Source organism: Caballeronia udeis, assembly GCF_001544555.2.
GTDB classification, from domain to species: Bacteria; Pseudomonadota; Gammaproteobacteria; order Burkholderiales; family Burkholderiaceae; genus Caballeronia; species Caballeronia udeis.
The window spans coordinates 1-57,671 of sequence record NZ_FCOK02000028.1 but is presented as its reverse complement, the minus strand read 5'-3'; the positions used below and the strand labels follow the sequence as shown (position 1 = coordinate 57,671).

Annotated in this window: 41 protein-coding genes and 1 pseudogene (1 of these 42 running past the window's edge); 27 read left to right on the top strand and 15 right to left on the bottom strand. The window is 60.9% G+C overall.

What is annotated here, in order from left to right; translation table 11 throughout:
• Nucleotides 1-180, bottom strand: the start of a protein-coding gene (locus AWB69_RS20405; RefSeq protein WP_075643957.1) for an energy transducer TonB. The gene continues 531 nt to the left of window position 1, outside the view; 180 of the gene's 711 nt are visible here — the first part of the coding sequence; it begins with the start codon at nucleotides 178-180; its stop codon lies off the left edge, out of view.
• A 1,435-nt stretch (nucleotides 181-1,615) separates the two neighbouring features.
• On the opposite strand from AWB69_RS20405, the gene AWB69_RS20400 reads away from it, so the two are divergent.
• Entirely contained in the window at nucleotides 1,616-1,882 is a 267-nt protein-coding gene (locus AWB69_RS20400; RefSeq protein ID WP_062088025.1) for a hypothetical protein, read from the top strand.
• A 264-nt stretch (nucleotides 1,883-2,146) separates the two neighbouring features.
• Nucleotides 2,147-3,991 carry a hypothetical protein gene (locus AWB69_RS20395; RefSeq protein WP_062088023.1) on the top strand — a complete coding sequence of 615 codons (1,845 nt, stop codon included), beginning with the start codon at nucleotides 2,147-2,149 and terminating at the stop codon, nucleotides 3,989-3,991.
• Between the two features lie 480 nt (nucleotides 3,992-4,471).
• Here AWB69_RS20395 and AWB69_RS20385 read toward each other — a convergent pair whose 3' ends face one another.
• Nucleotides 4,472-5,155, bottom strand: a complete 684-nt coding sequence (locus AWB69_RS20385) for a DJ-1/PfpI family protein (RefSeq protein WP_062088019.1) — start codon at nucleotides 5,153-5,155, stop codon at nucleotides 4,472-4,474.
• Between the two features lie 103 nt (nucleotides 5,156-5,258).
• Between AWB69_RS20385 and AWB69_RS20380 the strand changes: the two genes are divergently transcribed.
• The 4 genes from AWB69_RS20380 to AWB69_RS20365 all read left to right on the top strand — a co-directional run bounded on the left by AWB69_RS20380 (nucleotide 5,259) and on the right by AWB69_RS20365 (nucleotide 11,847).
• Nucleotides 5,259-6,284, top strand: a complete 1,026-nt coding sequence (locus AWB69_RS20380) for a GlxA family transcriptional regulator (RefSeq protein WP_062890657.1) — start codon at nucleotides 5,259-5,261, stop codon at nucleotides 6,282-6,284.
• A gap of 122 nt (nucleotides 6,285-6,406) precedes the next feature.
• Complete coding sequence (locus AWB69_RS20375) at nucleotides 6,407-7,669, top strand: MFS transporter (protein ID WP_062088104.1); 1,263 nt, start codon at nucleotides 6,407-6,409, stop codon at nucleotides 7,667-7,669.
• A gap of 225 nt (nucleotides 7,670-7,894) precedes the next feature.
• Nucleotides 7,895-10,816, top strand: coding sequence for a bifunctional diguanylate cyclase/phosphodiesterase (locus tag AWB69_RS20370; protein WP_062088015.1), 2,922 nt, complete (start codon nucleotides 7,895-7,897; stop codon nucleotides 10,814-10,816).
• An 86-nt stretch (nucleotides 10,817-10,902) separates the two neighbouring features.
• Nucleotides 10,903-11,847 carry an aldo/keto reductase gene (locus AWB69_RS20365; RefSeq protein WP_062088013.1) on the top strand — a complete coding sequence of 315 codons (945 nt, stop codon included), beginning with the start codon at nucleotides 10,903-10,905 and terminating at the stop codon, nucleotides 11,845-11,847.
• 38 nt (nucleotides 11,848-11,885) lie between these two features.
• Here AWB69_RS20365 and AWB69_RS20360 read toward each other — a convergent pair whose 3' ends face one another.
• Entirely contained in the window at nucleotides 11,886-13,715 is a 1,830-nt protein-coding gene (locus AWB69_RS20360; protein ID WP_062088011.1) for an FUSC family protein, read from the bottom strand.
• A 218-nt stretch (nucleotides 13,716-13,933) separates the two neighbouring features.
• A complete protein-coding gene (locus AWB69_RS20355) occupies nucleotides 13,934-14,371 on the bottom strand; it encodes a hypothetical protein (protein ID WP_062088009.1) in 438 nt (145 codons plus the stop codon).
• Between the two features lie 874 nt (nucleotides 14,372-15,245).
• On the opposite strand from AWB69_RS20355, the gene AWB69_RS20350 reads away from it, so the two are divergent.
• Entirely contained in the window at nucleotides 15,246-17,351 is a 2,106-nt protein-coding gene (locus AWB69_RS20350) for a phosphocholine-specific phospholipase C (protein ID WP_062088007.1), read from the top strand.
• A 78-nt stretch (nucleotides 17,352-17,429) separates the two neighbouring features.
• Here the strand turns inward: AWB69_RS20350 and AWB69_RS20345 are convergent, their stop codons facing one another.
• Entirely contained in the window at nucleotides 17,430-19,016 is a 1,587-nt protein-coding gene (locus AWB69_RS20345) for a hypothetical protein (protein ID WP_331712682.1), read from the bottom strand.
• Between AWB69_RS20345 and AWB69_RS49510 the strand changes: the two genes are divergently transcribed.
• Both AWB69_RS49510 and AWB69_RS20330 read left to right on the top strand, forming a co-directional pair.
• Entirely contained in the window at nucleotides 18,997-19,482 is a 486-nt protein-coding gene (locus tag AWB69_RS49510; protein ID WP_231937176.1) for a hypothetical protein, read from the top strand. The two genes, AWB69_RS20345 and AWB69_RS49510, sit on opposite strands and share 20 nt — an antisense overlap.
• A 939-nt stretch (nucleotides 19,483-20,421) precedes the next feature.
• Nucleotides 20,422-21,273 carry a PA4780 family RIO1-like protein kinase gene (locus AWB69_RS20330; protein WP_062088001.1) on the top strand — a complete coding sequence of 284 codons (852 nt, stop codon included), beginning with the start codon at nucleotides 20,422-20,424 and terminating at the stop codon, nucleotides 21,271-21,273.
• On the opposite strand, the gene AWB69_RS20325 is transcribed toward AWB69_RS20330, so the two are convergent.
• Nucleotides 21,270-22,139 carry an NAD-dependent protein deacetylase gene (locus AWB69_RS20325; RefSeq protein WP_062088102.1) on the bottom strand — a complete coding sequence of 290 codons (870 nt, stop codon included), beginning with the start codon at nucleotides 22,137-22,139 and terminating at the stop codon, nucleotides 21,270-21,272. The two genes, AWB69_RS20330 and AWB69_RS20325, sit on opposite strands and share 4 nt — an antisense overlap.
• Nucleotides 22,140-22,409: 270 nt before the next feature.
• Here AWB69_RS20325 and AWB69_RS20320 point away from each other — a divergent pair, with 270 nt between their 5' ends.
• Entirely contained in the window at nucleotides 22,410-22,712 is a 303-nt protein-coding gene (locus tag AWB69_RS20320) for an ArsR/SmtB family transcription factor (RefSeq protein ID WP_062088100.1), read from the top strand.
• Nucleotides 22,713-22,752: 40 nt separating this feature from the next.
• Here AWB69_RS20320 and AWB69_RS20315 read toward each other — a convergent pair whose 3' ends face one another.
• Complete coding sequence (locus AWB69_RS20315; protein WP_062088000.1) at nucleotides 22,753-24,021, bottom strand: MFS transporter; 1,269 nt, start codon at nucleotides 24,019-24,021, stop codon at nucleotides 22,753-22,755.
• 108 nt (nucleotides 24,022-24,129) lie between these two features.
• Here AWB69_RS20315 and AWB69_RS20310 point away from each other — a divergent pair, with 108 nt between their 5' ends.
• The 5 genes from AWB69_RS20310 to AWB69_RS20290 all read left to right on the top strand — a co-directional run bounded on the left by AWB69_RS20310 (nucleotide 24,130) and on the right by AWB69_RS20290 (nucleotide 29,795).
• Nucleotides 24,130-25,050, top strand: coding sequence for a LysR substrate-binding domain-containing protein (locus AWB69_RS20310; RefSeq protein WP_062087999.1), 921 nt, complete (start codon nucleotides 24,130-24,132; stop codon nucleotides 25,048-25,050).
• A 121-nt stretch (nucleotides 25,051-25,171) separates the two neighbouring features.
• Nucleotides 25,172-25,555, top strand: a complete 384-nt coding sequence (locus tag AWB69_RS20305) for a DUF3175 domain-containing protein (protein ID WP_062088098.1) — start codon at nucleotides 25,172-25,174, stop codon at nucleotides 25,553-25,555.
• A gap of 66 nt (nucleotides 25,556-25,621) precedes the next feature.
• Nucleotides 25,622-26,092: a hypothetical protein gene (locus tag AWB69_RS20300; protein WP_062087998.1), complete on the top strand. Its 471-nt coding sequence runs from the start codon at nucleotides 25,622-25,624 to the stop codon at nucleotides 26,090-26,092.
• Between the two features lie 179 nt (nucleotides 26,093-26,271).
• The gene (locus AWB69_RS20295) at nucleotides 26,272-28,659 is read left to right on the top strand and encodes a phosphoketolase family protein (protein WP_062087997.1); all 2,388 of its coding nucleotides are present in this window, start codon (nucleotides 26,272-26,274) and stop codon (nucleotides 28,657-28,659) included.
• A 5-nt stretch (nucleotides 28,660-28,664) separates the two neighbouring features.
• Complete coding sequence (locus AWB69_RS20290; protein ID WP_062087996.1) at nucleotides 28,665-29,795, top strand: acetate/propionate family kinase; 1,131 nt, start codon at nucleotides 28,665-28,667, stop codon at nucleotides 29,793-29,795.
• A 61-nt stretch (nucleotides 29,796-29,856) separates the two neighbouring features.
• Here the strand turns inward: AWB69_RS20290 and AWB69_RS20285 are convergent, their stop codons facing one another.
• Nucleotides 29,857-34,020 (bottom strand): CheR family methyltransferase, encoded by a 4,164-nt coding sequence (locus AWB69_RS20285; RefSeq protein WP_062087994.1) that lies wholly within the window; start codon nucleotides 34,018-34,020, stop codon nucleotides 29,857-29,859.
• A gap of 754 nt (nucleotides 34,021-34,774) precedes the next feature.
• Between AWB69_RS20285 and AWB69_RS20280 the strand changes: the two genes are divergently transcribed.
• Together AWB69_RS20280 and AWB69_RS20275 are read left to right on the top strand one after the other, a co-directional pair.
• Nucleotides 34,775-35,389 carry a recombinase family protein gene (locus AWB69_RS20280; RefSeq protein ID WP_197500284.1) on the top strand — a complete coding sequence of 205 codons (615 nt, stop codon included), beginning with the start codon at nucleotides 34,775-34,777 and terminating at the stop codon, nucleotides 35,387-35,389.
• Nucleotides 35,390-35,663: 274 nt separating this feature from the next.
• Complete coding sequence (locus AWB69_RS20275) at nucleotides 35,664-36,386, top strand: 2OG-Fe(II) oxygenase (RefSeq protein ID WP_062087990.1); 723 nt, start codon at nucleotides 35,664-35,666, stop codon at nucleotides 36,384-36,386.
• A 31-nt stretch (nucleotides 36,387-36,417) separates the two neighbouring features.
• Here the strand turns inward: AWB69_RS20275 and ribA are convergent, their stop codons facing one another.
• Complete coding sequence (ribA, locus tag AWB69_RS20270) at nucleotides 36,418-37,068, bottom strand: GTP cyclohydrolase II (RefSeq protein WP_062087988.1); 651 nt, start codon at nucleotides 37,066-37,068, stop codon at nucleotides 36,418-36,420.
• A 374-nt stretch (nucleotides 37,069-37,442) separates the two neighbouring features.
• Between ribA and AWB69_RS20265 the strand changes: the two genes are divergently transcribed.
• Nucleotides 37,443-39,089 carry an ABC transporter substrate-binding protein gene (locus AWB69_RS20265; protein ID WP_062087986.1) on the top strand — a complete coding sequence of 549 codons (1,647 nt, stop codon included), beginning with the start codon at nucleotides 37,443-37,445 and terminating at the stop codon, nucleotides 39,087-39,089.
• Nucleotides 39,090-39,173: 84 nt separating this feature from the next.
• On the opposite strand, the gene AWB69_RS20260 is transcribed toward AWB69_RS20265, so the two are convergent.
• Nucleotides 39,174-39,869, bottom strand: a complete 696-nt coding sequence (locus AWB69_RS20260; RefSeq protein ID WP_062087984.1) for an NADPH-dependent F420 reductase — start codon at nucleotides 39,867-39,869, stop codon at nucleotides 39,174-39,176.
• A gap of 267 nt (nucleotides 39,870-40,136) precedes the next feature.
• Here AWB69_RS20260 and ahpC point away from each other — a divergent pair, with 267 nt between their 5' ends.
• Together ahpC and ahpF are read left to right on the top strand one after the other, a co-directional pair.
• Nucleotides 40,137-40,700: an alkyl hydroperoxide reductase subunit C gene (gene ahpC / locus AWB69_RS20255; RefSeq protein WP_062087982.1), complete on the top strand. Its 564-nt coding sequence runs from the start codon at nucleotides 40,137-40,139 to the stop codon at nucleotides 40,698-40,700.
• Nucleotides 40,701-40,815: 115 nt separating this feature from the next.
• Nucleotides 40,816-42,405 carry an alkyl hydroperoxide reductase subunit F gene (gene ahpF, locus AWB69_RS20250; RefSeq protein WP_062087980.1) on the top strand — a complete coding sequence of 530 codons (1,590 nt, stop codon included), beginning with the start codon at nucleotides 40,816-40,818 and terminating at the stop codon, nucleotides 42,403-42,405.
• A 33-nt stretch (nucleotides 42,406-42,438) separates the two neighbouring features.
• On the opposite strand, the pseudogene AWB69_RS20245 reads toward ahpF, so the two are convergent.
• Nucleotides 42,439-43,074 (bottom strand): annotated as a pseudogene (locus tag AWB69_RS20245) (IS5/IS1182 family transposase); the annotation flags it as partial.
• Nucleotides 43,075-43,128: 54 nt separating this feature from the next.
• On the bottom strand, nucleotides 43,129-43,890 hold the full coding sequence (locus tag AWB69_RS20240) for a bestrophin-like domain (protein WP_062087978.1): 762 nt from the start codon (nucleotides 43,888-43,890) through the stop codon (nucleotides 43,129-43,131).
• 1,278 nt (nucleotides 43,891-45,168) lie between these two features.
• On the opposite strand from AWB69_RS20240, the gene pal reads away from it, so the two are divergent.
• The 3 genes from pal to AWB69_RS49505 all read left to right on the top strand — a co-directional run bounded on the left by pal (nucleotide 45,169) and on the right by AWB69_RS49505 (nucleotide 48,068).
• Nucleotides 45,169-45,672: a peptidoglycan-associated lipoprotein Pal gene (gene pal, locus AWB69_RS20235; protein ID WP_156528910.1), complete on the top strand. Its 504-nt coding sequence runs from the start codon at nucleotides 45,169-45,171 to the stop codon at nucleotides 45,670-45,672.
• Between the two features lie 663 nt (nucleotides 45,673-46,335).
• Nucleotides 46,336-47,760, top strand: coding sequence for a sigma-54 dependent transcriptional regulator (locus AWB69_RS20230; protein WP_156528909.1), 1,425 nt, complete (start codon nucleotides 46,336-46,338; stop codon nucleotides 47,758-47,760).
• Nucleotides 47,760-48,068: a divalent metal cation transporter gene (locus AWB69_RS49505; protein ID WP_062087976.1), complete on the top strand. Its 309-nt coding sequence runs from the start codon at nucleotides 47,760-47,762 to the stop codon at nucleotides 48,066-48,068. The genes AWB69_RS20230 and AWB69_RS49505 overlap by 1 nt, the downstream gene beginning before the upstream one ends.
• A 225-nt stretch (nucleotides 48,069-48,293) precedes the next feature.
• Here AWB69_RS49505 and AWB69_RS20220 read toward each other — a convergent pair whose 3' ends face one another.
• Both AWB69_RS20220 and AWB69_RS20215 read right to left on the bottom strand, forming a co-directional pair.
• A complete protein-coding gene (locus tag AWB69_RS20220) occupies nucleotides 48,294-49,694 on the bottom strand; it encodes a C45 family autoproteolytic acyltransferase/hydolase (RefSeq protein WP_062087974.1) in 1,401 nt (466 codons plus the stop codon).
• Between the two features lie 1,295 nt (nucleotides 49,695-50,989).
• Nucleotides 50,990-51,685 carry a TetR/AcrR family transcriptional regulator gene (locus AWB69_RS20215; RefSeq protein ID WP_197500283.1) on the bottom strand — a complete coding sequence of 232 codons (696 nt, stop codon included), beginning with the start codon at nucleotides 51,683-51,685 and terminating at the stop codon, nucleotides 50,990-50,992.
• 298 nt (nucleotides 51,686-51,983) lie between these two features.
• Here AWB69_RS20215 and AWB69_RS20210 point away from each other — a divergent pair, with 298 nt between their 5' ends.
• The 3 genes from AWB69_RS20210 (at nucleotide 51,984) to AWB69_RS20200 (ending at nucleotide 55,410) form a co-directional block, all read left to right on the top strand.
• Nucleotides 51,984-53,615, top strand: coding sequence for an AMP-binding protein (locus AWB69_RS20210; RefSeq protein ID WP_062087970.1), 1,632 nt, complete (start codon nucleotides 51,984-51,986; stop codon nucleotides 53,613-53,615).
• Nucleotides 53,616-53,720: 105 nt separating this feature from the next.
• On the top strand, nucleotides 53,721-54,350 hold the full coding sequence (locus AWB69_RS20205) for a 2-hydroxychromene-2-carboxylate isomerase (RefSeq protein ID WP_062087968.1): 630 nt from the start codon (nucleotides 53,721-53,723) through the stop codon (nucleotides 54,348-54,350).
• Between the two features lie 34 nt (nucleotides 54,351-54,384).
• Entirely contained in the window at nucleotides 54,385-55,410 is a 1,026-nt protein-coding gene (locus AWB69_RS20200) for an NAD(P)H-dependent flavin oxidoreductase (protein WP_062087966.1), read from the top strand.
• A 734-nt stretch (nucleotides 55,411-56,144) separates the two neighbouring features.
• On the opposite strand, the gene AWB69_RS20190 is transcribed toward AWB69_RS20200, so the two are convergent.
• Nucleotides 56,145-56,672: an enoyl-CoA hydratase/isomerase family protein gene (locus tag AWB69_RS20190; protein WP_062087961.1), complete on the bottom strand. Its 528-nt coding sequence runs from the start codon at nucleotides 56,670-56,672 to the stop codon at nucleotides 56,145-56,147.
• Nucleotides 56,673-56,847: 175 nt separating this feature from the next.
• On the opposite strand from AWB69_RS20190, the gene istA reads away from it, so the two are divergent.
• Nucleotides 56,848-57,671, top strand: an 824-nt coding sequence (gene istA, locus AWB69_RS20185; RefSeq protein WP_231937174.1) for an IS21 family transposase, incomplete at its 3' end; no start/stop codon positions are given.

Here is a 57,671-nt window from a genome sequence, read left to right as displayed (position 1 = left end):
CTTGGTGGCAAGGCCGTTGATAAGTGCATAGATCAGCACGATGTGCAGGAGCAGAACAACTGCGATTCCGCAGAAGCGGCGCACAGGGTTTTGCTGCTTGCGCCCGAACTCACGTGGGCGTCCCGGCCTCTCCATACGGACCGTTGCTGCCGGGAATTGCCCTTCGACTTTCGTACCCACCTTTACTCCTCCGGCGTGAATCGTCCATTTCTGTAACTGCAGTGCGCTGACATGGGGCGACCAACGTTCACCTCGGAAAACCGCCTGCGTCTATCCGGCCCTTGATTTGCACTCCGAATTTATAGGCAGCGTAAACCCTGATGCGTTGACGCGGATACGGCTGTGAGACGCGCCAGCGGTCCATCAAACCCGCCGAAGATCATCTAAATGAAACGACGATGGATTAAACCCGGCTGACTCATTTCGACCGGCCATGAATACCCGGAGACAATTTAAACGAAGCGCTCTACGACTCCTGAACTTTTTGCGCGATTGTCACCGGCGTTTCATGGGATGCGAAGATAGCAGGACAAAAAATGCGCGGTCAAACTTTATTTGACGACAGCGTACTGAGTTTTAGAGAAAACACTCTAACCAACACCGTACTCGCGTCGCTCTAAAAGAATAATCGTATGCCGCAGCGGATGCGCGCGAGCCTTCGGCAGCTCGTTAATTGGGATTCAGCTGCTATTGCGGCTCTCTATAACACGCCATGAATTGTCGGCTGATGGCGAGTGGTACATGACGTAAACGCCCACTGGGCGGTGCTTTTCGGTGTCTGCGAGGCGCCCCGGGGGACTCCCCGGCAGTACGTTTGACGTGACGATCGAGAGCCGGCCAGAGGTCAGCGTCAAAAGCCAGAAAATAAAAGAAGAGAATCAGTGTTTGAAATTTGTTTAGCGGTATTTACGACACTCTAAATGCGTATTTTCAATACGTCATTTATTAAATTACAAAATATATTCTGAATATTTACATATAGCCAACGACGACAATAATGATCTTCGCGATTTTTATCGCGAGTCGGTAATTAATGCTCATCGATCTCATTTTTACTGTTTCATCACATCCTGTTATACAGAATAATTAATCCTCCCTCCCTATAAGATCTTGTTATACAGAATAATAAACCTGTATTTATTGGAGTATTGGGAGTCAAACCATTGGTATTGGGAGTCAAGCCATTGTTGAATGGAACGGAAAAATCCCCTGGCGTTCAAGTCATTAAGATTACTAATCGATTTTGCAGACTCCTTCTCACCGCGCCTCTCGTTACCAGCCGAACTCGATGTTGACCATGCACAACTCGGTTAGCGGCGGCTTCCGTGGATCAACGCAGGTCGAAAACTCGCACTTGAACGCGACAGCCTGTGATCCGTCGCTGTACTCGGACGTCGGCCGCTTCTTCCACGTTACCGCAACACCCAAGTTCTAACCCGTCGTGGATGGATGTGAGGCTACGCACTGTTTCTCTGGAATAATATTCGGATGCCGAAGCATACTTGCAAGACTTTCTTCGGCGTAATACGGGTGCCACACCGGCTACATTTTTACGCTTGCCCGGCGCATGGGCAGCAAGGACCATCTCTCTTTGCATCAAACGCTGGCGTCGTGAATGGCCTTGCTGCTCCCCGATGTCAAGTCCGTACCAGCTTATCCCGCGCATGGCATGTATTGCGGACAGGCGGACAGCTTGCCGCGATCCAGGGAAGTGGTGTGCCGCGGTTTTCAGAGCATCGACTACGCGCAAGCCGATGTCCTTCGCCATCGGTCTCCCGAAGAACTTTGGCAGGAATCGCACCTGAACCATGACGTCGACCGTTTGTCGACCCACGCCTGCTTCTTCCGCCCGACCGCTTTTTGCACGGGCTCGCTCCATTGATACATCCCGACGGGATCGTGCATGCCTGCTGGCGCTCCGCGCTGATCTCCGCTGTTATCCGCCACACCCAAGTCAGATTCGGACAAGCGCGGCGAGCGAAGCCCTGCATAGCGTGATGCGGGCGCGGGGAAGTGTCGCCGATATGCATCAATGCGGTCTACAAAACATACCGGGGTACTAACTTCTGAATTAATTGCACTATTCTTATATGAACGATCCGGCTGCATCACGAGCCGGCGTCGATACTTGCCCGAGGGGTTCGGCATGAACCTGTTATCTTTTCGCACGCCTGTCCTTTACGCGGCTTGTCGTCGCTGCGGCAACGCGTTGACGCACGGCGAAGAAGAATGCCCGCATTGCGGCACAAATCAGTCCCGGGCATTGGTCGCGCCGAACTCCGTCGACTTCAATAACAGCAACGTCATGATGATGCCCGGGCGCATGCTCGTGCCTTATCCGAGCGTGCCGGAGGAAGTCGACGCTGCGATGAATATTGCACGGGAGCGTGCCCGCGTCGTCCGGCGCGTGGCGTTCGGCGTGGCGGGCGGCGGAATGCTCGCGGTGGCGCTGGCGCTGACTTATGCGCCCGGCCTGAGATCACCCGTGGTTCAACGGCTTGCTGCACTGCCGGAGCCTGCGAGGACACCCGCGTTTATTCCGGTAGCACCCGACAATGCGCCGAAAGCCGCCGCACCGGCAAGCTCAACGACGGTCGTTGCGGCAGCAAAGCCCGCAAACCCCGTCTCGATGACCACGGCAACCACCCCTGTGGTGCCCCATGTGGCGCCTCCAATACTGGCGCAAATTCCAACGCAAATTCCGGCACCAGCACCAACACAAGCACCAACGCTCGCATCGGCACCGAACCCGGCGGCCGAGATGATGGCATCGATCAGGAGCAGGCTGACAGCTGCCATTGCGACCCTGCGCACAGAGAGTTCAAGGATCGCATCAGGCTGGGCAACGGGAGCCGCTTCGAACGCGACACCGGACACCGAGGCACCGATAGTCGCAACGACAGCAGGAACAGCAACAGCAACGCCCGTGACGCCCTCACCAACCCCGGTAGCAGCCCCCCTATCAAAGAGCCTGACGGACGCACCCGCTGCCACGGTCGCACAAAGTCCGACGGCTGCCGCACCGAAGAGCTCACCGGCCCCGGCACCCGTCACGCTTGCGCAGAACACCCCTGCTGCACCGCCACCGACAATAGCCACGACCAAGGCGCCGGCTCAAACGTCTGCCGTCGACACTCCCGCCCCGCTCGCCGCCTTACCGCCCGCGCCGAGCCCCAGCGCGACCGCCGACGTGCCTATCGCCAGCCATGCGCCGCAGCCGTCCATTCCCGCTGAAAAGGAATTACCGAAGCTGTCGTTGCCGCCGGTCTCGCCGGTCATCGCGACTGAGCGTCCGCCGTTGGGCAGCCCGGGGGAAAGCCTCTATTTCGCGCGCCTCGCACTGGTCACCAACGACCTGAGCGCCGTGCAGAAGAACCTGGCCAACGTGCCCGCGAACCAGGTCAACAGCCCCGAGGTCCAGCGGGTCCGCGACGAGCTCGCCCAACGCGAAGCCGCACGCAACACCGCCATGCAACACGCCCGCGCATGCGACCAGTCGGCTTCATGGCGATGCGCACGGCGTTATGCAAAGGACGCGCTTGCTATTGACGCGAGCTACACCGACTCGCGCGTGTTCCTTAAGCATGTGGCCATCAAGATTGCTGAAGCGAAGAAAGCGGCCGAAAGCGCGCAGGCCCAGGCGGCCGCCATCATGCAACGCGGTCCGATGCACCCGGCCCCGATCCGCGAGGCCGTGGCAATCCCGCGCACAGCCGAGGTCGCGAGCACCGGTGGCGCTCCAGCTACGGCCGCCAGCGTGCCGCACCTGTTCACCAACCCGGTCGCACGTGCGCCGCGCGAAACCCACGTAACGCATGAGGCGCGCGAGACCCAGCGCGAGACCCAGCGCGAGACCCATGTGGCGCCGGCAATACCTGAGCCGGTCGTGGCGTTCCAGCCCGTGCCGAACGCGGATGCGAATCCGTCCGAGTCCAAGGCGCCGGACAACGGCGCACCTATTCGCCCTGCCGGTCGCGGTGAAGCACATTGAAGCGCAGCGAGGCTTGACCGGAGACCGTACTCCGCATCAAGCCTCGCCGCCAATCACGCCTGCTTAACTCCCGCTGGAATCGTCTCGATCGGCGTCTTCGCGTCCTGACTGGTTGCGGCAGACCATGTCGACAGGGTCGTCGCCCGGACTATCGCGGCTTACACGGCATCGGGCATACATGGAACGACGGCATGCAGCATGGCCCCACCGATTTCCTGGCCTGTGCCGCTTTTCTATTGGCTTTGCGTTGCGCTCTGCGCGCCTGCCTGGACATCGTTGAAGGCGGCAATGGTGGCAATGGCGGCGCGGCCGGCGTTGCCTTGGCGCTCCGGCCAAATGCGTCGGGCGTCGCGCCCAGCACTATGCCGAGCGAGCCAAGAACCGTGATCGAAGCAACCCGTACGCGTGGCATGACACTCGCCTCCTGTCAGAAGCATGCCCGCCAACCCGAGTTACCGCATCGGCACTGCGCCGGGCCTGCTATCCATTCAATCGAGCCGCAGCACGTTCAACGATTGCTGCCCGCTGAGCACGCACTGCTTCGGCGCGATTCCACACCAGGTCGACCACGGCCTTCGGCGCCGTGTCGGGTGTACCTGAATTAAAGGGCGGAGCGGGCGCATATTCCAGCTGAAGCTGAATTGCCTGTGCTTCGGCTTCGCCGATCAAGCCGATAAGAAGTGTCAGCGCAAAATCGATGCCCGCGGTCACGCCGCCGCCCGTCATCAAATTGCCATCCTGGACCACACGTTCCTTCACCGGAATCGCGCCGAAGCTCTCCAGGAAATGATGGGCCGCCCAGTGTGTGGTCGCACGCCGTCCGCGCAGCAAACCTGCGGCGCCCAGGACCAGCGCACCCGTGCAGACCGATGTGACAAAGCGCGCCTGCGCAGCCTGCCGCCGGATGAAATCGAGCGCGGTGTCGTCCTCCATCAACTCGCCCACCCCCACTCCGCCCGGCACGCACAACACATCGAGCGCGGGGCAATCGGCGTACGTGATGGTGGGCGTCAGCGCGAGGCCGCTGCTCGCCTTGATCGGATCGAGCGTTTTTCCGATCAGGTGGACGGTTGCGCCGGGGACCGACGCGAACACGTCATGCGGGCCGGTCAGGTCGAGCTGCTGAACGCGCGGGAAAACAAGGAAGCCGATATGCAACGTCATGGCGATGAACCTTCAAAAGGAAGTGGACGCACTAACGATACCTCGCTACGATTTGGCGAACTTGTCATTCAACCCTCGTTTCACGCCAACCCGCCCCAACATCATGAGTGACGCTCCTCGCCGTATCGACATCCTCGCGTTTCCGGACGTCCAGTTGCTCGACGCCGCCGGACCGCTGCAGGCCTTCGCCTCCGCCAATGAAATCTCGCTGGCGCGTGGAGCAAGCGCGCCCTATATAGCGCGTGTCGTCTCTGCCGCTGCGGGGGAAATTCAAAGCACAGCAGCTCTCGGACTGTTCGCGCAGCCCTTGCCCACCGCTCAACAACCGACCGACACGCTGATTGTCGCGGGCGGACGTGGCGTTCATGCGGCGTCGAAGGATCCGGCGCAGGTGGCTTGGGTACGGGAGCGCGCGGCACAGTGCCGGCGGGTGGCATCGGTATGCACGGGCGCGTTTTTGCTGGCCGCCGCGGGCTTGCTCGACGATCGCCGCGCGGTCACTCACTGGGCGCATTGCGAGCATCTCGGGCAGCGTTACCCGGCCGTCCACGTGGACCCATCGCCTATTTTCATTCGCGACGGCGCGGTCTGGACATCGGCGGGCGTGACAGCCGGCATCGACCTCGCTCTTGCCTTGATCGAGGACGATCTCGGGCGCGCGCTCGCGCTCGACGTGGCGCGCGAACTGGTCGTGTTTCTCAAGCGGCCGGGCGGCCAGGCGCAGTTCAGCGCGACGTTGTCGCTGCAAAAAGCCGGCGACCGTTTCAGCGACCTGCACGCGTGGATAGCCGAGAACATGGCGGCCGACCTGTCAATCGCGACACTGTCCGAGCGCGCCGGCATGAGCGAGCGCAGCTTCGTGCGCCACTATCGGGCGCAAACGGGCGTCACGCCGGCCCGCGCAATCGATCAATTGCGCCTGGAAGCGGCGCGCCGCCTGCTCGGCGATACCTCGTTTCCCGTCAAGCGCGTCGCCGCGCGCTGCGGGTTTGGATCGGAGGAAACCATGCGGCGCAGTTTCCTGCGTTCAATGGGTGTCACACCGCAGGCTTATCGTGAACGTTTTTCGGCAGGTGCCGATGCCGAAGACACGAACGAGCCGCGTCACACGACAGTCACACAGGACTAGCGGCTACGGCACCGCAGCAACACGGTTCAGCACGCCCGTTCGAGCCTTCGCGCATGCGGAAGATTAATTCTTTCGCGATAATGCTGCATTGCGCTTCGCTCACAACCCACAATTTTTCCTCAATGTCCATTATCGATGTCCCCAACGACCCGCTCACGCGCGTGGTCGCACCCTATGGCGCGGGTCCCGCCGAACTCGCGCTGGCCGTCGGCGGCCTGGCTATCGGCACGGGTGAATTCGCGTCCATGACCATCCTGCCGGTGATCGCGAACGGCCTCGGTACGTCGCTGCCCACCATGGGTCACATCATCAGCGCGTATGCGCTGGGCGTGGTGATCGGCGCGCCGCTCATTACTATTTTCTTCGCGAAAATTCCGCGCCGCGCGATGTTGATCGGCCTGATGCTGATGTTTGCATTCGGCAATCTGCTCAGCGCGCTCGCGCCGAATTACCCGCTGCTGCTGATCGCGCGCTTTATTTCCGGCGTGCCGCATGGCGCGTATTTCGGCGTGGCTGCGTTGACGGCAGCGTCGCTCGTGCCGCCCGACCGGCGCGCGCGGGCAGTCGGACGCGTCATGCTGGGCCTGACAATCGCGAATATTTTCGGCGTGCCGCTGGCGACCTGGCTCGGTCAATGGCTCGGTTGGCGCGCGGATTTCCTGCTCGTCGGCACGCTCGGCATACTTACCATGATTGGCGTGCGCATCTTTCTGCCGCCCATTCACGCCGGCGGCGCCACGCCTCGCCGCGAGCTTGGCGTGTTCAGGCGCTTGCAGGTCTGGCTGACGCTGTCGGTGATCGCGGTCGGCTTCGGCGGACTGTTCGCGGTGTACACCTACATCACGCCGACGCTGCTGAACGTGACCCACGTGGCGCCCTGGCGCGTGCCGCTGCTGCTCGGCGCGCTGGGTGTCGGCATGACGGCGGGCAGCCTGATTGGCGGGGTGCTGGCCGACAAGTCGCGGCTCTGGACCATCTTCGGCATGCTGATCTGGAATGCCGCCGCGCTGGCCGCTTTCGCGTATTCTTCGGCCAACGAATGGACGGCCACGCTCAACCTGTTCGCGATGGGACTCGGCATAGCCGTGGTCCCGGCCGTGCAGACGCGCCTGATGGACGTGGCCGGCGACGCCCAGACCGTCGCGGCCGCGCTCAATCATTCGGCCTTCAACATTGCAAATGCGCTGGGTGCGTGGGCGGGCGGCGTAGTGGTCGCGATGGGCTTCGGACTCGAGGCCACCGGCTGGACCGGTGCGCTGCTCGCGAGCGGCGGGATCGTGCTGCTTGGTGTTTCGGTAGCGGTGGAGCGGCGCTCGTTGGTGTCCGGCCCCGCAACGGTATGCGGTTCGTCGGGCGCGGTAGAGGTACATGAGGGGTGCTTGTAATGCGCCGCATTGAAACATGGGCGCAAAGCAAGGATCCGGACCGGCTGAATCCCTACGATAGCGCTCAAGCCCCCGGCCGTGCTGCCGTTATAGTGCTCAGGTGCGTACACAACCGAAGGAGCGGGCTCATTCAATCCCTCCCGTGTCCGGATGAAGAGCAGATAACATCGACATCGAACGAGATTGAATCAGGAGCCCGGGTGCAACCTCCGGCTCGGAGCGCTGATGAACGTCTTTCCCGCGAACCCTGCCACGCCAATGGCCAACGACAGCAGCGACAACCCCGCTGCGGACCTCGCTCGCGTGATCATCGACCCGGCGCGGGTGACCCACGCGGGCAGTTCAGTCGACGTGCTGCTGCACCGTGCCCGTACTCAAACCGATACCACCGCCTGGGCGTGGTATCGGGTCGGCGAGGCCCTGCATCTGGCGGGTCAGGGCGATGCAGCGCAAACGTGGCCCGCCCTTCTCACCGCCGACACCTTCCACGCCTTCTGCACGTCCCGGCGCCTGTGTCTCTGGCCCACGGGCAGCGGCGAAAGCATCCTCGGCTGGCTGCTCGCGCCCGCCAGCCACTCGGGAAGTTCCACGCTGTCCGACCTCGCCCGCAGCCTGGGCGAAGCCATGCAGACCGACACGCTGGCGCGGGCGCAAAATACCCAGCGCGTGCTCTATGAAATCGCCTATCTCGCGAGTTCCGTGCGCGAACGATCGGCGTTCCTGCTCGGCGTGCACCAGCAACTCGCCACGCTGATCGACGCGGAAAATTTCTATCTCGCGCTTTACGACTCGTCGAACGGCAGGATCACCTACCCGTATTACGTCGATGTAATCGACACCTCCCTGCTCGAATGCGCGATGTACGACACCCTCGATCCGTCGCACCTGTCGCTGACGGGCCAGGTACTGATCACGGGCCAGCCGCTCCTGATCGACGCCGCCGGCATCCGCACGGCTGAACGCGAGGGCCGTTTCTTTTGCATGGGTGACCGCCCCGAATTCTGGATGGGCGCGCCGCTCAAGAACGCCTCGGACGAAGTCTTCGGCATGATCGCCATGCAGGTGTACGACGTCTCGCGAATCTACAGTGTGGAGGACCGCGCGCTTTTCCTGGTCGTCGCCCGGCATGTAGCCATGGCGCTGGACCGGATCCTGCATCGTGATGACCTGGAAGAAACCGTATCGCGCCGGACTGCTGAGCTATCCGAACTAAATCGTGCGCTGAGACTGGAGATCGCGGAACGAAAACGGGCCGAGCACCTGCAGGGGGCGTTATTCCAGATTGCCGAATTGTCGAGCCGGCACGGCGACATGATGGAGTTTTTCCAGAGCCTGCACGGGATTGTCGGCGAGTTGCTGTATGCGGAAAACTTCTACATCGCGCTGGTCGACAATACGACCGCGACCGTGTCCTTCCCCTATTACGTCGACGAACTGCTGAACGACCATCCCACACCGCGACGTAACCGGCGCGGCCTGACGGAGTATGTGATCAGGCAGCGCTGTCCGTGTCTGATCGACCTCGCCGAAGCCACGCGGCTGGCGGAGACCGGCGAAATAGAACGCTCGGGCGAGAGCATCAAGCTGCGTTCGTGGCTGGGCATTCCGCTGTTCGACGGCGACGTCGTGCGCGGCGTGCTCGCGGTGCAAAGCTACACCACGAGCGTGCGTTACTCGCTGCGCGACCAGGAACTGCTGACGTTCGTCTCACGCCATATCGATACCGCCCTGTCACGCCGCAGCGCCGCCGAAGCCCTGCATGCGGCCAACCTTGAACTCGAGGCGCGCGTGCAGAACCGCACCCGCGAGCTCGATCTCGCCAACGCCCAGCTGCAGCACGAAAACTCACACGACGCGCTGACCGGGTTGCCGAACCGCAGCCACCTGCTGCAGCGGCTGGAGGAGGCATGGCTCGATCATCATGGCGAAGGCGAGCAACTGGCCGTGATGTTTATCGACCTCGACCGTTTCAAGGTGGTGAACGACAGTCTCGGCCATCATTTCGGCGACATGCTGCTGGTGCAGGCCGCGGGCCGCCTGCGAAGCTGCCTGCGCGACGACGACCTGCTCGCGCGGCTCGGTGGCGACGAGTTCGCGGTGCTCTCGCCGGGTGCGCCGCTGGAAACCGCCGTGGCAATTGCGGAACGGATCCTGGCGGCGTTCGACCTGCCGTTTCATATAGACGACCACGTGGTGTTCTCGTCGTGCAGCATTGGTATTGTCAGTCCCGACAGCCAGTTTCACCGCGAGCCGGCGGACCTGCTGCGTGATGCCGATACCGCGATGTATCGCGTGAAGAATGGCGGCCGCGACAGTTTTGTCGTGTTCAATCATGAGCTGCGCCGCGAGGTCTCCGATCAGGTGGAACGCGAAGGCGCGTTGCGCAATGCGCTCAAGCGCGACGACGAACTGGTGCCGTATTTTCAGCCTATCGTCTGCGTGAACAGCGGCGAGCTGATTGCGCTCGAAGCGTTGATCCGGTGGCGCCAGCCCGACGGCCGCCTCATCACGCCGGGCGAATTCCTGCCGGCGGTGGAAGGTTTGCGCCTGATCGGCCGGCTCGATCTCTACATGCTCACGCGCGTCGCGATCATCCTCGCGCAGCCGCAGCACGCCGACTGGCCGCCGGTGCATGTGAACTGTTCGAGCTACAGCATGACGCGCCCGGAGTTCGCCGACGACGTCCTCGCCCTGCTCGCGCGTCACGGCGTCGCGCCGTCGCGGATCTGCCTCGAACTCACGGAAGGCGCACTGGTTGCCGAGCCCGATCTGGCCAGGCGTTCGATGCAACGCCTGGCCGATCACGGCATGTCGGTGGTGCTCGATGACTTCGGCGCCGGATTTTCGTCGCTGAGTTATGTGCATCAGTACCGTTTCAGCGGCCTGAAAATCGACCGGTCGTTTATCTTCGAACTGACTACCAGTCCGCGCAGCAGCGCGATCGTACGTGCAATCGTGCGGATGGCGGAGTCGCTGGACCTGACGCTCGTGGCGGAAGGCGTGGAAGACGCCGCCACGCTCGCGGCATTGCGCGAGATGGGCGCGGCGCAGGCGCAGGGGTATTACTTCGCCCACCCCATGCCGCTGGAAGAGCTCTTGCTGACCACGCTCGCGCCGCGCTTGCAGGCGCTGACACAAGAGCCGTGAGGGTGCGATCACTGGGTGGCACGCCCACTACGTGACTTCGTGACTTCGCCTATCCTGAGAGCTGACCCGTCACGGCGAGACTGCTTATGCGCCCCACTTCCGCCAACACTCATCGTCGACGCCTTCTCCTTGCCGCCGGCAGCGTCATGCTGCCCTTGAGCCTGCCTGTCGCCTTCGCGCAAACGCCCGCCAGCGGCACGCCGCTGCCGCGCATGAACACGCGTCCTGTTCCGTCCACGGGCGAAGCGCTGCCGGTGGTCGGCTGCGGCACCTGGCGCACCTTCGATGTCGGCGACAATCCACAGGCACAAGCCGCGCTCGGCGACGTGCTGCGCATCCTGTTCGACAACGGTGGTTCGGTCATCGACTCATCGCCGATGTATGGCTCGTCGGAAGCGGTTGCCGGGGCGGTGCTGACACGCATCGGCGGGCATGGCCGTGCGTTTGTCGCGACCAAGGTATGGACCGAAGGCCGTGAAGCGGGGATCGCGCAAATGGAAGAGTCAATGCGGCGTCTGCAACAACCGCGTATAGACCTGATGCAGGTTCACAACCTGCTCGACTGGCGCACGCAGCTCGCCACGCTGCGTGAATGGAAAGCGCAGGGCCGGATTCGCTATCTCGGCATCACGCATTACACGTCGGGCGCGTTCGCCGAGGTGGAAGCCGTGATGCGTTCGGAGACACTCGACTTTGTCCAGATCAACTACGCTGCCGACGACCGCGCCGCCGAGGAACGCTTGCTGCCGCTTGCCAGGGAACGCGGGATTGGCGTGATCGTGAACCAGCCGTTCGGCGGCGGCGGTTTGCTCGGCAAACTCAAGGGACAGCCGGTGCCTGCCTGGAGCAAGGAGATTGGCTGCACGACCTGGGCGCAACTGCTGCTCAAGTTCGTGCTCGCACATCCGGCGGTGACCTGCGTGATTCCCGGGACCGGGCGGCCTGAGTACATGCAGGACAATGTGCGTGCCGGATTCGGTAGTTATCCCGATCAATCCACGAGACAGCGCATCGCGGCGGCGGTGGCTTGAGGTCCGGACGCTGAAGGCTTGTTGCACGGCCTGAAGTGCTAACGCGCAGCAACAAGCTCCCTTGAGACCGCTGCGTCCGGGTTCCGCGTATTCCGTCCGGAGCGCGCCGCAAACAACGCCAACGCTCCGGCGAGGCGTGCGCGGGCTTCATCGGTGGTGGTAACTGCTGCACCGCGCGCCGTCTCCCGCGCCAGTTCGCGCGCCGCCTGCACGCACGCGAACAACGGTCCGGCCGCGAGTTCCAACTGCGTGTTCCATGCAAACACGCGCTGCGTCTGCAGCGGCCGTAATGCGATCCGCAACTCATGCCAGCGCCGGTCGAGCGCACGCATGGCCGCGAGCGGATGAAGCCCGTGGACATCGGCACTCGTATTGCAAACGCGCAGGACCTCGTCGAGCGCGTCGAGCACGCCCGTCATCTTGATATCGACGTGATGAGACGTGCGCAGCGGCATCATCAATACAGCTACGGCTATCGACACGATGCAGCCAACGAACACTTCTTCCACGCGCATTTCAATCAGCGGTCCAATGGCAAAGCCCAGCTCGCCATAGATCAGCCCGACCAGCACCGTGATGAAAAACACACCCTGCCCGTACGAGGTCAGGATGAAATAGGCCCAGCCAAACACACACGCGGCCATCGCGGCAACCAGCAGCCAGGGCGTGCCGTGAAGCGTGCCTATCAGCGCTGCGCTAACCGCCACGCCCGCCAGTGTGCCAAGCACCCGTTCACCGGTCTTGCGGATCGTGTCGCCGCGCGAGCGCGTGCCGAGGAACACCACGAAGGTCGTGATGACCGCCCAGAACCACCGTTCCGGCGACACCGAGTGACCGATCAGCATGGCGATCAGCGCAGCCGTCGTCGCGCGGCAGGCGGGCAGCCAGGAGAGTGCGCCGCGCCAAACGAACGGAGCGCCCGCCGGCCGCTTGACACCGGTTTTCGCCGCACGCGCGGTCGACGCCACCGCGTCACGGCCCGCGCGCGACAAACGCCGCAAGGCAATCCGCAAACGAACATCGCTTCGATCAAGCCGGCTGGCACCCACCGCATGCCGGGCCGCCGCAACCTCGACATCGATCAGGCACGCCCGCAGCCGCTGCACGCCTCGAAGATCGAGCAAGCCAAGCTGCTCTTCAACAGCGAGCGCCGCTTCGTTCAACAGCGACAAGTGACGCAGCGCTTCGGGCTCGTCAGCACGACGATCGGCAAGCACGGTCGTGGCACGCTGCATTACCGTGGTCAGCGCGCGACGCAACGTGGCCTCAGGCCGGGTCGGCACCAGCGCGCGGCCGGTGAACGCAACGCTCACAAACGCTGCCACCGACAACCCCAGCATGACCAACACGTGTTCGAGCGTGGGATGCAGGTACAGCCCAAGGTAAAACGCGACCACCGCCGTCATCGCTCCACCCAGTGCACGCGGACCGCATGCCTGCACCAGCATCGCCGCGAACAGCACGGCAAGGAATCCGGCATCCGCCACCAGCGGCCAGGCCGCCAGCGCGATCGCCGCGATCAGGCTTGCAGCCCCCGCGCCATAGATCACGGCAAGCGACTGGAACCAGCCGCGTTGCGTGGCATCGCGAAGGAACAGCGGCGCGACCATGGCGAACAGCAACGCGAACGCGGCAAGCGTAGGCGGCTGATGTGTGTGAACTGTCCAGCCGATCGTCACCACGCCCGTGAGCACGCAGGCAATCGCGCTGCGAAGCGCGGTGTGGAAACGCAGCAGGCCGGGATCGGAGCCGAGCAGGCGGGTCAGCAGAGGGGATGAAGGGGAGACAGCGCCACGGGTCGCGGGCCGGTAGTCACGCGCGGGATGGAAACCTCGCGCGAGGAGGGACAGGGATGCTGCAATGGACATATGTAATACCCGGGACAAGTGTCGGTAATGTCGGCAGTGGCTTGTGGCCGCTTCCGATACGACGAGTCCGCCTCGCGGCGGACCCTCCTGTTTGGTGCGTCAGCCAATGCGCTCAACCGGGATCGCCGGACGAACGCACTGCATGGGACGCACGCGAAGCATGTAACTGCCTCACGTATACCCGCATATTACCGTGTCAAAATTCCTGGACTGGGGGTTTACCCGATTTGCTCGGGCCGGCGCATTTCGTTGACGGCGCCGCACGCCTCCGCCACGACTTGCGCAAGTTCCGCAAGCTGGGTCTCGGCGGTCACGGTTGCTTCGGCCAGCGACAGGACCGCCGCTTCGAGATCCTCGACGGCGCCGTCGTTGTCGGAGAAAAATTTCAGGGGCAAGGCGGCGAGCGCTTCGGCATTCGCCGATGCCTGGTCGGTCAGCGCGCACAACCGCACGAGGTTCTCGCACAAGGATTCAAGGGCCTCGGCCGCGTAGCGGCAAAGCGCGGAATCGCTCGCGGGATCCTGTGCCACCTCGCTCAACGTGGCTTGCGACCTTTCGACGGCGCGTGCAAGCGCATAGCTCCGGTCGCGCGCGGCGGCAAGGCGCGCCGCATAGTCGCTCAGTTGCAAGACCCGCTGCGCCGTATCGGTCAACATCGTGTTCTCCTGTGTCGTCCGGCCGGCCAGAAGCGTGTTGGATCAACCGAATCTGGCGCGGCCCGACCGCAACAATGTTTTTATGGTCCGGCCGGCGTTCCTCGTCGATCACCCGGGAAGCGCCGACGCAGGACATCGGATGACAGCCAGAGAGAGTCGATCAGCTGCCACTGCTCACTTCTTTACGGCATGTGGATCGTAAGCTTTAACAAATTCTTCATAACCACCGGCTCTTCCCAAACAACCCCGCTCGACCAACCTTAGGCGACGCGATGCCGATGGACAAATCCCGTTTGCGGATGGCCTATCCCCTCGTCATATTGCCCGGCATTTTCATACTTCAGCCAAACATATTAATTACGTTTTAATTACTATTAGGATGTTATTTCAATAAATTAATAATTCCTACACGAGTAATTCCTATCCTCTGGATTGCTCGTTCCCGACGCCATCCGCAAACCGCATGGCGCCGCCACGCAAACCGTCCAGAGGACGCTTGTGCCCAGTAGATCAATCAGTATCGAGTTGCTGTGCGGCGCCGTGCTCGCGTGCACGTTGCTTGCCGCCTGCGGTGACCATGACCAGCCCTCGGCGACCCCATCCGCGTCCTCGTCTTCTTTAGCCCCTTCTTCATCTTCTTCCGTTCAGCAATCCGATGCATCCGCTTCACCGGGATCGTCGGACATACAGCGCTGGGCCTTGCAGCAAACCCAGCCGGCAACAGCGACGTCCAGTCTTACGCAAGCTCCCCCGCCCGCCGCCGCTTCCGATCCTTTGTTGTCCCCGGTTATCCACGAAGCCGAGTGACACAAAGGCGACACGAAAGCGGCCGGCGAGCCCGACCAAGTCTTCCCCCCACGACCGACAGAGACCCATGAACTTAAAAAGCCGACGTGACTTTCTCAGGGCAGCCGCACAGGCCGCCGGTTCCGCCACCGCACTGGGCATCGTGCCGGCTGGCATCCGCAACGCACTCGCGATTCCAGCGAACAACCAGCATGGAAATATCAACGACGTCGAGCACATCGTCGTGCTGATGCAGGAAAACCGCTCCTTCGATCATTACTTCGGCACGCTCCAGGGCGTGCGCGGTTTTGGCGATACCCGCGCCGTGCAGCTTCCCAACGGCCAGCCGGTCTTCAATCAGCCGATTGCCGGCGGACTCGGAGAAGTGCTGCCGTTCCGGCCGAGCGCGCCCGATCTCGGCCTCCAGTTCATCCAGGATCTGCCGCATGACTGGACCACGAGCAAAGGTGCTTACAACCAGGGCCGTTACGATCAGTGGGTCCCGTACAAAGGCACGACCACGATGGCGTATCTCACGCGCGAGGACATTCCGTTCCACTACCAGCTCGCCGACGCCTTCACCATTTGCGACGCGTACCACTGCTCGATCAACTCATCGACTGACCCGAACCGCTATTACATGTGGACCGGCTGGGTGGGCAACGACGGCAGCGGCGGCGGCCCGGTGGTCGACAATGCCGAACTCGGGTATGGCTGGTCGTCGTATCCGGAAGTGCTCCAGAACGCGGGCATTTCGTGGAAGATCTATCAGGACATGGGCACCGGGCTCGACGCAAACGGCTCGTGGGGCTGGACCAGCGACGCGTACATCGGCAACTATGGCGACAACGCGCTGCTCTACCTGAATCAGTATCGCAATGCGCAACCCGGCAATCCGCTGTATGACAAGGCGCGCACCGGCACGAACGCGGCAGCGGGCGACGGTTATTTCGATATCCTCAAGCGCGACGTGCAGAACAACGCGTTGCCGCAAGTCTCATGGATTGTCGCGCCCGAAGCGTTCACCGAGCATCCGAACTGGCCGGCGAACTACGGCGCGTGGTACGTCGATCAGGTGCTGCAGGTCCTGACGTCGAATCCGGCGGTATGGAGCAAGACGGTGCTGCTGATCAACTACGACGAAAACGATGGTTTCTTCGATCACGTCGTGCCGCCGTTCCCGCCCTCGTCTCCCGCTAACGGCAAATCCACGGTCAGTACCGTGAATGAAATCTTCCCGGGCAGCAGCAGCTACCAGGCGGGTCCCTACGGCCTTGGAACGCGAGTGCCGATGCTGGTGGTGTCGCCCTGGTCGAAGGGCGGTTACGTGTGCTCGGAACTGTTCGACCACACCTCGGTGATTCAATTTATCGAAAAGCGTTTTGGCTCGGGCGCAAACGTTACCGAATCGAACATCACGCCGTGGCGCCGGGCCATCTGCGGCGACCTGACGTCCGCGTTCAATTTCAAGAACCCGAACGCCTCGTTCCCGACCTTGCCGGACACGAGCGGTTATGCCCCAACGCAACAGATTCGTCATCCTGACTATGTGCCGGTGCCGCCCGCGGTTCAGGCCGTGCCGAAACAGGAACCCGGCGTGCGCCCTGCCCGCGCGCTGCCCTACGAGTTCTTTGTTCACGCCCACACGAACACGGGCAAGGGCGTGACCTTCGACTTCATCAACACAGGCGATGCCGGCGCGACCTTCCTCGTGTACACGGCCAACAGCCAGACCGCGCCGAGCTGTTATACCGTCGAAGCCGGCAAACGCCTGCACGACCAGTTCCCGCTGACCGCGGCCAATACGTACGACTTCATCGTGTACGGTCCGAACGGCTTCCTGCGCCGCTTTACCGGCACGGCGGTCCAGCAGAACTGGTGGAATAACAAGCAGGCGCTGCCGGAAGTCACCGAGGGTTACGACGTCGCCAACGGCAACCTGCAATTGCGCCTGAAGAACCTGGGCACGACGAGCTGCACGTTCAGCGTAGCGAACGCCTACACGCCCGGCACGGTCATCACGCGTCAAGTGCGTGGCGGCGACAGCGAAAGCCTCTATCTCGACCTGCGCGCATCGTATGGCTGGTACGACCTGAGCGTCACCATTGCGTCGGACACCAGCTTCGCGCGGCGTCTTGCTGGACACGTGGAAACAGGCAATAGCAGCATGTCTGACCCGGCGCTCGGAAGCTGAAGCCGGCGGTATCAACAAAAAAACGCTGCTGCGAGTGAACCCGCGGCAGCGTTTTTCCATTCAGCACACAACCAGGCTTCAGGTACCCAGATAGCCCAGCGGCACCGTCGAGTTCGATTGCGCGACGCTCGCGTTCTTCGATATCACGTACATGGGCATTTCAGTCAGGTTCAGCGTGACCACGCCGTTGCTGTAGGCCACCGTCGAGGCGTTGCCCATCCAGTCCAGCACCTGCACCGTACCGCTTGTGCCCGCTGCATCGACGCTCAGGTTGTAGCTCACGCTATAGGTCTGGCTGAAGCCCGTGCTCACGCTCCATACCGCGTTGTTGTGGGTCCACAGTGCGGTGATCGGAATGCCCGTGCCGCGTTGCTGGAATCCATAGGCATAGACACCCGACGGCGTGCCGTTCACCGGCCCGAGCGTGGTCGTGCCGTCGAGCACGCGCGTCATTGCCGCGACCGCCAGTGCCGCCGGCTTCGGGCTCACGTTCGACGCGCCGTACGCGCCCTGCGGGTCAGCCAGGTCGAAGAACGTGCCGTAACCGGGTTCGGCCGGATAGTCCGCACCGTAGAACACGTAGGTCTGGTCGGCTCCTTCGCCCAGCAGGATGATGTGCGTGCGCGCCACCACCGCGGCCTGCGCAAACAGGACATTCGAGGTCGGATAGTTGGGACCGTACGACGTGCCGATGTCATAGCTGATACCCGTTTCCGTCGCGAACAGCTTCATGCCCGGCTTATAGTCCTTCTGCATTTCCTGGCGCAAGCCGCGCATCTGGTTCATCAGCGCATTCGCGGCGTTGGCGGGACTCGGGTCGGTCGCAAGACGCTCGGGAGGATGCGACGGCGACGTGCCTGCATCGTAGTAACCATGCGTCGCGATGCCGTCCAGATACTGCGCGAGACCCAGCGGCGCCATGGTTTGCAGGCGCTGCGTGGTCAGTTGCGGAAACGGCTCGGCGGTCCCCATGACAACCGCATTCGGATCAGTGGCGTGGAGGCCCGTATAGGCCAGTTTATATAGCTGAACGAAGTTCGCGTTCGTATCCAGCCAGTCCGGCTCCCAGGTCACCTGGTAGTAGTTCTTTGCCATTGCAGGCGTTAATGCCTGGCGCATCGCTTCGGTGTTCGAACCGACCACGCCCATATAAGCCTGGTACCCCGCCTGATCGACGGGCAGATAGGCGCTGTCGTTGAACGCGCCGGTCGGGCTGTCCCACGCCGGAATTCCGTCCAGCCGCACGAGCCGCATGATCTGGCCCGACGAATAACCGGTGTCGGCGGTGGTCACCGCGGGGGTCCAGGTGCCAGGTCCGTTCGGCTCCATGGCCGACAGTTCGCGGTCGTCGATAGTCGACGAAATGCCCAGCGCCGTGAGCATCGCGGTCCAGCCGTTGAACCCCTGCATGCCGAAACGATGCTGCTCCTGGTGCGCATAGGTCGGCGCGGGCACGCTCGCGGTCACATTGGGCAGCACACCGAAGGTTGCTATCCCGGTCGGGCGCGTGCCGGCCGTCTGCACGCTGCCGCCCGCCTTGGCGAGGGTGGCCGAGATCGCGAAGTAACCGGCCAGCGTCGACGTGCAATTGAGCGTCGTGGTGCTGGAGCCGGCCGGCGCGGGGAAACTGCCGCTGGCGACGGTGTTGCCGAGGCTGTCGCTCACCGACCACGCGAGCGTGTCGGCGCTCGACGGGCTAGCGGTAATCGCGATCGGGAACGTGCTGCCCGAGGCGAACATGCGCGTGCCGTCGGTGCTCGGTGTATCGGCTGTGATGACGCCGCTGGCCGATGAACTGGTGGCCGTGACCGGCGACGCACATGTCATGGCCAGCGCGGCGGCGCTGGCAACCGCTGAGGGCGAAACGACAGCAGCGGGACTAGCCGCCCCGGTCGAACCCGTGGTGCCGGTTGTCGTGCCCGTCGTGGTCGCGGCAGTTCCGCCCGATCCGCTGGAGGAACCGGTTGTCGCCGCGCCGGAGGCCGTGCTTGATGTGCCCGATGACGTACCCGATGCGCTCGCGGTCGTGCCCGCACCGCCGCTGACCGCCGCGGTGGAACCGGAGCTGGCGGGATCGCTTGACCCTCCTCCGCCGCCGCCGCATGCCGCCAACGCTAGCACAACTGAATAAACTGAATAATTGAGTAAGGAGTGTGTTTTCATTTTGAATGGCTGCCTGATCGTAGCGATGAACCTGAACCGGGCAAACCTTCTCCTCCAAGCGCCCTGGAGGAGCTCGGCAACGATTGAATCAGGAGGAAGGGGCTGGCAGGGCCGCTGGCAAAATCCGCCAAAAAAAACGCGACCAAAAGAACGTACGTTCTGCCTACTTGCCGAAATGGATGTTACACAGACGAAACGTTTTGATAAAGTAAAAAAGACGTAACACGTTGTAACGTCTGATTATTAATCGGTAATTCCGAATATCGTCTAATTAAACAACGCCAATAAAATCGCTGACAAGGGTTGTGTTGTCATAAATAGCGATGTATTAAGGGATTGATTAGATAAATATCACCTTCTTTCGCCAAAGGCATGTATCAAAACAGAAGCATTTTTCAGCGAGTGCCAAGCGTCGCGCGGAGTGTACATTTCATTGCTGGGGAAGGGGCTGATGATGGCGGAATTGGCGGGCTGACCGTTCAGACACCAGTGCATATGCAGCAATAAAAATCCGCACTGAAAAGCTTTTGCAAATGCGCTTTAAATTCCTGATCTGACCATGTGCCTGGCCTTGAAACACAGTGTCCTATGGCGCGCCCGCCAGGCGAATGAGGCGTGAACGCGTTGAGAAAACAGGCGCCGTTTCTTTTTGCGACGCCGGCGTGGCTGATTCAACGCAATCCATCAGGCAACGGCAACACAAGGAACAACGTCGCACAGGCACGTTCGGCGCCGCGTTGCCGGCTTGAATGACCGATGAAAACCGGTCCGTCCCGAACGCTCGCGACCGCTTCTGCCCGGGCGAATCCGTGTTGCCTTTATAATCCGCCATGATTCCAATTTCCTGCCTCCCCGCCTGCCACCCCCTTCGCGGCTTCCGCGAAGTCCTCCCCTATGTGGTGGCCGTATGAAAACCCCAAAAAGGCTGCAGCCGCTGCTGGAAGAAGGTCTGATCGACGAGGTGATCGGCCAGTTGATGAGCGGCAAGGAAGCGACCGTCTATGTCGTGCGCAGCGGCGACTCCACGCGTTGCGCGAAAGTCTACAAAGACGCGAAGCAGCGCAGCTTCCGGCAAGCGGCTTCGTACCGCGAGGGCCGCACGGTGAAAAACAGCCGGCAAGCGCGCGCAATGGAAAAAGGTACGCGCTACGGCCGCCAGATGCAGGAAGAGGCGTGGCAGAACGCGGAGGTCGACGCGCTGTTCCGGCTCGCCAACGCCGGCGTGCGTGTGCCGCAACCGTATATCTGCACGGATGGCGTGTTGCTGATGGAACTGGTGGTGGATGCCGAAGGCGACGTCGCGCCGCGTCTGAATGACGTGGACATGAGCCACGCGCGCGCGCTCGAGTTGCATGAACTGCTGCTGAGCCAGGTCGTTCGCATGTTGTGCGCCGGGATGATTCACGGCGACCTCTCCGAATACAACATCCTGCTGGCCGCCGACGGTCCGGTGATCATCGACTTGCCGCAGGCGGTGGACGCCGCCGGCAACAACGAAGCGGCGTCCATGCTGCAACGTGACGTCGATAACCTCGCGACCTACTTCGGCCAGTTCGCGCCCGAATTGCTGAAGGCGAGTTACGGCAAGGAAATGTGGGCGTTATACGAAGCGGGTCTGCTCACCGTCGATACGAAGCTCACGGGTCACGTGGAAGTCGACACCACTCCGGTGGATCTGGAAGCCGTGATGCAGGAGATTGAAGACATCCGGCTTGAAGAGGAAGCGCGGGTGAGACGCGAGCAGGAACTCGATAGTTAAGCACTTCGATCCAGTTGCTGCGCGAGTTCGCTCGCCAGCGCATCGAGCGTCGGCCCGCACGGCGCTTCGACCTTCAGTTGCAACAGCGCGTCGGCGCGCGTCTTCCCAAGATTGACTGCCGCGATCGGCTTGCCGGCGCGCGCGGCCCACTCGCAAAAACGAAAGCCCGAATACACCATCAGCGACGAACCAAGCACGAGCATGGCATCGGCCTGATCCAGCGCGGCCGCCGCCGCATCCACCCGGGTCCGCGGCACACCTTCTCCGAAAAACACGACGTCAGGCTTGAGCAGACCGCCGCAGCGCGTACAAGACGGTGCGTGAAAAGCCGCGAAGTCATAACCTTCGAGTTGCGCGTCACCATCCGCCACCGGCAACGCAGCCAGGCCGACGAAGCTCGGGTTATCAGCTATGAGTCTTTGCTGGAGCGCTGCACGCGAGGTCTCGTCGCCGCATTCCATGCACCGCACGCAGCCGATATTGCCGTGCAATTCAATCACGTCCGTATTGCCCGCGCTGGTATGCAGTCCATCGACGTTCTGCGTGACAAGCCTTTCGAACAGGCCCAGGCGCTCCAGCCACGCAACCGCGAGATGCGCGGCATTCGGCGCAGCGCCGGAGACCAACGGCCAGCCAATCATGCTGCGCGCCCAATAGCGTTGGCGCGCAAACTCCGAGCCCATGAAGTCCTTCAGCAGGATAGGCGCTCGACCGGTACGCTGCCCTTCCGTATTGCGATAGCAAGGTATTCCGGATTCCGTACTAATTCCAGCACCGGACAAAACGAACAGCCGTGGATGCCGTTCGACGAAATCGAAGAGTGGGTTGGAAAGCGCTCGAAACGCGTAATCCGTCAGATTTTTCATCTTCGGAATAGTAGCGGCAACACGCTTTTTCTGCTGGAGCGCGGGTCGGTCCGTCGGCGCATGATGGGTCACATGCACCAAAGTGATGACTGGATCGTCGACATACAGGCTTCATGCTGTATTTGCAAAATACAGTCTCCAACTTGTAGACAAATAGCCAGCGTATGCCGGCGCACTCACGCCCCCTTCCTTACCTTGACATTCCGGCGATCTGTTTCGACCATACCCAGTGATTGGCGAACCGCTGACCTCATGACCCCCGGCGCGCGCGTGACCACCGACCTCCTCAACTCGACTTTCGCGGCGCTCGCCGATCCGACCCGGCGGGCAATCCTTGCGCGGCTGGCCCGGGGCGAGGCGTCGGTGTCGGAGCTTGCAGAACCGTTCGACATGACGCTCGCCGCCGTGTCCAAGCATCTCAGGGTGCTCGAGCATGCCGGGCTGATCGTGCGCGAGCGCGACGCGCAACGCCGCCCATGCCGGCTCGCCGCAGCGGCCTTGAAAGACGCCAGCGAATGGTTCGATCCGTATCGGCGGTTATGGGAAAGCGGCGAAAGCGGGAGAACACGATAAACCGCCCTTACCGATCTTATGAAACCCGTCATGAAATCCGTCACGACACCCGCGCCACCGGCCTCGGAAACAACGGATAAGCAACCAGTGCGCACGCAGCCGCAGCCAGCCACACAACGCCCCACGACCCGATCGCGAGTAAATGCGGAATACACAGCGGCGTCAGGAACAAGCCGAGATACACGGCGGTGTTGACCATTCCGAGCGCCGTGCCCGCGCGATCCTTGCCCGCCAGCGTCGCGAGTTCGGTGTAGGCCACGCCATGCCATGCCGACACGCAAATTCCGGCGAACGCGATCAGCACGATCAGCAACGCTTCCGGTAACCGTTGACCCGACCCCACCGCAGCGCCCAGCACCACGAACGACGCCACCGCGACCAGCGTCGACCCGCGCAGATACGCCCGCCGGTTGCCGCGTTTATCGGTGAAACGGCCGCTCGCTACGCGCATGATCATCGCGCCGAGCTGGACGGTGACCATGGTCGCGGTAATCCCCGCTATGCCGACATGTCCGAAGTCGTGCAAAAACACCGTGGCGAACGTCAGCACCGCGAACTGCGGAACGCACAAAATGGCGATGCCCGACACCACACGCCAGATCATCCGGTCACGCAGCGGACCGACCGAGGGCGCGACTGCGGCACCAGAACCGCCATGCGTTGCGGCAGGCGCCTCCGGCGGCTCGTGCAGCCAGAGCCACGCGAGCACGCCCGAGACCGCGCAGAGAGCCGCCAGTACCCCGTAGACCGGGCGAAATCCGCCCGTGGACGCGAGCCAGGGCAGGATCAACGCGCCCAGCCCGCCGCCCAGCGGCACGGCAGTCTGACGAATGCTCATCGCCAGGCCACGCTCGCCTTCCTGGAACCAGCGCATGACCGCGCGTCCGCTCGATCCGTTAACACTCCCGCCAACCAGGCCGACAAGGCACATCGACATCACAAGCCACAACAAGCTCGGAACAGCCGCATGCGACGGCACGACGAACAGCATCATGGAGAGCAACGCGGCAGCGGTCGTGGCCAACCCGGTCAGCAGGATTGGCCGGTCACCCCAGCGGTCGGTCGCGACGCCCCACGACAACTCCGTGAGCGCAACGCCCAGCCCCATGGCCCCCAGCGCCAGCCCGAGCGCAGCGTTGCCGAGGTGATAATCCGCGCGCAGCCAGACGGCGGTCGTGGGAATGCCCGCAGCGGCAGCCGAAAAACTGACGTTCGCGGCCACGCCGACACCCAGCACTTTCCATCGGTGTGACGCGCCCAGTTCACGGCGCCCCGTTGCCGGCAAGGGAACAGCGTATGGCGTTTCCATGCTTTTCCTCTCCGAATGCTTTCGATGGACGCCAGTGTCGCGTTTTACCATCATCCTGAATATCAATTAATATGGAAGCAATCATTCGACGAAACAGGACTATTAGCCATGTCGCAGACCAATTTCGATGTCGCGTCGTTGCGGACCTTCGTGGTCGGCATGGAGCTGGGAAGTTTCGCGAAGGCGGCAGACCGCGTCGGGCGCTCGACCTCGGCCGTCAGCGCGCAAATCAAGAAACTGGAGGAGCAGTCGGGTGCGCCGCTGTTTAAGAAAGCCGGGCGCAACCTGGCGCTGACCGAGGCAGGCGAAACCATGCTGCGGTTCGCGCGGCGGCTGGTCGATCTCAACGACGAAGCCGCCGTCGCCGTGCGCGGCCCCGACCTCGAAGGCTGGATCCGGCTCGGGCTGCAGGAGGATTTCGGCGAAGTCATGCTGCCCGACATCCTGGGCCGGTTCTCGCGCGCGCATCCGAAAGTGCGGATCGAAGCGCGGGTCGCGCGCAATGTTGAACTGCTCGGCCGGATCGATTCAAACGACCTCGACCTTGCCCTGATCTGGGACGATTCGGTTTCAGCGGGCTATGAACTTCCAGGCGGCGACCGCCACGAGATGATCGCTGAGCCTGCCATGTGCTGGATCGGTTCGTCGACCTTGCCGTGGCGTCCCGATGCGGCAGAACCGTTGCCGCTGGTCGCGTTCGACCGCGCTTGCCTGTTTTTCAGCGCCGCCACCGAAGCGCTCGATCGCGCGAATATCCGTTGGCGGGTGGCGTTCACGAGTCCGAGCCTCTCGGGCCTGTGGGCCGCCGCTGCGGCAGGCCTTGGACTCACCGTGCGCACGCGCTATGGTCTGCCCGCGTCCGTGAGCGCGTTCGACGGCCACGAGCTGGGGTTGCCCGCGCTGCCGTCCCTGGCACTGTCACTTGTGCGCGCGTCGGCCACGCCCACGCCGCCCGTGCAGCAACTCGCAGCGCTCATTCTTCAATCCGTACGGGACGGGTCGGCGTCGCTGGACCGGATCGCGGCCTGAGCGGCACTTCGCCCACGGCAAAAAAACAAGCAGAACGCCATTCACGCATCGCGCGATGTCCGCCCTCGGCGGCCCGTTTTTTGCTGGAGGCTGGCTGGAAAACGACCGACGGGTGAGCGACATGGCGACCGCATCGAAGAGCAGCAAAAGCAAGGGCAAGAGCACGAACAGCGGCAAGCGCAACACCACGCGTCAAAAGCATGCGCGCGCAAAACCAAAGCAACATTCGAACCCCAGCCGCTGGTCACATCACGTGATGGAAACGAGCGATGCAATGGATATCGAGCATGAGATATTCAAGGAGGGCAGCGCGCAGGAGATCGCTGATTCGCTGAAGAAGTCATCGACGCGCAGCAACCGGCGCAAGGGCACGCCGTTCCAGTCCGCCATGTCGATGCTGAATTTCTATATCAATCGGGCCGGGCGAAACTTGCCGAAGTCGCGTCGTACGACCTTGGATAACGCCAAGAAGCGCCTGCGCGAAGCGTTCGGCCGCAAGCCATGATCGCCGGGTGAGAGCAGTGGAACGCGGCTTGCTACCAAACCCGCCACTACCCTCCTCGCAAAACCGATGGCGAAACGTGCCACCCCTGCAAACGGATTGTTCGCGGCCGCCGAAGCTACACTGATCGGTCTCTACGACAGCGGCGTGCTTTCGCCAGCAGTGCTACAACGCGTCATAGCCGGTTTTGCCAACAGCGCAATCGACTGGAACACCCCGCCCCGGCTTCGTACTGTCGACAATAAATCACTGCACGAGGTGGTCGCCATGACCATGATGCCGGGACGAACCTTACGCAACGCATCGAAGGAATTTTTCGCGGTGACCGGTCATATTGGTGGTGTCGGTGCTGCAGAGCACGACGAACCCGAGGAGCCTGACGACCCGCCCGAAGATGAAGCCGGCAGCGATCTGATCAACCAGCTGTCCGGCGGCCGTAGGGGCAAACGAGCCGTTAAAACCGCGCGCAAGACAGCGCCGCCCGCGGGCTTCAACCCGCTCGTGCATGCAACATCCCCGCGCAAAAACCGCCGGTCATAGCAGTGCCATTGATCCATGTCATGGTTGTGACTGACCGTGATCCCGCCGCACGCGGCACAATACACTACGCCCCAGCGCCTGAATGCCTTAGCGATAGTGACCCGCGAAAGTGACCCGCGAAAGTGACCCGCCGAATCGAGTGACACCGCCTTCCAACCACCGGATACAACGGACACGATATGGACACACAGGCAACTTCCCGCTCCCTCCCCCTTTCCCCCGACGAATTACGCAAGATCGACGCCTACTGGCGCGCCTGCAATTATCTGTCGGTAGGCATGATCTATTTACGCGCCAACCCGCTGCTGCGCGAACCGCTCAAGGCGGAACACATCAAGCAGCGCCTGCTCGGACATTGGGGTTCGGACCCCGGTCAGTCGTTCACCTGGGTGCACCTGAACCGCCTGATCATGAGGGACGACCTCAACGTCATGTATGTCTCCGGGCCGGGACATGGTGCCCCCGCAACCTTGTCGAACTCTTACCTCGAAGGGTATTACTCCGAGGTCTATCCGGATCGCAGCGCCGACGAAACCGGCATGCTGCGCCTGTTCCGTTCGTTCTCATCGCCAGGGGGCATTGGTTCGCATTGCACCCCTGAAACGCCGGGGTCCATCCACGAAGGCGGCGAGTTGGGCTACAGCCTCTCGCACGGATTCGGCGCGGCATTCGATAACCCCGACCTGATCGTGGCAGTGGTAGTAGGCGACGGCGAAGCCGAGACCGGCCCGCTCGCCACCTCGTGGCATTCGAACAAGTTCCTGAACCCGGTGGTGGACGGCGCAGTGCTGCCCATCCTGCACTTGAACGGCTACAAGATCGCGAACCCGACTATCCTCGCGCGCATTCCGCAAGAAGAACTTGAAGCGCTGATGACCGGTTACGGATACAAGCCGCACTTCGTGTCGGGCCACGATCCCGCCGTCATGCATCAACTGATGGCCGAGACGCTGGAGACCTGCATCGGCGAGATTCACGCGATCCAGGCTCATGCGCGTTCGACGGGTGACACCACGCGTCCGCGCTGGCCGATGATCGTCCTGCGTTCACCGAAAGGCTGGACCGGTCCGAAGGAAGTCGACGGTCACAAGGTCGAGGATTTCTGGCGCGCGCACCAGGTGCCGGTACTCGATCCGGTGACCAGCGCGAAGAGCCTGAAGATCGTGGAAGCGTGGATGCGCAGCTACAAACCCGAAGAGCTCTTCGACGAGAACGGCACGCTGATCGAGGAACTTCGTGCGATTGCGCCGAAGGGCGAGCGCCGCATCAGCGCCAATCCGCACGCGAACGGCGGCCGGCTGCGGCGCTCGCTGGACCTGCCCGACATCCGCGAGTACGCGTTCGACGTCAAGGATCCCGCCGGCACGTATCAGTCGCCCACCGCGGTGCTCGCCATCTGGCTGCGCGACGTCATCACGCGCAACATGAGCACCTTCAAGCTGTTCGGTCCCGATGAAACCGCCAGCAACAAACTCGATGGCGTATATGAAGCGTCGGGCAAACGCTGGATCGCGGAGATCAAGCCCGAAGACAGCGACGGCGGCGCGTTATCGCCTGAAGGCCGTGTGATGGAAATGCTCAGCGAGCACACGCTGGAAGGCTGGTTTGAAGGTTACGTGCTCACGGGCCGGCACGGCCTGCTCGCGACCTATGAAGCCTTCGTGCATGTGATCGATTCCATGTTCAACCAGCATGCCAAGTGGCTGGAAAAGGCGAAGAAAGAACTCGACTGGCGCGCGCCGGTGCCGTCGGTGAACCTGTTGATCACGTCGCTGGTATGGCGTCAGGATCACAATGGTTTCACCCACCAGGACCCGGGTTTCCTCGACGTCGTGACGAACAAGAGCCCCGAAGTCGTGCGCATCTACCTGCCGCCCGACGCGAACTGCCTGCTGAGCGTGATGGATCATTGCCTGCGTTCGCGCGACTACGTCAACGTGATTGTCGCGGACAAGCAGCCGCACTTGCAGTACCTCGACATGGACGCGGCGCTCGCGCATTGCACCAAGGGCATCGGCATCTGGGACTGGGCGTCGACGGACCAGAACAGCGAACCGGACGTGGTGATGGCCTGTGCCGGCGACATCGCGACCATGGAGTCCCTCGCCGCCGTCGAGATACTGAAGGAACGTTTCCCGGACCTGAAGATCCGCTTCGTCAACGTGGTGGACCTGTTCCGGCTGATGCCCGACACCGACCATCCGCACGGTTTGTCCGGTCGCGATTTCGATTCCCTGTTCTCGCGCGAGAAGCCGGTCATCTTCAACTTCCACTCGTATCCGTCGCTCGTGCACAAGCTCACGTATAACCGCACGAACCACGAGAACATGCACGTGCATGGTTATCGCGAGCGCGGCAACATCAATACGCCGTTCGAGCTCGCCATCATCAACCAGGTCGACCGCTATTCACTGTGTATCGATGTAATCGATCGTGTGCCGCAGCTTCGCGATACCGGCGCTCATACGAAGAACTGGCTCAAGGACCAGATCAACGAGAGCATTGCTCACGCCCACGCGGAAGGCATTGACCGCGATGAAATCCGTAACTGGGTTTGGAAAGGCTGAAGACCATGACCCTGGGTATCCTGGTGCTCAACAGCGGTTCGTCGTCGCTTAAATTTGGCGTGTATCTGCCAGGCAAAACCCCAGGCACACCGCCGTACAGCGGCGACGAAACGCCGTGGCTGACCGGCAGCGCGAAGGGCATTGGCCGCGAGGACGGCTCGCTGACCATGCGTTCGTCGGATGGTGCGATCGATGTCACGCAAAACCACGTGATGGAGTCGCAGCACGACGCGTTGCAGCGCGTGGCCGACGCGCTGCACGAGCATCTGGACCAGCCGCTGGCCGCGGTGGGGCATCGGGTGGTGCATGGCGGTCCCCATCTGACCGACCATGCGCTGATCACGCCCGAGGTGAAACAGACCTTGCGCGATGCGGTGCAATTCGCGCCCTTGCATCTGCCGCAAGCGCTGGAGCTGCTGGATCTGGCACAGCAGATATTCCATGACGTGCCGCATTACGCCTGCCTCGACACCGCGTTCCACCGGACCATGCCCGCGCGTGCCACGCATCTCGCGCTGCCGAAACACTACTCTGACGAAGGGGTGGTCCGATACGGCTTCCACGGCCTGTCGTACGAGTCGATCGTCTCTTCGCTCGGCAATGACCTTCCGGCACGCCTTGTGGTCGCGCATCTCGGCAGCGGTGCAAGCCTGTGCGCGATTCGCGATGGCCACTCGATCGATACAAGCATGGGTCTCACGCCGACCGGCGGCATTCCCATGGCGACACGCACGGGTGACCTGGACCCCGGTGTGCTGGTCTATCTGATGCGCACCGGCTCACTCAACGCCGACGCACTCGAACACCTGATCAATCACGAAAGCGGCCTGAAGGGCATTTCCGGTTCCAACGACGACATGCAAGCGCTTCTGCAACGCAACGACGCGGACGCGGAACTTGCCATCGATATCTTCTGTACTTCTGTACGCAAGACCATCGGCGCGTATGCCGCGTTGATGGGCGGTCTCGACCGGGTGGTGTTCACCGGCGGGATTGGCGAGCACGCTGCGAGCGTGCGTGAACGCATTTGCGATGGGCTCGAATTTCTCGATGTCCAGTTCGACGTGATCGAGACGCAGGAAGAGCGGCAGATTGCACGTCATTGCCGCACGTTGCTGGGTCGGGCAACGGGCTGAAAGCGGCGCGTCAAAGTACGCCGCTTCAAGCCGGCAGCCATCACCCATTAACCATCACCGGTCAGCCATGTCCATGCGTGCCGCCATGCGCGCCGCGCCAGAAGAACACCTGCTCGGCGGCGGCAATCAGCGCGTCAAGGGAAACCGGCTTGGTCAGCGTCAGGTCGAAGCCGGACGCGCGTGCACGCTGGTCGTCGGTGCCCACGGTATAGCCTGTCAATGCAATGGCGGGCAGCTGCGCCAACCGCGGATTCGCCCGCACCTGGCGCATGAGTTCGTAGCCGTCCATGCCGGGCATGCTGATGTCGCAGACCAGCAGGTCCACGTGGTTGCGCTCGAGCAGCACGAGTGCATCCTCGCCGTCGCGCGCGGTAGCGACCAGCGCGCCTTCGAGTTGCAGCAAAGCCGCGAATGCGCCGGCGGTTTCAGAGTCGTCGTCGACCACCAGCAAACGTACGCCCGCCAGCGATCCGCTGCGCTCTTCCGGCGCATGCTCCCCTGTGAGACGGCCGTCGACCAGCGGCAGCCAGACGCTCATGCGCGTGCCGCGGCCCACTCCGTCCGAATGGGCGAGCACGCTGCCCGCATGCATCTCCACGAGTTGCTTGACGAGCGCGAGGCCAATGCCCATGCCGCCGCCAGTCTTGCGGCGGGCTTCGCTTCCCTGGGAGAACATCTCGAAGATATGCGGCAACAGCGACGCTTCGATCCCCAACCCGGTATCGGTGACATCGATGCGCACCTCGTCTTCCTCGCAAGTAAGGCGAACGGAAACCGAGCCGCCGCGCGGCGTAAACTTCAGCGCGTTGCTCAGCAGGTTCCAGATGATCTGGTCGAAGCGTACGGGGTCCACCTTGGTCCACACCGGTTCGTCCAGACCTTCGAACGACAGCTCAATGCCCCTTGATGCCGCGTCCGCCTCGATTGCATCGGCGATGGTCCGAAGCATGGCCGCGATGTCGCCCATCGCCAGATTCAGCGCCAGTTTGCCGGTGCGCACGCGCGACAGGTCCAGCAGGTCGTCAATGATCTTCGCCTGGCCGAGCACGGCCCGCTGGATCGCGTCCGCCGCGAGCTGGATCGCCGGTACGCCGCGCGCCTCGGGGATGCGCGGCAACATCTCCGCCTTCACGTGAATCAGGTTGAGCGGGTGCTTCAATTCATGCGACAGCACGGCCAGGAAATCATCCTTGAGCCGGTTTGCCGCCTCCGCTTGTGCCCTCACCGCACGTTCCTCCGCGAGTTGCGACTGACGCGCGTCTTCTTGTGTCTTGCGGTCCGTGAGGTCCCTCACGATCTTCGCGTAGCCAGTGAATCTCGGATCCGACAACGGCGTCACCACGCCGCTGCAATACACCTTGCGGCCGCCCTTTGCGACATGCCAGCGATCGTCGTCGGCACGGCCTTCGCGTTGCGCGGCCTCGCGTTCGTGCGCCGCCGTGCGCGCGTCCTGATCCTCCGTTGAAAAGATCACGTCGATGTTCTGCCCGATCGCTTCCTCCGCCGTATAACCGAAGACGCGCTCGGCGCCGGCATTCCAGCTGACGATGCGGCCCTCGGAGTCCTGCACGATGATCGCGAAGTCGTTCGTTGTCTGCGCCGCGAGTCTCAGGCGCTCCTCGCTCGCCCGCACGTTCGCCTCCGCGCGGCGGCGCGCCGTGGTTTCAACCAGGCTGAGCACCGCGCCGTCAATGCGGTCGTCCGCCGTCCGGTAAGGCAGCACGCGCGCGAGGAACCAGCGGCCGTCCGAGGTTGCGACCTCGCGCTCGGTCAGGCGCAACGACTGGAACGTCGCGCTCACGTCGTCCGCCAGTTCGGGATAGGCCAGCCGGTGCGTGATGTCGAACAGCGAGCGCCCGACATCCGCGCCGATCAGGTTGAACACCGTGGCCGCATTCGGCGTATAGCGTTTGATGCACATCGCGCGATCGACGAAGATAGTGGCAATGTCCGTAGAAGTGATCAGGTTCTGCAGGTCATCATTGGCCTTGCCGGTTTCCTCGATCTTCGCCTGCAGTTCCGCGTTGACGGTGATGAGTTCCTCGTTCACCGACTGCAACTCTTCCTTGCTGGTTTCGAGCTCCTCCGTCGCCGATCTCAACTCCTCGTTGATCGCCTGCAGTTCTTCATTCGACGCCTTCAGCTCTTCCGTCGACGTCTCGTACTGCTCGATCGTGGTCTGCAGTTGCTCCTTGCTCGAATGCAGCTCTTGTTCAAGCTGCTGCATCACGGTGTCACTACCCGTCTGATGCTCCACGGTGGGCCTGCTCTCCGTCATCGCTTCCTGGACCTCGTCGAACAGGACAAGGAGGAAGTCGGCGTCGGCGGCGGCGTCATGGAACGGGCGCACGGTCATGTTGACATATGACGGGCGGCCGTCGCGCTGCAACTTGACGCGCCGGGCCTCCACGCTATTGCCCGTCTGCGCGGCCTGGAATAGCGCGGTACGCAGGTCGAGCCGCAACTCGGGCAGCACGACGGCAATCATGTTGCTCGAAGGTTCGCCGCCGACATACCGCAGGAAACGTCCCGCGTTGTCCGACATATGCACGATCTTCGAATCGCGGTTCACGATCACGCTGGGCGGCGCATATTGCTCGAGCACGCGCTGGTGCAACGCACTGAACGAAAAATTGCGGCGCCCCGGGAGCAACGCGGACCCCACCTCTTCGTCGTGCGTATAACGTCCTTGCATCAGCAGCGATGGGGACGCCAACGCCGGGCGGTTGGGCAGCTTCGCCGCTTTCGCCCGGTAGATCCGGTTCTTCTTGTCGACCACGGAAAACAGTTCTTCCACAGAGTCCGCCGACTCGGAGCTGCCGAGGAACAGGTACCCGTTGGGGTATAGCGCGTAGTGGAACATCTCGAGCACCTGGTTTTGCACGCCGCGATCGAGATAGATCAGGAGATTGCGGCAGGAAACCAGGTCGAGCCGCGAGAACGGAGGGTCACGCAGCACGTTATGCATGGCGAACAAAATCTTCTCGCGCACGCTTTTCACAACCTCGTAGCGTGAGTCGGTCTTGACAAAAAATTGCCGCAGCGTAGAGGGGCGAACATCGGTCATGATCGACTCGGGGTACAGTCCGGCCCGCGCGCGCGCGACGGCGCTTTCGTCGATATCGGTCGCGAACACCTGGATATTGGCCGAGGAATGCAACGCATCGCGCTGCTCGCACAGGAGCATGGCAAGCGAATAGGCTTCCTCGCCCGACGAGCATCCCGCGACCCACGCGCGAACCTGGTCGCCGTCGGCCCTGTTGTGGAACAAGGTCGGCAGCACACCGCGTTCGAGCGACTCGAACGCTTCCCGGTCGCGGAAAAAGCTGGTCACGCCAATCAGCATGTCCTTGAGCAAGGCGGAGGTTTCGCGCGGGTTATCCCGCAGCAGGTCGCGGTAGGCAATGAGGTCCGGTACGCCGTTGACCTGCAGGCGCCGTTCGATCCGGCGCAACATGGTCGCCCGCTTGTAGAAACGGAAGTCGTGGCCGGTGCGGGCGCGCAACGTCGACAAAATGGACTGCAACGCAAGTTCGGCTTCACTCCGGCGGTCGGCCCGGTCGTTCGGACCCAGCGTCGCCGCGTCCAGTTCGGGCAAGGCGATACGCTTGGCGTTGTTCCATATGTCCAGCAGCCGTTGCGGCATTTCCACCACGGGCAGCACCAGGTCAACCTGGTCCGTCAGGATCGCGTTCTGCGGCATCTCCGCGTATTCGGCGTCATTCGGTTCCTGCGCGAGCGTCACGCCGCCCTTCTCCTTCACGCTGGCAATGCCGACCGCGCCGTCGCTGCCCGTGCCCGACATCACGATGCACATCGCGCGCTGGCCATGCGCGTCGGCCAGGCTCCGGAAAAACCGGTCGATAGTGACCGGCCGGCCCACCGTGGGCTCCGCGTTGCGCGCGTTCAGGTAACCATCCGCCATCGTCAGGCTCTTGCCCGGCGCGATGACGTAGACGTGGTTCGCTTCTATCTGTGTGGGCCCGCTGACTTGCGACACGCGCATGCGGGTCACGTTCTGCAGCACCTTGTCCGCACTGCTGACATGCTTCGCCGACAAGTGCAGGACCACGACAAACGCCATGCCCATGTCGGACGGCGCGTTCTCGAAGAAGCGCAGCAGCGCCTGGACGCCTCCTGCGGACGCGCCAATCCCAACAACAGGGAAATCCAGCGAACTCGAGCGATGAACCACGCCCGGCGCGTCTTCTCCTGTCGGCGGCACCGTTGATGTTGTAGTTTCGCTCACTCCAGGGCCCTCGGTTCGGGGTGCTTCGATGGATTAAAGATACCACTACGCGTTCGAACAAACGCTCTTAACAGCGGCCGGGCGAAGTGGCGTGCAGCCCACTCATCCGCGTGCTGCGCGGGGGTATCGGATCACCCGGTTTCTATCTGCGGGGCTCAGGCGGCGCTCATTATATTCACGTGACATTTCTTGCGGACGTGCAGCCACTTTTTTAGTGTGTCTCGTACGTGTGCACGCTCCATATTCGACGGCCCGGGTCGTCGGGCGCTCCGGCAAACGGCCGCACTGCGCGGGCTTTGCCTGCGCTTTTTGCGCGTCCTCGCCCGGTTCTTTGGAATTCAGGCTTGAGGTAGGAGCACCGGCAGATTGGCTTCAGGCGATTTCCTGGCATCGACCGGTCATTCCTGCTCCGCCGTGTTTCGCTGATGCATTCGTAATATAGCTGAGCAAACAGGATGCCTCCTCATAAACTCGTTTATATGCGTTCGGGCATACACCGGATCCTCTTTCGTCAATCGCCTCGTTCGCCGGTCGGGCCCGACCGGTTCCTTGGGCTTTCCTTTCTCCATGCAAAAACCACAAGGCCGGTCCACTCAAGCGGCCGCGCGGATGCGCTCCGCGTGACGCGCATCGCCCGCCAGTTTGCTAACATGGATCAAGCCGCAGCCGTTGGCCGGCGCCGCCGCGGCGCTGCCGGCGGGCCATGCAAGGCATTATCGGAGCACGCCTCGTGACCCTTATCGTGTACATCAATACTGCAGGCAATCAGGACAGCCGCGACAACGACCTGTTCCAGATCGACGCGGCCGGTTTCCTGGTCGACATGGGTTGCGTGCTGGTCGATCATTGCAGTCATGCGGTGAACGCCGCGTCCCGGATCGCGCTGCAGCGGGCCATCCGCCGCATCAAGCCTCGCGACACACTGGTAGTCGCGCGCCTTGGTTACCTGGGAAGCAGCATCAGCGACGCCGTGTCGACGCTCACCGCGCTGGCGGCCAAAGGGGCGCACGTCATCTGCCTCGACGCGGGCAAGGGCGATCTTTGCGCAAGCGGCACAGGCTCGCCGATCCGCATGCTCCAGCTTGCCGCAGGACTGGAGCACGACGCCAAACGCGCCCGCGCACTCGACGCGGCCGCCATTGCCAAGAAGGACGGCACGCATCAGGGACGTCCCGCCTCGTTGTCCGACTCACAGCGGCAGCAAGCGCTGAAGGCGCTGGCCGCAGGCAGCACCGTGACAGCAATCGCACGGGCACTCAGCACATCGCGCCAGACGATCATCCGCCTGCGCGACGCGGCATCGCGTGAGACCGCCGCCGTGCAGTCACCGCCGGTGCAGCATTAAGCCGCGAACGGGCAGGCCTGAAGAAGGCGTCTATCGCTTGTGCGTCGTCTTCCGCCAGCACAACCTGCTCGGCGTTGCTGCGTTTCAGTGCGCAGGCGTATCGCCCGAAAATCGATGCCAAAGGAACCTGCACAGGCCGTTATTACGCTTAGCTTTCGATGTAGTGATCAAATGATTTCAGGTCGCCAATATGACCGCAACATCCGGAGTGTTTTAAAACACGGGGCGGCGGACACTGACCGGGATCATTGAACCTGGATTGGAGAAGCGGCTAATGGATGCCCTGGCGACAAATATTGAAGCGCGCGTGAACGCCATCGACTGGCATGCGGTGGAAGAAGAACTGGATGGATTCGGCTGCGCGACGGTCGAACATCTGCTCACGCCCGCGGAATGTGACGCGTTGAGAGCGCTTTATGCGCGCGACGCGTTGTACCGGAGCCGCGTGGTCATGGCGCGCCACGGCTTCGGGCGCGGCGAGTACAAGTACTACGCTTATCCGCTGCCTGAGGTGATCGGCGCCTTGCGGGAGAGTGTTTATCCGCATCTCGTGGGAATCGCGAACCGGTGGAACGAGATCATGCGTATTGACACGCGTTATCCGCCGGACCATGCCGATTTTATCGATCGATGCCATGCGGCCGGACAGCTTCGGCCCACACCGCTGATCCTCCAATACGCGCAAGGCGACTACAACTGCCTGCATCAGGACCTGTACGGCGAGCAGGTGTTTCCGCTTCAGCTTGCCATCTTGCTGTCCGCGCCGGGACGCGACTTTACAGGCGGAGAGTTCGTGATGACCGAGCAGCGGCCGCGCATGCAGTCGCGGGCCGAAGTCGTGCCGCTGGCACAAGGGGACGCCGTGATTTTTGCCGTGCATAACCGGCCGGTGAACGGAACGCGCGGGGCTTATCGCGTGAATCTCAGGCATGGCGTAAGCCGGCTGAGATCGGGGCACAGGCATACGGTCGGCATCATTTTCCACGACGCAACCTGAGACCGGATATCCGATACGCTCCCACAGTCAGCTACTCGTTTTCATCAAAGTAGTGGCCGAAGCGGACCTGCTTCGTCTTGATGTAGCGCTCGTTTTCCTCACGCACGGGAATGGCCAGCGCCACCCGTTCGCAGACCGGGATATCGTGCTTGAGCAAGGTGTCGAACTTCGACGGATTGTTGCTCATCAAACGCACCGACCGCACGTCGAGCGCGCGCAGGATAGCCGCGGCCGAGTCGTATTCTCGCGCGTCGTCGGGCAAGCCCAGATGCAGGTTGGCGTCGACCGTGTCGTAACCCTGCTCTTGCAGCGCATACGCGCGGATCTTGTTCGCCAGCCCGATGCCGCGCCCTTCATGGCCACGCAGATACAGCAGGATGCCGCGGTTTTCAGCCGCTATATAACGCATCGCGAGATCGAGTTGCTCACCGCAATCACAGCGATACGAGCCGAATACATCGCCCGTGACACATTCGGAATGCAGCCGGCACAGCACGGATTCGCCGTGGCTGACATCGCCCATGACAAGCGTCAAATGCTCGGCGCCCGTGCTTTTCACCCGATACACATGCGACTCAAATACGCCGTAACGCGTGGGAATCGTGGCCTTCGCCACGAGTTCGACACATTCTTCGTGGGCTGCTACGGCAGTGGCTGCCGGTGAATCAGAAACGTTTTTCATGTTCTCTTCTACTGCATAGGAGGGCGTGGGCCGCATGCCGGTATTTCGGCAACTTTAGCAAGAAGCCGGAAAGAAGCCGGCAAGAAGCCGGAAAGAAGCCGGAAAGAAGCAGGCAAGAAGCGGGAGCGCCCGGTCCGACATGTTAAAACGCCCGGGAAATATTTGCAGCCCACAGGCCGGAAGCCCCTATCGCCCCCTGACGAGCTGCATGAATGCTCCACGTCCCGACAACTGATTTCGGCATATCAAAAGAAGAACGTATCGCTTCGTCAAAAATTCCGTGGTTGGTAAAGTATGCGGCTACTTAGGCACGCACGCCCGCTCGCTCCCGGGCTCCGTCCGTCAACCCGCCTTTCACTCTTTACCGACCTTACATGCCCCATCAAAGCCTGACACCCGGTTCGTTCTTCGCTCCAGCCCGCGCGCTGGTCCGCACTGCGGTTTGCACGCTTGCCGCCTTTGGCGCGCTCGCCGGCACTGCCCACGCGGCGGGCAAAACCCTGGTGTTCTGTTCGGAGGGCAGTCCGGCAGGCTTCGATTCCGCGCAATACACCACCAGTACGGACTTCGATGCCGGCGCGCACGCAGTCTACGACACCCTCGTCGAATTCCAGCGCGGTTCGCTCGACTTGGTGCCGGGCCTGGCCACATCATGGGACGAGTCGATCGACGCGAAGACCTTCACGTTTCATCTCCGTCACGGTGTCAAATTCCAGACTACGCCCTGGTTCAAACCCACGCGCGACTTCAACGCCGACGACGTCGTCTTCACGTTCAAACGCATGATCGACCCGGACAATGCGTTCCAGAAAGCGCATCCGGTGAGCTTCCCGTATCTCAGCGACCTCGGTTACGACAAGAACATTGCATCGGTTGAAAAACTCGACGACTACACGGTGCGCTTCACGCTGCACACCTCCGACGTGGTGTTCGTGCGCAACATAGCGATGGAGTTCGCCTCCATTGTGTCGGCGCAATACGCCGACCAGCTGCTGAAGGCCGGCAAGACGGAAGACCTGAACCAGAAGCCCGTGGGCACGGGGCCGTTCGTGTTCCGCGACTACCAGAAAGACGCAACCATCCGCTACGACGCGAACCCCGACTTCTGGAACAGGAAGGACGTGCATATCGCGAAACTGGTGTTCGCCATCACGCCGGACGCCGCCGTGCGCATGCAGAAACTCGCCAGCGGCGAATGCCAGATGACGGCCTTCCCGCGCCCCGCCGACATCCAGACCGCACGCAGCAATCCGAACCTGGCGGTGCTGTCGGGCGTAGGTTTCAACGTGGCTTATGTCGGCTACAACACCACTCACAAGCCGCTCGATAACGTGCTGGTGCGCCGTGCGCTGGACATGGCCGTGGACAAACCGGCCATCCTGAAGAGCGTCTACGAAGGGGCGGCGACCGTGGCGTCGAATCCGATGCCGCCGTCGCAATGGTCGTATGACAAAGCGTTGAAAGATGCGCCCTATGATCCCGCGAAGGCCCGCAACCTGCTGAAGCAAGCCGGTTTTCGGAACGGCTTTTCGATCACGCTGTGGGCCATGCCCGTGCAGCGCGGCTATAACCCGAACGCTCGCCTGATGGCGCAATTGATTCAATCGGACTGGGCGAAGATTGGCGTGAAAGCGAATATCGTGACCTACGAATGGGCCGAATATAACAAGCGCGCGAAGGAAGGCGGCGAGCACGACGCGATCCTCTACGGCTGGATGGGCGACAACGGCGACCCGGACAACTGGCTCGGCACGACCCTCGGCTGCGACGCGGTGCATGGCAGCAACGTGGCGAAGTGGTGCGACAAGCAATTCGACGATCTGATCGGGAAAGCGCGGCTGATCACCGACCAGCCGACCCGCACCAAGCTGTATGAGCAGGCGCAGCTTGTGTTCAAGGACCAGGTTCCGTACACGCCGATCGCTCACGCCAACGCGTTCCAGTTGATGACGAAGAACGTCAAGGGCTACGAGATCAGCCCGCTGGGCGGACACCGGTTCGACGGCATCTCGCTCGACTGAACACGCCGGCTGCAGCTACGCGGCATCAACAATCGGCTTCAACCGCGCGGCGACGGGCTTTGAAAGGCCCGTCGCCGCGCGGCTTCATGCCGGGTGATCGAAACTGCCGGGGCTCTTGTCGGTTCCGCTCCATTGGGGCTTGCGAGCCCGCTCCGCCTTCTGTAGAGCGGCCTTCAGTGCTTCCCTGTCGAAATCCTTCGTGTAGACCGGCGTGCCCGGCTGCTGGCGCCAGGAGTCGCCAATCGTGCCGTTATCCACCGGATCGAAGCCCATCTCGTTGACGAGTTGCATCACAACGGCCTTGGCGTCGGCGTTGTCGCCCGAGACCGGCAGCGCCACGCGTCCCGGCGTGCCTTCAGGCTTGCCGAGATCGCGCAAATGGGCCGCGTAGATGTTGTTGAAAGCCTTGATGACCGGACGCCCGATCTGCTGCGCCACCCACGCGCTTTCCATCATGCCGGACTCGATCCCCTCGATACGGCCATCACGCTCGCGCGGATAATAATTGCCCGTATCGATCACGACAGTGGTTTCCGGTACGTCGCTGAACAGGCCCGCGGGCAGGTTCAGCACTTTCTTTTCGGGGATCGTGACCACGATCACGGCCGCGCCGCGTACCACGTCGGCGAGTTCGGCCGGCTTCGCGCCGGTTTCGCCGGCGACTTCGGCCAGGGTATCCGGCCCCCGCGAGTTGCCGATCAGGACCTCATGCCCACGCTCGACCCAGCGCAACGCCAGCACGCGGCCAATATTGCCCGCGCCAATGATGCCGATTTTCATACACCCTCCGGTTGATTCAGTTAGCCAAAGCGGGATAGGCGCAACACCCATGCCCGTGTTTGTTGACCTTCCCCGCGCTCCCGATACTGGCAGCAGGTGCCAGGTAACGATAAAATGCGGCCCGTCAATGCGGCGGCCTGCCGCGTTAACCCTGATAGCCTCACCACATCGACCCCATTAAATCATTCGATTTTCCCTCTTGGGTGTCTCCCTTCATACTTCGTTCACTTCCTGACCACTTAACCACTTAACACAAGGACACACGTAATGCCGATCATCAACAGCCAGGTCAAACCGTTCAAAGCCAACGCTTACCACAACGGCGACTTCACCACCGTGACCGACGAAACCCTGAAGGGCAAATGGTCCGTCCTGGTGTTCTACCCGGCTGACTTCACGTTTGTCTGCCCGACGGAACTCGGCGATCTGGCCGACCGTTACGCGGAATTCAAGAAGCTGGGCGTGGAAATCTATAGCGTGTCGACCGACACCCACTTCACGCACAAGGCATGGCACGACACGTCGGATACGATCGGCAAGATCAAGTATCCGATGATTGCCGATCCGACGCTGGTCATCTCGCGCGCGTTCGACGTGCTAATCGAAGAAGAAGGTCTGGCGCTGCGTGGCACGTTCGTGATCAACCCGGAAGGCGAGATCAAGCTGTGCGAAATCCATGACAACGGCATTGGCCGTGACGCAGGCGAACTGCTGCGCAAGGTTCAGGCAGCGCAATACGTTGCAGCACACCCGGGCGAAGTGTGCCCCGCCAAGTGGACGCCGGGCGCTGAAACGCTGACGCCGTCGCTTGACCTCATCGGCAAGATCTAAGCTTTAAATCCTCGTTGTAAAAGAGTGCAGTGTCCGGGCCGCTCGCGGCCCGGATGACGCTCGCCTCGCATTCCCCGCGCTAATAAAAACCCTCGTTACACGGACTCGAATCGCCATGCTGGAAGCCAACCTCAAGACTCAGTTGAAAGCGTATCTGGAAAAGGTCAGCCGGCCGATCGAGATCGTCGCTTCACTCGACAACTCGCCGAAATCCATCGAGCTGCAAGGCCTGCTGCATGAAATCGCCACGCTGTCCGACCGCATTGCGGTGATCGAGAAGCGCGACGATGCGCAGCGCAAGCCCTCGTTTTCCATCGGCGAACCGGGCAAACCCACGGGTATCCGTTTCGCGGGCATTCCGATGGGTCATGAATTCACGTCGCTGGTCCTGGCGCTGCTCCAGACCGGCGGCCATCCGGTCAAACTCGACGACGCGGTGATCGAACAGATCCGCGCGCTCGACGGCGACTACGAGTTTGAAACGTATATCTCGCTGTCATGCCAGAACTGCCCGGAAGTCGTGCAGGCGCTGAACGTGATGGCGCTCATCAACCCGCGTATCCGGCAGGTCACCATCGACGGCGCGTTGTTCCAGGACGAAGTCGAGCAGCGCCAGATCATGGCCGTGCCCACCGTCTATATGAACGGCGAAGTGTTCGGCCAGGGCCGCACCGGCGTGAAGGAAATCCTCGCGAAGCTCGATAGCAACGCCGGCGCCCGCGCGGCAAAAGAGCTCGAAAAGAAAGGCGTATTTGATGTGCTGATCGTCGGCGGCGGACCTGCCGGCGCGGCGGCGGCCATCTACTCGGCGCGCAAGGGCATCTCGACCGGCGTGGCGGCTGAGCGCTTTGGCGGACAGGTGCTGGATACGCTCGCGATCGAAAACTTCGTCTCGGTGAAAGAGACCGAAGGCCCGCAATTTGCAACCGCGCTCGAGCAGCACGTGAAGAGCTATGACGTCGACATCATGGACGTGCAGCGCGCCGAAGCGCTCGTGCCGGGCAAGATTCACGAAGTGCGCCTGGCCAACGGCGCGGTACTGAAAGCAAAGACGATCGTGCTTGCCACGGGCGCTCGCTGGCGCGAAATCAACGTGCCGGGCGAGAAGCAATATCGCAACCACGGCGTGGCGTATTGCCCGCATTGCGACGGCCCGCTGTTCAAGGGCAAGTGTGTCGCGGTGATCGGCGGCGGTAATTCCGGCGTTGAAGCGGCAATCGATCTGGCCGGACTGGTCAGCGCGGTGACACTGCTCGAATTCGGTACGGAACTGCGTGCCGACGCCGTGCTGCAACGCAAGCTGCGCAGCCTCAAGAACGTGACCATCATCACGCAGGCGCAGACCACGGAAGTCACCGGCGACGGCAAGAAGGTCAATGGTCTTTCTTACAAGGACCTGAGTTCGGCAGAAGCGAAGCACGTCGAGCTGGAAGGCGTGTTCGTGCAGATCGGGCTGGTGCCGAATACGGAATGGCTCAAGGGCACGGTCGAGTTGTCGCGTCACGGCGAGATCGTGGTGGATGCGCGCGGCGCGACGTCGGTGCCGGGTGTGTTCGCCGCCGGCGATGTCACCACCGTGCCGTTCAAGCAGATCGTGATTGCGGTGGGCGAAGGCGCCAAGGCATCACTCAGCGCATTCGATTACCTGATCCGGAATTCGCAGACGGAAACGGTTGAAGCTGAAGCCGAAGAAGCCCTGGCCTGAAACAATAGCGCGCCACGTTTCACCTTACGATCCTCTTCCGCTTGTTGCCATGGATCGCGCGTCGGGATCCGTCATCGAGAGCTGCCTTCCGGCTGCTTCTGCAACTGCTTTTTGACCAGTGCGAGCTCACGCATCTTCTGGCGCAAGCTGGCGATCTTTTCGTACAGCCGCACGGTCTTTACGTCGAAACCTATCGGACTGGTCCGGCCTGCGGTTTCAATCGCATCGAGGTATCGCTGAACACTTTTCTCAATCTGCTGCTGACGCTTGACGATCCTGGCTGCCGTGTAGTTCTTGTCACGGCTGTTCACAGCCTTGAACTTACTGCCGTCGATGGCCACCATGTCAGCGGATAACAGCTTCAGTGCGCGACACAGTTCGACGAAACGCCGGCATACATTGCGAATGGCCAGGCCGTTGTCTCGACGAAAGTCCGCGATCGTCTTGAAGTCTGGTGCCAGACGTCCTGTCAGCCACCGCACCTGGATGGTAGGAAGGACGGCCTGTCACTGCGGGCGTGGTGCCGTTAAAGCCGAGCGTTGTGAGGTCCAATTCGTCCACAAAGACGTCTATGATCCTTGCCGGGTTGTCCTGTCCGATGTAGTCATCCACGCATTCCGAAAGTAGTGCGGACTGCTTGCGGTCATCACCTTCAACAAATTGCTTCATGAGTCACCCGGTCTCAGTGCGTTGATTTAGTCTGGGCGATCAATGCGTCTTCACCTATTGGCCGAGATGGGAGAGCGCGATCTGTGCCGGCGCGCGCGAGATCTGCATCAGCCCTTCGAGCGGGTGGGCAATGTCCTCGATCAGGAAAATGGCACCGGAGACCGATAGCGCACAGACGAAAAGCGTCGCAACGGCGGTCCGCTTGTTGGCGCTGACCAGACCGAATCCGGCGAAGAGGATACCAAGCCAGAGCACAAGCACTGCCAGGAATGGCGTTGGGATCGCGCCCTGCCCTGGTCGGAACAGTATCCAGCGCGTTTGCGCCAGGTCGTGGCTTCGGGCCAGGGCCTCCGACTGAACCAAGCGCTCCATGTCGTTTCGTGGTGCCAGCTCTCGAAGCTTTTGCTGAAATTGCACCATGCGCGCCAGGCTATCCGGAACGTCCACATTGTCCTTCACGACAGTTCCTCCGGAATAAAACTGCTCCACAGCTGCGGCGTAGGTGCCGCGCAGGAGTTCACGGGCTTCCTTCGCCTCCGGGCCATAATCGGCCAAGGTGCGATCGAGCATGACGACCGTAGCCGCGGTCTGCGTGAACTCGTCGTTGAGCCGGTCGAAAGAAACCTTTGCCGAGGCGATCAGGAGACCAAGGACGAGAGCGGCGAGCGTCGCCATCAGCCCGGCCCCCAGCTTCACGATAGCCGTCGAATCCTCGCTCAGGTGATGGTCGGGAAGGAAAGTGCGAAGACTCAAGCCGAGCACCCCGCTGCCGAAGACGCACACAAACACGATCAAGGCGACTATCAATGAGCTCATGATTGACCTCTGCGGATTGACTCGAAGGTCGCCCCCGCTCTGACAGGACGGGCGGAGACCATGTTCGAGTGCTGGGATGGTACCCCTATATCGCAGTGCCCGATCGAGGACGTCGCTTCCGCGCCGAAATCATGTCTCAATGTCGGGCGGACTCTGGGCGTCCGCCATAGGGAAATTTAAATCGTCACGTCGAACTACAGTTTCTGGCCCAGACCGTGTCAAAACACACGCCGTTTCGGCTCAGCGCAAAAAGCCGCTTGTTAGATAGCGCCATATCGGCCTCGCGGCACCTCTGGAGGGGCAAAGACACTCCCTGAAACTCAGTGATTTTGAGTTTTGACACGGCCGATCGAACGCAGTCCAATGTCAAACAACCGAGTTCGACCTGCAAGCCCCGTTGGCGTCAAATCAGCGGATAGCCGTTCCCACCGCAGGACGAGACCGTGATAATCGGTGCCGGGTCTCTTGCCTTAGCTGCAAACGTGCCGCCATAGGCGGTACAACCCTCTTTTTTTCGATAGTTCGACAGTCAGGTCAGTTTCGGCCCAGTCAATCTCGCCTCCCTCGGCGTGCGTCGCTCGTACTATTCTCCTCATGTTCGCCAACCGGAAGGTTATTGGGCGGATTCTCCGACTCGTGATGCGGCGATTTCTTTCTTGTGAACACGTGCCTTCCGATTCGACTCGCGCTGTCTCGAAGAAGGGTCCGCATGTACCAGGGCCACCAGGCAAGATGGTAGAACAACAGGCACGCACCACGATACCCTCGCAGCCATTCCCGTCGGATTCCGTCTGTCGGAAAGGTCTCAAGTGTCCGATGCCCAACCGATATGACGCCAATCGTCATCCAGGCGATAGCAATCAGCAGGGTTGGGTGCAAGAAGGGAAGTACATTAGCGTCGAATTTGACTATTTCCGACACGGAAGAATTTGGCATGCACAAGGCACTCCAAGCCGAGTTCTTGCGGGGAAATTCCGATCTACCTGGTTTCTGTGGCTGGCTTAACATTGAACCCCTATCTGCAGATCTGACTGAACCGTCAGCGGCGTTTAACCAGTACCAAAGAGTGCGATGCAGCGCAGTGACCAATTCAGATTAAGAATCCAGATTAAGAATCTCTTTCTTCCAAGCCGTTGAATTAAGAAATTTGAAAACTGAATCTCTGCCTTTTGTATCAATCGAATATCGTTGTTCGCCGCGTCAATCTACCCCCTCTCTGCGGCGTTAATAGTTATCCTAAGGAGGTGCGTTTTTACCTCCAATCGGAGGAGACCTATCATGACCAAGATCGGATTCTGTGCTGCCATGCTGATGGCGAGCGTGCTTGCCGGGTGTCATTCGGGTGCAAAGCTGAATCAACAGGGAGGCACCTCCCAGGGAAGCTCTGCAAACAGCCCGCCAGCAAACGTCGCACCTCTGAGCGTCGACGAGCTCAACGATCCCAATGGGCCACTCGCGAAGCGGAGCGTCTACTTCGATTTCGACAGCTATACCGTCAAGAGCGACTATCAACCGCTGCTTGAGGCCCATGCGAAATATCTTATGGCACACCCGGACCGGCATGTCCTGATTCAAGGCAACACCGACGAGCGCGGAACAAGCGAATACAATCTTGCGCTGGGTGAAAGGCGCTCGGAAGCCGTACTTCACGATCTCGAGACCCTTGGCGTGCCTGACTCGCAACTGGAAGCGGTTAGCTTCGGAAAAGAAAAGCCCGTCGCTTTGGGTCACGACGAAGCATCGTGGGCGCAGAACCGGCGTGCGGACATGATCTACCGGTAAGCTCGCAGGCCCAAAAAGACCAAGATCTTCCGCTAACAAGGCGAATTGCGAATACCCTCGGGTCCCAGTTTATTGTCTCCCGGATCCGGCTCAAAAGCCGATGTAATACGGTGATGACCAATTTGCACGGGCGTGATGCATGCGCCATGCGTGCGATGCTGCGGCCACCTACGATTGATCTGTCACGGTCGACTTAGGTAAGAATTAGGATAAGCCAGAACAATTCAACTTGTTGTATCTGCGCATCAAGACATCTCGGCAAATTAATTCTCGACGTACTGCCAAGTGCCCGCGTCGTTTATTTTCAGGCCATACATTCAAGTCGTTTGGCTGAGTCTATTGCTTATCGCAATGCCTCTCGTCAGAGCCGTGAACGTGCTGAGACACCGGGACCTCATAACAAAAACCTGTCCATTCTGACTTTGTCGAGAGGACAACGGCGAGTGCTTTGGAGGCGAGCAAAGCTGCACTGAGAGGTACGAACTACCGGCATCGATGGTCAACAGCGGGAAATGCTTTCTCAAGTTCTCCCGATACAAAGCAGTGCTCTGATTGAAAAGTTTCATGAGCTCTGGTTCCTCCGCTCTGCCACCTTTTTTGTGCGCCATAATTCTCGATATGGCGCAATTGAACTTTGATGTGATGGATGATCACCGAGCTTGTATGGCTCTGCCCCGCAAACTGATCTACGTATGTAGCGATCCGTCGAGGTCGCTGACATCTAAATTCGAAGGACGAAACTGGGAGATTACGCCGGTAAAGCCGCAGCAGACCCGAATCCAGGCTCCGTGGAATGCCTGTACGCTGGCTGGTTTGCTCGATCTCTCAACATGTCAGCTTCCGAAAGATTTCGCCGCAATCGAAGACATACTTATTCGAACTGACGCGGGCTGGGTCGCGACTGTTGACGCACGACAACTCGAAGATGCAATTGTCCGCCGGTTGATTCGCGACTATTGCTTCGATTACGTCACCCTGCCCAGTTCGGACGAACGTATCATCAATGCCGTGGGTCACGCTTATGGCATGGCGTCCCTGCACGAGCATGCGTCGAACCACCCTCACACAGGCAGCGCCGAAGGCGAAATGGTCGGTTCGTGCGACGCCATGCTCGCGTTGTTCCGCTCCATTCACAAGGTCGCCATGACCGACGCGCCCGTGTTTATCTCCGGGGAGTCGGGTACCGGCAAGGAACTGACCGCGCTCGCCATTCACGAACGCTCTGCGCGGCGCGACCAGCCGTTCGTCGCTATCAATTGCGGCGCCATACCCGCTCACCTGTTGCAATCGGAGCTGTTCGGTTATGAGCGCGGTGCGTTTACCGGCGCGAATCAACGCAAGATCGGCCGGGTGGAGGCAGCTAACGGCGGCACCCTGTTCCTCGATGAAATCGGTGACCTGCCGCTCGAAAGCCAGGCAAGCCTGTTGCGCTTTTTGCAGGAACACAAAGTTGAACGGCTCGGCGGGCATGGGTCAGCGCCAGTGGACGTACGCATCATTTCTGCGACTCACGTCGCTATGGACAGAGCGATGATGGAGGGCCGTTTCCGTGCCGATCTGTATCACCGTTTGTGCGTGCTGCAACTTGATGAACCACCGCTGCGTGCGCGGGGCACCGACATCGAGTTGCTGGCGAAGCACATGCTTGATCGCTTCAAAAAGGATGCAAGCCGGCGTCTGCGAGGCTTTGCACCCGACGCGACTGTCGCGATTTACAACTATGGATGGCCAGGTAACGTGCGGGAGTTGCTCAATCGCGTGCGGCGCGCGATCGTGATGTCGGAGGGCCGGCAGATCACGGCCGGCGATCTTGAACTGAGTGACTATGTAGAAGTCGAGCCCGTCTCACTCGCTGAGGCTCGACAGGCGGCGGAGCGACGCACCATCGAACTCGCACTATTGCGCAACAGCGGCCGTCTGATCGATGCTGCGCGGGAACTGGACATATCGCGGGTCACGCTATACCGCTTACTCTGCGCACACGAACTTCGAACGCACCCGACAGGACCTGATAAGACCGAAAGTGAGACGATTGCCGGATCGGAGATTTCCCACGGGTTCCACGATCAGCGCCGATCCACCGGCTAGTGTCGTCGAAGGCTCTTGCTACCACTGACAAAAGCAACCGAAGGCACGCGGGCGATTGCTTCGCGCTGCATTTCTCGAACCTGGTTGCCCTCTTTATTATTCTGTCCGCAGCGGCGACGCCAAGCGCTCATGGCGTTACAAATATCCAGGCATGCTCCCAAGCAGCGCTCGTGCTCAAGCCCATTGCAGAAAAATTCGCATTTCTGCTCTTTAGCCTCGGAATCATCGGCACGGGTTTGCTTGCGCTACCGGTGCTGTTCAGGTCAGCCGCGTGTGATTTGGAATCTTTCATCTCTCGATTTACGTGACCACCTCGGCAACGTGAGAACGCCCTTTTGCGGCATCGCAGTTTTGAACCGGCCTGCAGTGGTACCGTGCAGCAATCGATTTTGCCGGTACGCCAGGGGTGGTCTGTTCCTGAGCGCGGATCTGTATCTCAATTCCGATGCCGACAATCAGGTTACATACCCGGCCGCGCACCAGCGTTGCGCCTGCCCCGAAGCATTACGTTACGCAAATTGGCGTGTGGGCCTTCAGTGGCCATCGAACACGGTCCATGGTTGGGATGGCCGGCTCTTCAGGTAGCCCTGCTGCCAGCTCCACTGTGGGTGTTGCTTCAGAAATTCCTCGGCATCAAAACGCGCCCCATCGGCACGCCCAAAACGCGCACTCAGGCCCAGGGTCTTGGCCAGGGCCGCCGACGTCACCTTCCCGTCAACCGAACCGCCGGGAAAGTAAGGGATGTTCCACACGGCGTTCGGATCGCTCACGTAAAACATGGGGTCCGCGTCATAGTGAGCGCAGATCGTCCGAGAGGAAGGATTGGCACACATGAGATAGACATCGAAGTCGTCGGCCAGGATGCTCTGCCCCGCAGCAAGGTCGATCGCTCCGGCATGCTGCGCCAGCAACTGGGGCCAGCGCGTTCGCCGTGCGCCGGTCTGCTGCCTGATATCGTTGTACCCGGTATCGCTGCACTCCAGATTGCGAATGCGCGGGTCTTCAGCGACGTTGTCGCCGAAGTACCAACCGTCCTTCTTCTTATTGAAGCTCTGGTAGCGCAGCCCCTGCTCGTAGCGGGCAATCTCGTTGCGGCGGATGTCCCCGATCAGCCACATGTTGGCGTAGCCGCCGTTGTTTCCGGCGTCAAGGAATTGAACCCAGCTATCGATGTCCTGCGCGTACTGGCAAGCTTTGCGCGCCCGCACATATTCGGGCACCTTGGTTACGTCGTAGCCGAAATAGCCGACAATGGTGGTCTCCGCTACCACCAGTCCGGCGCCGGTTATCCAGAAGTCGGTCATGCTTGCAATCCAGCCGGGGCTCGTCTGCATCACCATTCGTTGTCCCGATTCTGGTGTGATGTCCAGAATCACGTTCATGAATTGCCCGTTCCAGAACTCGGTGAACGATTGGTGGCCCAGCACGATCGCACCGTCACGCGTCGCCGAACCGGTGGCGATGAAGGCGCTGCAGTGGCTCTTGGCCATCGCACCGGTACTCGTACTGCTCGATGCGTACTCGGCGGCGACCGTCGGCCACCAATAACCACTCATCTCTTCATATGCGTTCCAGCCCACGATCTCTTCTATCGTCGTGGGTACGCCGGCTCTCGTGTAGCCGGCCGCGATGCCGCGCATCTCTTCGAGCAGTTCCGGTGCCACTTGCCCGATGATTGGCAGGTGGTACCCTGCTGCATTTTCGACGAAGAAGTCGTACGTCACCCCCATCGAGATGTAAGTCATTTGCCGATAGACGCGCACGGCGTCGGCGTACTCCGCGGCGGTCAGGTAACCGTGCTGAAAGCCTCGTTCGAAGGGTTCGCCCTCGATGTGCAAGTGGATCCAGCCATTGATGTCGTTGCGATGTGCTTTGGCCAGCCAACCACGTTCCTGGGACGTAAGACCGCTGGCATCAACGTCGTCTGTTTCCATGGTGTTTGTCTCCGTAAAGGGGTCGCGTCAGCCGCCAGCACGCGGTTGCGGAACCGAGGTTTCCGGTCTTGCAGGCCTTGCTATTGATACTACGCGTTCTCGTCGATGCATCGGATGATCCGAATGTTCGCGTGCTCAATAGCCAATGTTGCAGTGCGCCCGCAGATCGATGATGGCTTTTTTCGTCATCGGCGCGCACGAGCGCCAACCCATCGTCGAGGCTTTAGAAGCGACGAGCGTTGACAGGAGTCGTCCGGACCCTGGCGCGGGAGCCACACACTTTGGGTCGCGGTGGCATAGCGATTGCGATGGATTTGCCACGGGTTGTGCCTGTTGCGCCACTCCCGGGTCATGGGTAAAGGAGACTGCCATGCGAGTTCCCACATTGGGATTATTGGTTTCAGCGTTAATTTTTGGAGTCTACGGTGCCGCTTACGCACAGGGTGCGGGTGGTGGAGCGGGTACGGGCGGCGCGGGCGGCACTACGGGAAGCAACGGCACTGGACAGGGTGGAACTGGCATAACGAAGTCAAATGGAAACGTCACTACCGATTCAACGTCCGGGACGCCGGGTTCGAGCACAACGGAAATGTCGTCGGGCAGTGCGCAGCCGAAAACCAATACGGGGACGATGGACGCGCCCGCCTCAGCCAGCGGCATAAAGAAGCCGTATTAACAACACTGTGGGGCCGCTGCGGGGCCAACTGCCGGCGGCGTTGACCTGAAGGGCGCGACTCGGCATTCACCGCATGACCGTTTCGAAGACATTGGTGAGCCAAGCCGGACCGAAATGGATTCTGGAGATGGAAGCGGCACGAGCATTGCTTAGATGACCGTATCGCGGCTATTTCAGGGGGCGGCCATGAAGTCGATCCTTCGAAGTGTCTTGTTGGTAAGCGCGGTTGCCATCCTGGGAGCTGGCGTGGGCGGCTGTAACCGGTCGGGTACGGGTAACGACGAAACGCCCAAAACTACAGGGGTGCCTGCACCGAGCGCAGGGCAGGCACCGGGGTCCGCTTCGGCAACCAGCCAATAGAAAGAGCGCCGCCGCACAGCGAATCGCGTCGTATCAATTGCGAGAAATGCAATCCCCTCAGACCCGGCGACGCCGGACGACCAGAGGTGGCCGCCAACTGTCCCAATACCACCCTGCCATCCCCGACTTGCCTGGCGTCGGAGAATCCGAATCGCGATCCGATCGAAGGTCATAATAACTACGGGGATGGCGGCGAAAAGCTGGCTGCACGCGCTTAGGAGCGTCGGTTGTGGCACCGCTGAAAGGGATCCCGATTCTGTCACGCCTGCGAGGGCAAACCGTCCGCACTCGCAAGATAAAGGCGGGTCATGAGTTTCCACTCGCGCAGCAACTCATCGTTTAGGAGATTGTCTCCGTAAAGAATGGCCCTATGTAAAAGGGCTTCTCCGGATGACTCAATGACAAAAGCCGCGAGGCGTAGGTCCGGCCTGGGTACCGGCTCCCCGCATTTGCGAAGCGCGCTTTCGAGAAGGTCAGCAATAGCGAGAGAAACGCTTCTCAGGTGCTGCGTCTTGCTCACCTTGCCCATCTGATCGAGAAGAACGCGATGCAGGGCAAGATCTTTTGCATACGCGTCCACACTTGTATCGATCCACGCGTCGACCAATGACGCTATCCCCTTGCCCTCCACCTCTTTGAAAGCTCCGGCGTACGTGTCAAGCAGGTTGTCACAATGGCGTTTGATCAGCTTCGCGACAAGGGCTTCCTTGCTGGTGAAGTATTCATAAAGTGAACCAACACTGACACCCGCTGCTTCGGCAATGCGAGTCGTGCTCGTGGCTTCAAATCCATCTCTTATCAAAAGCTGTTGAGCCGCCTCGAGAATGGCGTCAACAGTCATCAGGGACCGTCCTTGCCTCGGCCTGCGGCGCACGGCAATCTGTGCATTCGCGCCAAATTTCCGACCTTTGACAGGCACCTCTTCCTCCTCGGCAACAATGTTCTCGACGGCCACCACCAGGCGCGACCTGCGCCCTATCCATTTTAGCCTTATGCGCGTGTCCTGAAACTTCGGGACATGGGATATCCGAGTAGGCGCCCAGTAAGTCACGCGGGCACCCTGGAAGAAAGGCGTCGTGGCGGACCGAAATCGGGGCACCGAAATCCGAATAGAAGCACGAAAGTGCGCCGCTTATGATAGGGACGTAATCAAGTTGCGACCTCGCGGGCGATATACAGCACCGCGAAACATTACATTTATCTTGCGCCTGGTGCATAGATAGACGGAGTAGACAGACGGAGACATAAGTCACATGGAACATGCCGCTTCACAGAACCTGGCGTACTGGCCCGCAAACCAAACCGAGCCATTCCTGGAGATCAGCATTGGGGACGCGCTCACAAATGCAGCAGAGCGTTGGAAAAATGAAGTCGCGCTGGTTGAGGGTGTAAGCGGAACCGACAGGCGTCGCTGGACCTATGGCGAACTGCTGACGCAATCACGCAAAGTAGCGGGCGCACTTCTGAGTTGCTTTCGCCCGGGCGAGCATGTCGCGGTATGGGCATCGAACCGCCCGGAATGGGTGCAAATCGAACTGGGTGCAGCACTCGCGGGTATTACGCTTGTCACTGTGAACCCGGCGTATCTCGCTTCGGAGCTCACGCATGTCCTCAAGCAGTCACGGGCCTGCGGAATTATCGTAGAACCCGAGTATCGCGGAAGGAAACTCTCGGCGGTCTTGGAGGAAGTCAAACCTGAACTGCCACTCTTGCGGGAAATCATTTCGCTGAAAAGTTGGGGAGATTTTGTTGAAGGTTCGTCAGGGGTCGCCACGTTGCCACGTGTTGAACCTGGCGATATAGCCCAAATTCAATACACATCTGGCACCACAGGCTTTCCCAAAGGCGCGCTTCTAACCCATCGGGGGTTGGCAAACAATGGGCGAATCTATGCGCAAGTTATCGGTGCGCGTAAAGGCGACACATGGGTCAATCCCATGCCCATGTTTCATACTGCCGGGTGCGGTCTCGTGACTTTGGGAGCATTGCAGACGGGAGGAACTCATGTGCTTCCGCCGACGTTCGATCCGGCGTTGATGTTGAATCTGATTGAATCGGAGCGCGGTACATTGATGTCCGCAGTTCCAACCATGCTAGTTCGCATTCTCGAGTACCCAGAGTTGACCGCCTTCGACTTGAGTTCCTGGAGACTCGCAACGCTCGGCGGCGCGCCTGTCCCGCCGGAGCTTGTACAGAGGATCGAGAATACCCTTCGCATCAGGGTGGGCATTGGATTCGGGCAAACGGAAGCCTCGCCATATATCACTCATACGCGCGAGAACGAGTCTCGATCGGGTTGGGCGTTGACTGTCGGGCGGCCCATGCCACAAGTCGAAGTCAAAGTGGCCAATCCGCAAAGCGGCGAAACTGTGCCGATCTGCACATTGGGTGAAATTTGGACTCGGGGAAATTGCGTAACCAAGGGCTACTTCGATAATGCGGAAGCAACGCGACAGGCGCTGACCGACGACGGATGGCTTCGGACGGGCGATTTGGGTTCGATGGCAAACGATGGCTATCTCACCATTCAGGGAAGAATGAAGGAGATGATCATTCGCGGTGGCGAAAACGTATATCCGCGCGAAATCGAGGAGGTTTTGCTTAGCCATCCTGCTGTTTCAGGCGCTTGCGTGGTCGGGTTGCCCGACGCCGAATGGGGTGAAATCATCGCGGCCTTCGTCCAGCTCGGAGCCGGACATGCCGAAGGAGAGAGCGAACTCACGAGCTTTTGTCGAACGCGTCTCGCAACATACAAGACGCCACGGGTCTGGCGTTTCGTGGATGAGTTCCCTCAGACTGCATCGGGAAAGATCCAGAAATATGTTCTGCGTGAGCAACTCCTTAAAGAAGTTCGTGCGGACAAGTCACTGAACGGTGCCCCGTAATTTGTCAGTTACGCCCTGGTGAGAGCAACCTCTTGGGGCGGACTATTTCAAACTCCGCCGGGGTCACAGGATACGGGCAAGACGCTCAATTTTCCCGATGAAACCATGGATTCGATCGCATTCTATTTTGATTTCGTCTCGCCCTACGCGTACCTCGCATCGAATGAGATTGAGGTCTTGGCAGAGCGTCACGGTAAAAAACTTCAATGGCTACCCTTCCGGCTTGGCGTTGTGGTAGTGAAGGTAATGGGGCTGAAGCCGCTGCTTGATACGCCGCTCAAAGGCCCCTATGCCCGTCATGACGCATCACGAATGGCAAAAGTATTAGGACTGCCGCTTACCGATGATTTCTCCATGTTTGACCCTGTACCCGCTCATCAGTTGATGTACACGCAACCGCTTGAAAAGCGACCGGCGCTGGCGAAGGCGTTGTTGAGTGCACGTTGGGGTGAGGGGCGGAACCTCGGGGACAGGGATATCTTGTTCGATGTCGCGCAGAAGGCGGTGGGTATCGACAAGCAATGCTTTCGAGAAACCATTGAATCGAAAGAATCACGTAGCGCTGTCAACGAGGCGACTCAAGCTGCAGTCTCCCGGGGGGTGTTTGGCTCCCCGACATTCGCAGCAGGAAACGAACTTTTTTGGGGCGGGGACCGCATTTGGCTACTCGATCAGTATCTTGCCGCTGGGGCGCGATATGTGCCGGCTACGGTCACCCCTCTCACCCCGGATTAACGATAGAGAAACTCAAAGGATATGAGGAGCCAGCATGCAGACACGTATAACCGAACTTTTCCAGATTAAATATCCCATCATACAGGGAGGGATGCATTACGTCGGCCTCGCAGAACTGGCCTCTGCGGTTTCCAACGCAGGCGGCTTGGGCATTATCACTGCCCTGACACAAAAGACGCCGGAACTACTTGCAAAGGAAATTGCACGGTGCAGGGAAATGACCGATCAACCGTTTGGCGTGAATCTCACATTCCTTCCCACGTTCTCGACCCCTCCCTATCCTGAGTACATTGATGCTATCAAACAGGGTGGCGTGCGCATCGTCGAGACGGCGGGTCGCAATCCAGAGCCCTACATGGGTAGTCTCAAAGACGCGGGCATCAAGGTTTTTCACAAGTGCACGTCAATACGGCATGCCCTTAAAGCACAGCAGATAGGATGCGATGCTGTCACTGTGGATGGCTTCGAATGCGGTGGCCATCCAGGAGAGGACGATGTTCCGAATATGATCTTGCTGCCACGTGCGGCTGACGAGCTAGCTATTCCAACTATTGCTTCGGGTGGCATGGCTAACGGGCGCAGTCTGGTGGCGGCACTCGCGCTGGGCTCTGAGGGCATCAGCATGGGCACTCGGTTCGTTGCTACGCAAGAAGCACCGGTTCATCAGAACGTAAAAAGGGCGATTGTTAACTCAACCGAGTTGGACACGCGGCTGATCATGCGCGGCCTGAGAAATACTGAGCGCGTGCTCAACAATGCAGGTGTGGAACGTCTTTTGGAGATCGAGCGCGAGAAGGGAAATACTCTGCGTATCGAAGACATCATTGACCAGGTGGCCGGTGTTTATTCTAAAGTCATGCGCGACGGCTTGCTGGATTCCGGCGCCTGGAGCTGCGGCATGGTTGCTGGCTTGATTCATGATGTTCCGACTGTGAAGGCACTTATCGACGATATTATCGACGAGGCCAAGACACTGATCGGGGCAAGGCTCCGATCAATGCTCGATGCCACGAGCGTCGACAAGCCGAACCAGAGCTGTGTTGAGGATGTATTGCGATAGTACGGTGAGTGTTGCTTCGAGTGCGACCTGCGCCACCGCCGCGGACTGCCTGACGACCTTGAGTTCGGCGGCGTCCCGGTCGCGTACCGCTTCGGCTTCCTGTGCCTGGTGACGCGCCTCGGCACGCAACGAGAGGCTCACGCGGCGACCGAAGCCCGCCTGCAGGAAATCCGCCGGCAACTCGACGAAACCGGCGACCAGCGCACTCGGGTCAGGACACGAAAAGCGAGAAGCAGCTCGAAGAACTGCGCACGGAACTCCAGACGGTCAGGGTCGAACTGAAGGACGCAGCAGTACAGCGCGCTGAGGCGCTTGCTTCCCTGCGAACCGAACTCAGACTATCGCAGCAGAAAACAGAAAACGTCGCACAGCAGCATCTGACCACCCTCGATGCCCTGATGCACACCCGATCGCAGCAACGGGACGCGCAGCGGCGGGCCGCGCAAGCTGACGCTGAGGTGCAGGTCACGCGCCGGCTCATCGACGCCGTGAAAAATGCGCCACCGGGACGCCTTGCGCCAGGGCAGAAACCGGTTGGCAGTGCTTAAGTACAGTTACCGTTCCATTGATCCCCAAAGGCCAACGTGCCATCCGTCGATGTAGAATTCGCCCAGTTGCGGTGCGAAGCCGCGGTTGGGATCGATCTCGGGCCTGAGCAAGTGCGCCACAACGGTACCCGACAACGCACTCGCTTTCCCGGATTTCCACAAATCGAGAGGTGCTGCTCGTAGCAGTCAGCTCTTCGCCTGCGTTGCTTTCATAAGGGCGGCTGCGGAGGCGCCTTCGAGCGACAACCCATAGCCGACTTCCTGCACGATGCGTTGCTTCAAGGGCCAAATAAAGTGTACCCGCGTGTTGCGGCGTGCCACTTCGGGCGCTTTCAAATACTGCCTCGCCAGTTCCTGTGCGCGGCCAAGCGCCTGACCGTCTGGCACGACCTCTGCAACCACTCCCCACTCGCGTGCGACAGCCGCCGTAACAGGCTGCGCGTTGAGCAGGAAAGCTTCCGCCCGCCCCGCTCCTGCGCGATAGCTCCAGGTGGTAAAGATACCGTCGCCAGGCACGACACCCGCAGCATAGTGGCCCATGTCATGAAAGGATGCGCCTTCCGCTGCCACTATGACGTTGGACAGCAGAATATACTCCGAGTGGATATGTGCACGCCCCTCGATGGCCGCGATGACCGGCACGCGTATATTTGGGTATTCCGGAGCATCGTGACCGACGATTCCGGACGAACGTGACCGGCCATTCTGGTTCATCGTGACCGCCCATTCCGGGCGAACGTGACCGATTTCGGAGGACTTCCGGAATCACTGGTCACGATGCCGGAATCATCGGTCACGATGCCGGAACGACGTTGTACGGCGCAGGAATGATGTTACGCATATGAGCAACTGAGTGGGTACGCTTCCAGCTTTTTCGTCTGGAGACAGCGTGCCCGCACCAAGGATCAATATGCGTAAGATAAGAGACGTATTGCGTTTGAAGCTGGACGCCAAACTTTCGCACGAGCAGATTGCCGGCGCGCTGGGCATCTCCAAAGGCGTTGTCACCAAGTATGTGGGGCTCGCCGCGGCGGCGGGCTTGGACTGGGCGGCGGTGCAAGATGCTGACGAGATCACGCTCGAGCGGCGACTGTTGGTCGCGCCTCAGAAACCACGTAATCATGTCCAACCGGACTATGGCCGCCTCCACCAGGAGTTGCGCCGCAAAGGCATGACGCTGATGCTGCTGTGGGAGGAATACCGGGCCGAGCACGCGGACCGCCAGACCTACGCCTATTCCCAGTTCTGCGATAACTATCGGCGCTTCGCCAGGCAGCTCAAGCGTTCGATGCGGCAGATTCATCGCGCGGGCGAGAAGCTGTTCATCGACTACGCTGGTCCTACCATCGCATTGACCGACGGCAGTCGGGCTCACATCTTCGTCGCCGCGATGGGTGCCTCCAGCTACACCTTTGCCTGTGCCACGCCGCGCGAGACCATGGCTGACTGGCTTGAATCAACGGCGCGCGCGCTGAGCTTTTACGGCGGCGTGACCCAGCTCATCGTGCCCGACAACCCACGTGCGCTGATCTCGGACGCTAACCGATACGAACCGCGCAGCAACGACACGGTGCTCGACTTCGCGCGCCACTACGGCACCTCGATTCTGCCGGCGCGTCCCTATCATCCGCAGGACAAGGCTTACGCTTCATACTGCACCTTGTGTGGTTGGTGGAACAGGGATAAAAGTCGGCTCTGTCGAACTGTAGCGGC

What these genes read in the sequence shown, in the direction of transcription:
- AWB69_RS20400 (WP_062088025.1), top strand. Translation starts at nt 1,616, where the DNA reads ATGGCCTTGCTGCTCCCCGATGTCAAGTCCGTACCAGCTTATCCCGCG.
- AWB69_RS20395 (WP_062088023.1), top strand. Translation starts at nt 2,147, where the DNA reads ATGAACCTGTTATCTTTTCGCACGCCTGTCCTTTACGCGGCTTGTCGT.
- AWB69_RS20385 (WP_062088019.1), bottom strand. Translation starts at nt 5,155, where the DNA reads ATGACGTTGCATATCGGCTTCCTTGTTTTCCCGCGCGTTCAGCAGCTC.
- AWB69_RS20380 (WP_062890657.1), top strand. Translation starts at nt 5,259, where the DNA reads ATGAGTGACGCTCCTCGCCGTATCGACATCCTCGCGTTTCCGGACGTC.
- AWB69_RS20375 (WP_062088104.1), top strand. Translation starts at nt 6,407, where the DNA reads ATGTCCATTATCGATGTCCCCAACGACCCGCTCACGCGCGTGGTCGCA.
- AWB69_RS20370 (WP_062088015.1), top strand. Translation starts at nt 7,895, where the DNA reads ATGAACGTCTTTCCCGCGAACCCTGCCACGCCAATGGCCAACGACAGC.
- AWB69_RS20365 (WP_062088013.1), top strand. Translation starts at nt 10,903, where the DNA reads ATGCGCCCCACTTCCGCCAACACTCATCGTCGACGCCTTCTCCTTGCC.
- AWB69_RS20360 (WP_062088011.1), bottom strand. Translation starts at nt 13,715, where the DNA reads ATGTCCATTGCAGCATCCCTGTCCCTCCTCGCGCGAGGTTTCCATCCC.
- AWB69_RS20355 (WP_062088009.1), bottom strand. Translation starts at nt 14,371, where the DNA reads ATGTTGACCGATACGGCGCAGCGGGTCTTGCAACTGAGCGACTATGCG.
- AWB69_RS20350 (WP_062088007.1), top strand. Translation starts at nt 15,246, where the DNA reads ATGAACTTAAAAAGCCGACGTGACTTTCTCAGGGCAGCCGCACAGGCC.
- AWB69_RS20330 (WP_062088001.1), top strand. Translation starts at nt 20,422, where the DNA reads ATGAAAACCCCAAAAAGGCTGCAGCCGCTGCTGGAAGAAGGTCTGATC.
- AWB69_RS20325 (WP_062088102.1), bottom strand. Translation starts at nt 22,139, where the DNA reads ATGAAAAATCTGACGGATTACGCGTTTCGAGCGCTTTCCAACCCACTC.
- AWB69_RS20315 (WP_062088000.1), bottom strand. Translation starts at nt 24,021, where the DNA reads ATGGAAACGCCATACGCTGTTCCCTTGCCGGCAACGGGGCGCCGTGAA.
- AWB69_RS20310 (WP_062087999.1), top strand. Translation starts at nt 24,130, where the DNA reads ATGTCGCAGACCAATTTCGATGTCGCGTCGTTGCGGACCTTCGTGGTC.
- AWB69_RS20305 (WP_062088098.1), top strand. Translation starts at nt 25,172, where the DNA reads ATGGCGACCGCATCGAAGAGCAGCAAAAGCAAGGGCAAGAGCACGAAC.
- AWB69_RS20300 (WP_062087998.1), top strand. Translation starts at nt 25,622, where the DNA reads ATGGCGAAACGTGCCACCCCTGCAAACGGATTGTTCGCGGCCGCCGAA.
- AWB69_RS20295 (WP_062087997.1), top strand. Translation starts at nt 26,272, where the DNA reads ATGGACACACAGGCAACTTCCCGCTCCCTCCCCCTTTCCCCCGACGAA.
- AWB69_RS20290 (WP_062087996.1), top strand. Translation starts at nt 28,665, where the DNA reads ATGACCCTGGGTATCCTGGTGCTCAACAGCGGTTCGTCGTCGCTTAAA.
- AWB69_RS20275 (WP_062087990.1), top strand. Translation starts at nt 35,664, where the DNA reads ATGGATGCCCTGGCGACAAATATTGAAGCGCGCGTGAACGCCATCGAC.
- ribA (WP_062087988.1), bottom strand. Translation starts at nt 37,068, where the DNA reads ATGAAAAACGTTTCTGATTCACCGGCAGCCACTGCCGTAGCAGCCCAC.
- AWB69_RS20265 (WP_062087986.1), top strand. Translation starts at nt 37,443, where the DNA reads ATGCCCCATCAAAGCCTGACACCCGGTTCGTTCTTCGCTCCAGCCCGC.
- AWB69_RS20260 (WP_062087984.1), bottom strand. Translation starts at nt 39,869, where the DNA reads ATGAAAATCGGCATCATTGGCGCGGGCAATATTGGCCGCGTGCTGGCG.
- ahpC (WP_062087982.1), top strand. Translation starts at nt 40,137, where the DNA reads ATGCCGATCATCAACAGCCAGGTCAAACCGTTCAAAGCCAACGCTTAC.
- ahpF (WP_062087980.1), top strand. Translation starts at nt 40,816, where the DNA reads ATGCTGGAAGCCAACCTCAAGACTCAGTTGAAAGCGTATCTGGAAAAG.
- AWB69_RS20240 (WP_062087978.1), bottom strand. Translation starts at nt 43,890, where the DNA reads ATGAGCTCATTGATAGTCGCCTTGATCGTGTTTGTGTGCGTCTTCGGC.
- pal (WP_156528910.1), top strand. Translation starts at nt 45,169, where the DNA reads ATGACCAAGATCGGATTCTGTGCTGCCATGCTGATGGCGAGCGTGCTT.
- AWB69_RS20230 (WP_156528909.1), top strand. Translation starts at nt 46,336, where the DNA reads ATGGCTCTGCCCCGCAAACTGATCTACGTATGTAGCGATCCGTCGAGG.
- AWB69_RS20220 (WP_062087974.1), bottom strand. Translation starts at nt 49,694, where the DNA reads ATGGAAACAGACGACGTTGATGCCAGCGGTCTTACGTCCCAGGAACGT.
- AWB69_RS20210 (WP_062087970.1), top strand. Translation starts at nt 51,984, where the DNA reads ATGGAACATGCCGCTTCACAGAACCTGGCGTACTGGCCCGCAAACCAA.
- AWB69_RS20205 (WP_062087968.1), top strand. Translation starts at nt 53,721, where the DNA reads ATGGATTCGATCGCATTCTATTTTGATTTCGTCTCGCCCTACGCGTAC.
- AWB69_RS20200 (WP_062087966.1), top strand. Translation starts at nt 54,385, where the DNA reads ATGCAGACACGTATAACCGAACTTTTCCAGATTAAATATCCCATCATA.
- AWB69_RS20190 (WP_062087961.1), bottom strand. Translation starts at nt 56,672, where the DNA reads ATGAACCAGAATGGCCGGTCACGTTCGTCCGGAATCGTCGGTCACGAT.